The organism is Agromyces fucosus (assembly GCF_004134865.1).
GTDB lineage: Bacteria > Actinomycetota > Actinomycetes > Actinomycetales > Microbacteriaceae > Agromyces > Agromyces fucosus.
Genome location: NZ_SDPO01000001.1, coordinates 740,491 through 798,161, shown reverse-complemented (window position 1 = coordinate 798,161; position 57,671 = coordinate 740,491). Strand labels below are relative to the sequence as shown.

The window sequence follows — 57,671 nt, the reverse complement described above, 5'->3', positions numbered from 1 at the left end:
GTCGCCGACGACACGGTGCGGTATCAGGCGCCGCAGGAGCCCGGCGTGTACACCGTCGCCTACCGAGTGCTCGACGACTTCGAGCAGACGGCGACCGCGACGGTGCGCTTCACGGTCGTCGGCCCCGACGCGAAGTCGAACCGGCCACCGCTGCCCCTGCCGCTCACCTCGCGCACCTTCGAGGGCACGGCGGTGGAGATCGACGTGCCGCTCGACGGCATCGATCCCGACGGCGACTCCGTCACGCTCGTCGGCATCACGACCCCGCCATCCCTCGGTCGCGTCATCGAGAACGGCAGCACGAGCCTCAGCTACGAGGCGTTCGCAGGATCCGCCGGCACGGAATCGTTCACGTACGAGGTCGCCGACACGGCCGGCAAGACGGCCACGGGCACCATCCGCATCGGCGTCATCCCGCGACCCACCGAGGCGCTTCCCCCGAACGCCGTCGACGACGTCGTCGAGCTTCGCCCCGGTCGCCGGGCGGCGATCGACGTGCTCGCGAACGACTCCGACCCGAGCGGTTACCCCATCAAGGTGCAGAAGAAACTGCCCGAGGTCGGCGAAGGCCTCACCGCGAGCGTGAAGAACAACCGCGTGCTCGTCGAGGCTCCCGACTTCGAGGGCGGCAATTCGGTCCGCTACGAGATCACGAACGGGCATGGCGGCGCCGACGGCGCGTTCATCCAGGTGCTCGTCGCGAAGGACGCGAAGATCGAGCCGCCGACGGCGCACGACCAGGTGATCGAGCCGAAGCAGGTCGCCGACGAGAACTCCGTCACGGTGGACCCGCTCAAGGACGCGCAGAATCCCGGCGGGCTCGTCGAGGACCTCGTGGTCTCGGTCGAGGGACCGAACGCGGACAATGCCGAGGTGATGACCGACGGCACCCTGAAGGTGCGGCCCACCTCGAAGCGCCAGGCGATCGCCTATCGACTCACGAACGAGGTCGACGAGCTCACGGCGATGGCGTTCGTCATCGTGCCGCCGAAGGTCGACCCCGACGAGGCGGAGAAGAAGGATGACGAGGAAGAGGAGAAGACCTTCCCCCCGCCGTACCTCGCTGAACTCGGTCCGCAGATCGTGCGCATGAACGGCACGATCTCGTGGAACGTCGGCGACATCGTGATCGTGCCGTCGGGCAAGCCTGCCCGCATCCTCTCCGCGACGGCATCGAACAGCGACGGGTCGTCACCGATGACGGATGCGTCGACGCTCACGTTCAAGCCGGCGAAGGACTTCCGCGGTCAGGCGACGGTGACCTTCGAGGTGACCGACGGCGAGAGCGCGGATGATCCGAAGGGGAAGAAGGCGTTCCTGACGATCCCCGTCACGGTCGGCGACCCGAACTTCGAGGACGCGCCGCCCACCTTCACCCCGCGCAGCATCAAGCTCGAGGCGGGGGAGAAGCCGCAGACGGTCGATCTCCGCCAGTCGAGCGGGCACCCGAGCGACAAGGTGCTGCAGGAGCTCACGTACAACGGACTCGAGGGGCAGAACGCCGACTTCACGGCGAGCATCAGCGGGTCGAACCTGACGGTCGGCGCACCCCTCGGCGTGCAGCCGGGCTCGACGACGACGCTCACGTTCACGGTCGACTACAAGGAGTTCTCGGTTCCCGGGTCGATCGAGGTCGAGGTCGTGACCTCGTCGCGGCCGGAGGCGCAGGCGCGTAACGACGGGCCGGTCGAGATGCTGCGCTCGCAGACGAAGAAGATCAACGTGCTCGCCAACGACATCAACCCGTTCGCTGCCGAAGGCACGCCGCTTCGCATCATCGAGGCGGAGATCGATCAGCAATCGGTGGGTTCGGCCGCGAGCGTCAGCTTCACGGCGACCGACATCTCCGTGACGACCGGGCCGACGTTCACGGGCACTCTGAGCGTCGTGTATCGCGTGCAGGACGGCACGAAGGATCCGACCCGTGAGGTCGCCGGTCGGGCCACCGTCATCGTGCGTGCTCCGCCCGATGCGCCGGGCAAGCCGACGGCGACCGTTGGCGACCAGTCGGCGACCGTGCGTTGGAACGCTCCCGCGAGCAACAACGATCCCATCACGGGGTACACCGTCAGCTGGGCCGGCGGAAGCGACTCGTTCGGTGCATCGGCTGCCGGCAGCGCGCAGACCATCACCGGCCTCTCGAACGGCACGAGCTACAAGTTCACCGTGACGGCGACGAACGACACCGGCACTTCGCAGGCCTCGGCCGCGAGCGATCCGGTCATCCCGTTCGGCAAGCCCAGCGCTCCGCCGTGGGCGGACCTCTGGGCCTCGAGCGACGGTTCCGGCGAGATCAGGCTGACGTGGGGCGCTGCGTCGGCCAACGGCAGCCCGATCACCTCGTACAACTGGCAGTTCGTGCTGAACAGCACGAAGTCGGGCTCGACGTCGGGGCTGAGCGCGCCGGGAAACGCCGGCATCGGGTATGCGCACAACTTCAAGGTCCAGGCCTGCAACGCAGGCGGTTGCGGCGAGTGGACGCTCTCCGACACGGCGACCGCCACGCAACCGGCACCCAAGGTGACGTTGTCCCGGGGCACCCCCCAAAGCGGCGGCTTCTACTACAACGTCGATGTCGAGTGGTTCCCGCCGAACACGACCCAGACGCTCCAGACGTACTGCAACGGTCCCTTCCGCACGATGACGATGTCGATCGGTGCCGACGGCAGGGGCTCCTTCCGTGGGAGTTGGGCTGCGTCGAGCGGCTACTGCGGGTGGTCGGACGCCTACGTGACAGTGGGCGGCCATGAGAGCAATCACGTGGACTTCAGGGGATAGGGCGTACAGCAGGCGAGCGATTGCGTGGGGAGTCCTCCCCATGCCGCGGCGCCCAGTGATCGTGTTAGCGTGTACCCCGGTGTGGGGGTTCGGCTTCGACGCCATGTCGAGCTTCGAATCGCGATCAGGGGAGTGACGAGTGGGTGCCTTCACGTCGTGGGTGCGCGCGCGAAAGGTCGCAGCCTCCACCGTCGCGATCACGCTCCTCGCCGGGGTTCCGCTGACCTTCGCGGTGCTCCATCAGGGCTTCCCCGTCACGGATGTCGACCTCGCCGCACGCGAGGTGTGGGTGACCAACGGCAAGGAACTGCTGGCGGGTCGTCTCAACCGGCAGATCGAGGAGCTCGACGCCGCCGTGAACACCGCCTCGAACGCGTTCGACGTGCTGCAGGACGGCGAAGACGTCTTCCTCTATGACAAGAGCCTCGGCTCGATCGAGCGCATCGACCCCGCCTTCACGACCCTCGGTCAGGGTGTCGCTGCCCCTCCCGGTTCCGAGGTCGCCCACGGCGGCGAGACGCTCGCAATCCTGTCGCCGAAGGGGGAACTCTGGGTCACGAGTGCTGCCGGAGAGCTGCAGCTGAACCCGGCCGACACCGAGCCGATCTCGCAGCTCGGCTCGGACTCCCGCGTCGCGGTGTCGAAGGAGGGGGTGGTCTACGCCACGTCCCCCGAACATGACGAGCTCGTGAAGATCGCCGAGCCCGGTGCCGAGCCCGAGGCGAGCGCGCTGCCCGCGATCGGCGAGCACCAGCTCTCCGTCGTCGGCGACGAGCCCGTCATCCTCGACACGAAGCAGAACGCGGTCATCATCGACGGCGCCGCGAGGGAACTCGACGAGCGGGCGCTCAAGATCCAGCAGGTCGGCGCTGAGAACGATTCAGTGCTGCTCGCGACGGGTGACTCGCTGCTCCAAGTGCCGCTCGCCGGCGGCGACGTGAACGTCATCGACGCCGACATCGACGCACCCGCCGATTCGGCAGCGGTCGCGAGCCCCGTCTGGCTCGACGGGTGCGCGCACGGGGCGTGGGCGGGCGTCGGTCGATACGTCAGCGCGTGCGACGGGCAGAAGCCCGAGGTGCAGTCGATCGATCAGGTCACGACGGGCTCACGACTCGAGTTCCGGGTCAATCGCAGCGTCATCGCGCTCAACAACCTGACGAACGGCAACGTCTGGCTCGTCGACGCGAACATGCGACTCGTCGACAACTGGGACGAGGTCACTCCGCCCGAGGAGAGCGACGCGGAAGAGGGCGAGGAGAAGGCCTCGCAGCAGACGTTCGAAGACACCCTCGCCGAGCGCAGCGAGACGAACCGGCCGCCGACCGCGCGCGACGACACGTTCGGGGTGCGGCCCGGCCGCACCACCGTGCTCGAGATCCTCGAGAACGACACCGACCCCGACGGCGACGTGCTCACCGCGACGAACATCAGCGAGATCGCCGAGCAGTCGGGCCGTCTCGAGGTCATCGACGGCGGGCGCGCCCTGCAGTTCACTCCTTCGCCGGATGCCGCGGGGACCGTCTCGTTCCAGTACACCGCCGACGACGGCAGGTTGGGCGTGGCTCAGGCCCACGTCGACCTCACCATCCGGCCGACGGCCGAGAACAACGCCCCGGTCGCGATCCGGTCTGGCGCGATCAGCGTCGAGCAGGGCAAGTCGATGGGCTACAACGTGCTCGCCGACTGGGTCGACCCCGACGGCGATGACGTCTTCCTCGTGAGCGCCTCGCCGACGAGCGGCGACTCGGTGCGGTTCGCACCCGACGGCTACGTCACGTTCGAGCACAAGACCGGCGAGCTCGGCACGAAGGAGGTGCAGTACGTCGTCTCCGACGGCACACTCACGACTGCCGGGGTGCTCACGGTCGACGTCAAGGAGCCCGGGGCCCTGAACCCGGTCGGCACGCCCGACTTCGCCGAGGTGTTCGCCGGCGAGACCACGCTGATCCAACCTCTCGTGAACGACCTGACTCCGTCAGGCGAGCCGTTGGCGCTGCTCGGCGTCGAGAACGCCTCCACCTCCGCGACGATCACGCCGAACCTCGACCGCGGGGCGATCGCCTTCTCCTCCGACCAGGTCGGCACCCACATCTTCATCTACAACCTCGGCGCCGGTGCGGCGACGAGCGTGGGGCTCGTCCGGGTCGATGTGAAGGACCCTCCCGGGGAGTCGCCGCCGCCGATCGCAGTGAAGGACACGGCATACCTTCGGCCAGGGGAGCCGACGACGCTCGCGCTGCTCACCAATGACGTCTCGCCGAGCGGGCGCGTGCTCGCGGTGCAGACGGTCGACACCGAGGCATCCGGCGACCTGCTCTCGGTCGAGGTGCTGAACAACACCGTGGCGCGCATCACGGCGTCCGAGGCGATCACCCAGCAGTTGCAGTTCGAGTACACCGTCTCCGACGGCATCGCGAGTTCGACGAGCACGGTCACCGTCGTGCCCGTGCCGCCGCTCGTCAAGCACCAGCCGCCGGTCGCGACCGATGACGCGGTGACCGTGCGCGCCGGCGACATCGTCACCGTGCCGGTGCTCGAGAACGACTACCACCCCGATGCCGCGCCGCTCACGCTCGATTCCGAGCTCGTGGACGTCAGCGGAGCCGGCGGCCTCGTCTTCACCGCCGACGACACCGTGCGCTATCAGGCGCCGAGTGAACCCGGCGTCTACACGGCCACCTACAAGATCTTCGACGACTACGAGCAGTCCGCCTCTGCCGTCGTGCGCTTCACGGTCGTCGGTCCCGACGCGAAGGGCAACCGCGCGCCGTTGCCGCTGCCACTGACCTCCCGCACGTTCGAGGGCACCGCGGTCAAGATCGACGTGCCGCTCGACGGCATCGATCCCGATGGCGACTCGGTGACGCTCGTCGGCATCACCACGCCGCCCTCGCTCGGCAAGATCGTCGACATCGGCAGCACCCACATCAGCTACGAGGCCTACGCGGGGTCGGCCGGCACCGAGTCCTTCACGTACGAGGTGGCCGACACCGCCGGCAAATCGGCGACCGGCACGATCCGCATCGGCGTGATCCCGCGCCCCACCGAGGCGCTGCCGCCGAACGCGGTCGACGATGTCGTCGAACTGCGGCCGGGTCGCCGGGCCGCGATCGACGTGCTCGCGAACGACTCCGACCCGAGCGGCTACCCGATCAAGGTGCAGAAGAAGCTGCCCGAGGTGGGCGAAGGGCTTACGGCGAGCGTGAAGAACAACCGCGTGCTCGTCGAGGCACCCGACGCCGAGGGCGGCAACTCGGTGCGCTACGAGATCACGAACGGCCACGGCGGCGCCGATGGCGCATTCATCCAGGTGCTCGTGACCGAAGACGCGAAGATCGAGCCGCCGACCGCGCGCGACCAGGTGATCGAGCCCAAGCAAGTGGCCGACAAGAGCACCGTGACGGTCGACCCGCTGAAGGACGCCCAGAACCCCGGTGGGCTCGTCGAGGACCTCGTGGTAACGGTCGAGGGGCCGAACTCCGAGAACGCCGAGGTCATGACCGACGGCACCGTCAAGGTCAAGCCGACCTCGAAGCGACAGGCGATCGCCTACCGGCTCACGAACGAGGTCGACGAGCTCACGGCGATGGCGTTCGTCATCGTGCCGCCGAGTACCGATCCCGACGATGCGGAGAAGAAGGAGGAGGAAGAGACCTTCCCCCCGCCATATCTCGCCGAGCTCGGTCCGCAGATCGTCCGGATGAACGGCACGATCTCGTGGAGCGTGGGCGACATCGTGATCGTGCCGTCCGGCAAGCCCGCACGCATCCTCTCCGCGACGTCGACGAACGGCGACGGCTCGTCGCCGATGACCGACGCCTCCACGCTGACCTACAAGCCGGCCAAGGACTTCCGCGGCCAATCCGCGGTGACCTTCGAGGTCACCGACGGCGAGAGCGCGAGCGATCCGAAGGGCCGCAAGGCGTTCCTGACGATCCCCGTCACCGTCGGCGACCCGAACTTCGAGGACGTGCCGCCGACCTTCACTCCTCGCACGATGAAGATCGAGGCAGGCGAGGCTCCCCAGGAGATCGACCTGCGGCAGTCGAGCGGGCACCCGAGCGACAAGGTGCTGCAGGAGCTCTCGTACAACGGGCTCAGCGGTCAGAGCGCTGACTTCTCCGCCGGCATCAGCGGTTCGATGCTCACAGTGAGCTCGCCGCTCGGCGTGCAGCCCGGCACGAAGACCACGTTGACCTTCACCGTCGACTACAAGGAGTTCTCGGTGCCCGGCTCGATCGACGTCGAGGTCGTGAGCTCCTCCCGGCCTAAGGCCGTGCCGCGGGACGACGGGCCGATCGAGATGCTGCGCAGCCAGTCGAAGACGATCGACGTGCTCGCCAACGACCTCAACCCCTTCGAGGCCGAGGGAACCCCGCTCCGAGTCATCGACGCGCAGATCGATCAGGCCTCGGTCGGCAGTTCGGCGAGCGTGACGTTCACCTCGACGGGCATCACTGCGAAGACCGGCCCGACGTTCACCGGCACGCTGAGTATCGTCTATCGCGTGCAGGACGGCACCAAGGATCCGGCTCGCGAGGTGCAGGGCCGCGTGACGGTGATCGTGCGCGCCGCGCCGGACGCGCCCGCCGCGCCGTCGGCATCCGCCGGGGATGCCTCAGCCGTGGTGACCTGGCGGGCTCCAGCGTCGAACAATTCCCCGATCACCGGGTACCTGGTGAAGTGGGCCGGGGGTGAGAAGCCCTTCGGCGCAGGCGCAGCAGGAACGCCCCAGACGATCACCGGCCTGACCAACGGCCAGGGATACGCCTTCACCGTGATCGCGACGAACGACATCGGCAGCACCTCGTCGGCACCGAGCCCGACCGTTACGCCCTACGGCACGCCGAGCGCGCCCAGGAACGTCACGATCCGAGCGGGCGGGGATGCACCGACGACCCTCTCGATCGACTGGAACGCACCATCCGTCACGGGCGGCGGCGCCATCCGCTATGAATGGCGACTGAACAACGGCAACTGGCAGAACACGAACGCGACGTCTGCCTCGTCAGGCGGCGCCGGTGCCGGCACCTGGACCGTCGACGTGAGGGCGGTCAACAACGGCAGCGGCAAGCCCGGCCCGATCGCGAGCGATTCCGTGGTCGTCAACGACCCGCCGCCCCCGCAGCCCTCGGGCTCGATCGGCAAGGGTGCGAGCATGGGATGCCAGTCGGGCGGCGGCGGATGCGCCGAGGTGCGCATCACGTGGGCCAACATGGACCCGGGAACCTACAGGGTCTTCGCGACCATCAGCGGCGGTGCCTGCTGCGGCTACCAGCAGACCATCGACATCGGTGCGAGCGGCCGACTGCAGCTCCAGAACCACCTCGGCATCCGACAGGCAGGCGAGACGATCGCCGTGCGATTCGAGAACGTCAGCGGCGGCACGTCGCGAACGCTGGGCGGAATCAGCGGAAGCCAGTGGAACAACATCAGGTACGACACGTGGTGACCGCAAGCACCCGGCAGCGCCCGCAATCATCAGAGGAGCAGACATGGCAGTGACACAGGAACAGGCGGACTGGTTCTCCGACGCCTTCGCGAAGCTCGTCGACAACGTCGACCAGGCGATCCTCGGCAAGCGCGAGGTGATCAGGCTCGTCGTGACCGCGCTCCTCAGCGACGGCCACGTGCTGCTCGAAGACGTTCCGGGAACCGGTAAGACGGTGCTCGCCAAGGCGCTCGCGAACACGCTCGACGGCTCGAACTCGCGCATCCAGTTCACCCCCGACCTGCTGCCGTCGGATGTCACGGGCGTGACGATCTACGACCAGGGCAAGGGCGTCTTCGAGTTCCACAAGGGCCCGATCTTCGCCTCGATCGTGCTGGCCGACGAGATCAACCGTGCGAGCCCGAAGACGCAGTCCGCCCTCCTCGAGGTCATGGAGGAAGGCCGCGTCACCGTCGACGGCGTGAGCCACGACGTCGGTCGTCCGTTCATGGTCATCGCGACGCAGAACCCCGTCGAGCAGGCGGGCACCTACACGCTGCCCGAGGCGCAGCTCGACCGCTTCCTTATCAAGACGTCGCTCGGCTACCCCGACCACAACACCGCGGTCGCGCTGCTCCTCGACTCCTCGAACCGCGCCCGTGCGTCGAAGGTCTCGCCGATCATCGCCCCCGGCTCGGTGGCGGCGATGGCCCAGCTGGCCTCCGAGGTGTTCGTCGATGCATCCGTGCTCGCGTACCTCAACCACATCGTGACCGCGACCCGCTCGCACAAGGACTCGACCCTCGGCGTCAGCATGCGCGGTGCGCTCGCACTCGCGCGTGCCGTCAAGACGTGGGCGCTGTCACAGGGCCGCACCTACGTGACGCCCGACGACGTGCGCGAGCTGGCGGTGCCGGTGCTCGCGCACCGCATCATCGTCGACCCCGAGTCGGACTTCGCCGGCGTCACCGCCGAAGACATCGTGAGCCGAGTGCTGGTCGACATCGAACCGCCCGCGTACCGCGCGGCATGACCAGGTCCACGGCACCCGAACGCCCGGCAGCGCCCTCGCGCGGCGGCATGACGAGCACCGCCACGCCCGAACGCCCGGAGACCGCCCCGCGCGTGCCCTCGCAGACCGCCATCGCGCTGCGGGGCCTCTGGCGATCCATCGTGGGCGGCCTGAGGAACGCAGTGCGACTGTCGGGGCAGGCCCTCGGCCGTGTCTTCGGGTTCGCAGCGCCGGTGACGAGCGTCATCTCGCCGCTCGGCTGGATCGTGCTCGCGGGCGCGGTGGTGGCCTTCGCGCTGAGCCGCGTCTTCGGCTGGATCGAGTTCGGTTTCGTCGGCGCGACGCTCGCCGCCGCGCTCCTCGTGGCGGTCGCGTTCGTGTTCGGCCGGGCCAACTTCAGCGTGCACATCGAGCTGAACCCGCACCGCGTCGTCGCCGGTGAGCGCGCGCTCGGGCGCATGCTCGTGACGAACATCGCCGCGAAGCCGTCGATCCCGTCGCGCATGGAACTGCCGGTCGGCGGTGCCGTCGCGGAGTTCGTGGTTCCGGTGCTCGCGCCGGGCGCCGAGCACGACGAACTCTTCGCCGTCCCGACGCATCGCCGCGCCGTCATCGTGGCAGGGCCGGCGATCACGGTCCGCGGCGACCAGCTCGGGCTGCTGCGCCGCACCGTGAAGTGGACCGATGAGGTCGAGCTCTTCGTGCATCCCGTGACGGCCCGACTGGCCCCGAGCGCGTCCGGCCTGGTGCGCGACCTCGAGGGCGAGGTCACGAAGACGATCACGAACGACGACATCTCCTTCCACGCCCTGCGCTCCTACGAGCCGGGCGACGCGCTCCGGAACGTGCACTGGCGCACGTCGGCGCGCACCGGCCAGCTCATGGTGCGCCAGTTCGAGGAGACCCGCCGTTCGCAGCTCACGATCGTGCACACGACCGACCGCGACGCCTACGCCTCCGAGGACGAGTTCGAGCTCGCGATCTCCATCACGGCCTCGATCGGCGTGCAGGTCGTGCGCGACGGCACGAGGATGAGCATCGTGAGCGAGCGGATGCCGCTCTCCACCGCCACTCCGACGTCGCTGCTCGACGACACCTCGCGCCTGGTCGAGACATCCGGCGATCACGCGAACCTGCGCGACTTCGCGAGGGACGCGACCAAGCGACTGCCTCCGCCGAGTGTCGTGATGATCGTCGGGGGATCGCAGGTGCCACTGGCGGACTTCCGCGCCGCCGAGACCGTCTTCGGCCTCGACACCCAGACCATCGGCTTCCGCGCCGAGTTCGGTGCGGCCTCGCGCATCGCGAAGGTGTCCGGCCTCACGGTCGTGACGATCGGTGCGATCGGCGACCTCCCACGTGTGATGCGGCGGGTGCGACCGTGACCGACTCCTCGACCCCGGTGCAGCCCGTCCCCGCGGACCCAGCCGCACCCTCCGCCTTCCGTCCGTTCCCTGCGCGGGCATGGCCCGACGTCGCGATCATCTCGGTGCTCTCGCTCCTCGGCGTGATCGGCTACGAGACCTCCTTCGGCGACTACAACTTCCTGGTCGCGGGCATCGGCGGCCTCGTCGTCGGTACCGGATTCGGCGTGCTCGGCTACGTGCTCCGGCTCGGCGTCGTCACGAACGTGCTCGTAGCGCTCCTCGGCTACTTCCTCTTCGGCAGCGCGCTCACGATGCCCGCCCAATCGATCTTCGGCGTGATTCCGAGCCTCGAGACGCTCGCAGGGCTCGCCCTCGGCGCCGTCTGGGGCTGGACCGACATCGTGACCCTCCAGACCCCGGTGGAGGCCCCGTACTACATCCCCGTGGTGCCCTATTTCGCGACGTGGCTGGTCGCGCTCGTCGGAACGATGCTCGCAAGCCGCTGGCTCGTCGTGCGCCGCTCGCCCCTGAGGTCGAGCGTGCTGCTCATCGGCCCGGTGCTGCTCTTCCTCTCCGGGATCCTGCTCGGCACCGACGAGACCTACTTCGCGGGCGTTCGCGGTGTCGCGTTCGCCGCGATCGCGCTCATCTGGCTCGGGTGGCGACGCAACGCCGCGCCTGCGGCGAGCGATTCGGGTGCGAGTCGACTGCAGCGGCGCAAGCTCGCCGGCACGGGGATGCTGGTCACCGGCGCGGTCCTCGTGGGTGCGCTCGCGGGCACGGCGCTCGCTCCGACGCAGCCCGATCGGTTCGTGCTGCGCGAGGAGATCACGCCGCCGTTCGACCCGCTGGCGTTCCCGAGCCCGTTGGCCGGATTCCGCTCCTACACGAAGGACCTCTCCGAGACGACGCTCTTCACGGCGACCGGCCTGGAGCCGGGCGATGTGATCCGGCTCGCGAGCATGGACTCCTATGACGGGCGCCTCTGGAACGTCGCAGGCCCCGACGACATGGCGTCGTCCGACGGCGGCTTCGAACTCGTCGGCGAGACCTTGCCGCTGCCAGGCCTCATGCGCCCGGGCGGCGAGCGCACCGCGGAGATCGAGATCGCGGGATACGACGACGTCTGGCTTCCAGGCGTCGGGTACCCGACGCGGCTCCGCTTCGACGACGCCGAAAGCGTGGCGAGCGCGGGCGACCTGCGATACAACTCGTCGACCGGCACCGCCGTGCTGACGAGCGGGGTCGAAGAGGAGTACCGGTACACGATCGACGCGACCCTGCAGAAGGGCGTCGATGACGACGATCTCATCGACACCCCGGCGGCGCAGATCGACCTGGCTCCCGTGGAGAACACGCCCGACGTCGTCGTCGCGAAGGCGCAGGAGTTCGCCGGCGGCGCCGAGAGCCCCATCGAGCAGTTGCGCGCGATCGAGACGGCACTGAAGACGCAGGGGTTCCTGAGTCACGGGCTCGCGTCCGATTCCGTCCCGTCGCGTGCCGGCCACGGCGCCGACCGCATGATCGAGTTGTTCACGCGGAGCCAGATGGTCGGCGACGAGGAGCAGTACGCCTCGGCGATGGCGCTCATGGCGAGGTACCTCGGATACCCGGCGCGAGTCGTCATGGGCTTCGCGCCGGAGGTCGGGGAGGATGCCGACTCCGTCGAGGTCGTCGGCGACGACGTCACGGCATGGGTCGAGGTCGCCTTCGAGGACGTCGGCTGGGTCGCCTTCCACCCGACTCCGGATGAGACCGACATCCCCCAGGACCAGACCCCGAAGCCGAAGTCGGAGCCGCAGCCCCAGGTGCGCCAGCCGCCGCGCAGCGACAACGAGGACGAAGACCTGCTCACCGCGGTCGAGATCGACGACAGCGACGACGAGAAGAAGAACCAGCCGTTCGCCATCCCGCTGTGGGCATGGGTCACGGCGGGCGTGATCGGCATTCCGCTGCTCCTCGTCTTCGGAGCGATGCTCGTGGTCGCCGCGATCAAGGCGCGCCGCCGCAATCGGCGTCGGAACCGTGGATCCGGGGACCGCCGCGTCGCCGGGGCCTGGGACGAGATGACCGACGAGTTCGCAGAGCTCGGCTTCGACGTGCCGAGGGTCGGAAGTCGCCGTCAGGTGGCGGCGGTGATCGAACGGCAGCTGCACCAGCAGGGTCTCGGAGATGCCCGCGGAGGCCGCACGGACACCGGTCCGGTACGGATCGTCCGCGCCGACGGGCCGGCGAGCGGGATCCGTGTGATGCCGTTGGCCGATGCCACCGACCGGGCGGTCTTCGGCGGACAGGAGATCGAGCAGTCCGTCGTCGACGAGAGCTGGGACACGGCGCTCGAATCCGTCGGGCTCGCGCGCGCGGCATCCGGTCGACTTCGACGTCTCTTCAGCCGTTTCCGCATCCGTTCGAAGCGGGACTGGGGCCAGGTGGACATCTCCGGCGCCAAGTCGTCCAAGTCGGCGAAGCCCGCCAAGCCGGCGAAGCCCCCCAAGCCCTCCAGGCCGTCGAAACCGACCGAACCCGGCGGTGCCGAGGCCGCAGCCCCCGCAGCAGGATGACGCGGGGGCTGCGACCCCGTCGCAAGCTCGCCTAGAGTGGAGCCGTGGAGCACGAGGGGTTCATCGTTCCGCCTCCGGGGTTGATCCCAGACACCGTCGAGGCGCCGCCGCGGCCCGCGCCCGCCGTGGCGCCGGCCGCCTTCCCGACATTCACGCCGGTCACGGCTCCCTCCCCTCCACCGGCGCCGGTCGTGCCCGAGGCCGAGGCGGCGCCGCACGGACCCTGGATCCTCTCGCTCGATGACGGGCAGCGGTTCCAGGTCGGCGGGTCGCTCGTGATCGGCCGCGACCCCGCACCGGTGCCGGTTCGCCCGCACGCGGTGCTCGTGCCCGTCGTCGACGCTGCGAAGTCGGTGTCGAAGACCCACGCGATCATCGATCTCGAGGGCGCCGAACTCTCGATCACCGACCTGCACTCGACGAACGGCGTGCTCGTGACCGACGCGCAGGGCGCCGAGCACGACCTCGCTCCGGGCGAGCGCGTCGTGCTCTCGCCGGGCGACCGGGTCGAGCTCGGCACCTTCGCGATGCGCGTCGAGCGGGCCTGAACGCCCGGTGTCATCTGGCCGGGTCGACGTTTCCGAGGTGTTAGCCTGAAGTTGTGCGCGCACGACGACGTCTTCTCCTTCGTTGCCGCGGCGGGGCTTCGTTCTGAGGCCTTCCCCGCCGCGGAGTCTGTCGTCGGCTGACCCCTGGACCTGAGGAAGACGAACGCATGAACGCAACATCCACGAACGCCGCGCCCGCCGAAGACGCCGTCCCGGCGACTGAACGCCCGCGCACACTGGCCGAGAAGGTGTGGAACGCCCACCTGGTGGCGAAGGGCGAAGACGGCACTCCCGACCTGATCTACATCGACCTGCACCTCGTGCACGAGGTGACGAGTCCGCAGGCCTTCGACGGCCTTCGCATGGCAGGTCGCCCGGTGCGCCGGCCCGACCTGACGATCGCGACCGAAGACCACAACACGCCGACCCTCGACATCGACAAGCCCATCGCCGACCTGACGAGCCGCACGCAGATCGAGACGCTGCGTCGCAACGCCGCCGAGTTCGGCATCCGGTTGCACTCGCTCGGCGACAAGGAGCAGGGCATCGTGCACGTCGTCGGCCCGCAGCTCGGCCTGACGCAGCCCGGCATCACGGTGGTCTGCGGCGATTCGCACACCTCGACGCACGGCGCATTCGGCGCGATGGCCTTCGGCATCGGCACGAGCGAGGTCGAGCACGTGCTCGCCACGCAGACCCTGCCGCTGAAGCCCTTCAAGACCATGGCGATCAACGTCGAGGGGACGCTCCGTCCCGGTGTCACCGCGAAGGACATCATCCTCGCGGTGATCGCGAAGATCGGCACCGGCGGTGGCCAGGGCTACGTGCTCGAGTACCGCGGCAGCGCGATCCGGGCCCTGTCGATGGACGGTCGCATGACGATCTGCAACATGTCCATCGAGGCCGGCGCACGCGCCGGCATGGTGGCACCGGATGCCACGACGTACGCCTACCTCGAGGGCCGCGACCACGCGCCATCCGGTGCCGACTGGGACGCCGCCGTCGCCTACTGGAAGACCCTCGCGACCGACGAGGGCGCCGAGTTCGACGCCGAGGTCTTCATCGACGCCGACACGCTCGAACCCTTCGTCACGTGGGGCACGAATCCGGGGCAGGGCGTCTCGCTCTCCGACACGGTGCCCGACCCCGCATCGATCGACGACCAGCACGAGCGCGCCGCGGCCGAGCGTGCGCTCGAGTACATGGCGCTCGAGCCCGGCACGCCGCTGAAGGACATCGCGGTCGACGCCGTCTTCATGGGCTCCTGCACCAACAGCCGCATCGAAGACCTGCGGGCCTTCGCTTCGATCATCAAGGGCAAGCAGAAGGCCGACGGCGTGCGCGTCATGGTCGTGCCGGGGTCGGCTCGAGTGCGGCTCGAGGCCGAGGCCGAGGGCCTCGACAAGGTCTTCACCGACTTCGGCGCCGAGTGGCGCTTCGCCGGCTGCTCGATGTGCCTCGGCATGAACCCCGACCAGCTGGCGCCGGGCGAACGCTGCGCGTCGACCTCGAACCGCAACTTCGAGGGACGCCAGGGCAAGGGCGGCCGCACGCACCTCGTGTCACCGCTGGTGGCCGCCGCGACCGCGATCCGCGGCACGCTGTCGAGCCCGTGGGATCTGCAGGCCGAAGGGGAGGAGCGCTGACCATGGAGAAGATCACCACCGTCACGGGCACCGCGGCGCCGCTGCGCCGTTCGAACGTCGACACCGACCAGATCATCCCCGCCGTCTTCCTGAAGCGCGTCACGAAGACCGGATTCGACGACGCGCTCTTCTACGCCTGGCGCCAGGACCCCGACTTCGTCCTGAACCGCCCCGAGTACCAGGGCGTGAAGGTGCTGATCGCCGGACCCGATTTCGGCACCGGTTCGAGCCGTGAACACGCCGTCTGGGCGCTGCGCGACTTCGGCTTCGACGTCGTCATCAGCTCGCGCTTCGGCGACATCTTCCGCGGCAACTCGGGCAAGCAGGGACTCCTCGCAGCACAGGTCGCCTACGAAGACGTCGAGCGGCTCTGGGAGGTCGTCGAGGCCGACCCGGGAATAGCGGTGACGGTCGATCTGGTTGAGCGAACAGTGACCGTAGGGTCGCTGAAGGTGCCGTTCGAGATCGATGACTACACTCGGTGGAGGCTTCTGGAGGGACTCGATGACATCGGGCTCACCCTCAGAGATGAAGCAGCAATTGCCGAGTTCGAGTCTCATCGAGAGTCGTGGCGGCCGAAGACGCTCCCCATCAGGGAGCCGGCGGAATCAGGGAGTCTGTGAACACACTCGGGCAGGATGCCAAGAACCATGGAACGGCAGTCGGGTTGAACGTCGACAAGATCACGATCAACGGTGGCAAGCCGCTCCGCGGTCGCATCGAGTTGAAGGGCGCGAAGAACCTCGTCACGAAGGCGATGGTCGCGGCCATCCTCGGTGACACTCCGAGCGTGCTGAAGGACGTCCCGAACATCAGCGACGTCCGGATCGTCCGAGGCCTCCTCGAGGTGCACGGCGTGAGCGTGACGCAGGGCATCGAGGGCGAGCTCATCCTCGACCCGTCGGCGGTCGAGACGGCGCACATGGCCGACATCGACGCGCACGCGGGCTCCAGCCGGATCCCGATCCTCTTCTGCGGCCCGCTGCTGCACCGCCTCGGCGAGGCGTTCATCCCCGACCTCGGCGGCTGCCGCATCGGCGACCGTCCGATCGACTACCACCTCGAGGTGCTGCGCAACTTCGGTGCGATCGTCGAGAAGCTGCCGAGCGGCATCCGCATGTCGGCACCCGGCGGCCTGCACGGCGCGAAGGTGTCGCTGCCCTACCCGAGCGTCGGCGCCACCGAGCAGGTACTCCTGACGGCCGTGCTCGCCGACGGCATCACCGAGCTCTCGGGCGCGGCGATCGAGCCCGAGATCATGGATCTCATCAACATCCTGCAGAAGATGGGCGCCATCATCACGGTCGACACCGACCGGGTCATCCGCATCGAGGGCGTCGAGAAGCTCGAAGGCTACACCCACCGGGCGCTCTTCGACCGCAACGAGGCCGCGAGCTGGGCCGCTGCGGCCCTCGCGACCGACGGCGACATCTTCGTCGGCGGAGCGCGCCAGGCCGAGATGCTCACGTTCCTCAACGTCTTCCGCAAGGTCGGCGGCGACTTCGAGATCCAGGAAGACGGCATCCGGTTCTTCCACCCGGGCGGCGAGCTCTCGCCCGTCATCATCGAGACCGACGTGCACCCCGGCTTCATGACCGACTGGCAGCAGCCGCTCGTGATCGCGCTCACGAAGGCGAAGGGCGTCTCGATCGTGCACGAGACGGTCTACGAGCAGCGTTTCGGGTTCGTCGACGCCCTCGTCGAGATGGGCGCGTCGATCGAGGTGCACAAGGAGTGCCTCGGCGGTCGCGCGTGCCGGTTCGGTCAGCGCAACTTCAAGCACTCCGCGGTGATCTCGGGGCCCACGAAGCTCACGGGCGCCGACATCGAGGTTCCCGACCTGCGGGGCGGCTTCAGCCACCTCATCGCGGCGCTCTCGGCCGACGGCCGCTCGACCGTCTCGAACGTCGGCATCATCGCTCGCGGATACGAGAACTTCATCACGAAGCTGGAGCTCCTCGGGGCGGACTTCGAACTCGAAGGATAATGGGGGAGTGCCACACGACGACACACCCTCGACGAGCTCCATGAAGCCGCGTTCGGAGACCCGCCGACCGTCGTTCTTCTGGCTCCTCGCCGCCATCGCCCTCCCGCCGCTCGGCCTCGCGGTCCGCTACCGGTTCCACCACCGTGAGCGCATGCCCCAGTCGGGTGCCTTCGTGCTCGCGCCGAACCACTACAGCGAGATCGATCCGCTCGTGATCGGCGCGGCCGTCTGGAAGCTCGGTCGTGCACCGAGATTCCTCGCGAAGGCCTCGCTCTTCAAGAACCCCGTGCTGGGCTGGCTCCTGCGCACCTCAGGGCAGATCCCGGTCGAGCGCGCGGGCAGCAAGAGCCACCGGGCGCTGCGCGCAGCGGAGGAGCTCGTCGAGAAGGGGCGCATGGTCGTCGTGTACCCCGAGGGTTCACTCACGCGCGACCCCGACCTCTGGCCGATGCGGGGCAAGACGGGTGCCGTGCGCATCGCGCTCGAGCGGGACATCCCGATCATCCCCTCGGCGCACTGGGGCACGCAGGAGCTCATGCCGCGTTACGGCAAGAAGATCCACCCCTTCCCGCGCAAGACCATCGACGTCATCGTGGGCGAGCCGCTCGACCTCAGCGAGTATCGGGGCAAGCCGCTCACCCAGAGCAGCCTGCTCGAGGCGACCGATCAGCTCATGAAGGCGATCGCCGAGTTGCTCGCGGAACTGCGCGACGAGCCGGCACCGGCCGAGCGCTGGGATCCGACGCAGCACGGCCAGAAGGAGACGGGGCGCCTTGAAGACTAGAACCCCCGCCAAGAAGGGCCCGGGCAAGCGCGTCGCCGTGCTCGGCGCCGGCAGCTGGGGCACCACGTTCGCGAAGATCCTCGCCGACGGCGGCGCCGATGTCGTGCTGTGGGCCCGTCGCCCCGAGCTGGCCCGCGAGATCCAGGAGGCCAAGCGCAACAGCGACTACCTCCCGGGCGTGAACCTGCCGCTCGGCCTCAGGGCCACGAGCCGCCTCGACCTCGCACTCGCGGGCGCCGAGCAGGTCTACATCTCGGTGCCGAGCCAGTCGCTGCGCGAGAACCTCGCGATCATCGCGCCGCACCTGCACGCGCAGGCATCCGTCGTCTCGCTCATGAAGGGCGTCGAGAAGTCGACGGGCAAGCGCATGAGCGAGGTCATCGCCGAGGTGCTGCGCATCGACCCCGCGCAGATCGCGGTGATCTCGGGGCCGAACCTCGCGCTCGAGATCGCCAAGGAGCAGCCGACCGCGGCCGTCGTGTCGTCGACGAGCCTCGAGACGGCCCAGGCCGTGGCATCCGTCGCCCGCAACCGCTACTTCCGCTCGTTCGTGAACACCGACGTGATCGGCACCGAGTTCGGCGGCGTGCTGAAGAACCTCATCGCCGTCGCGATCGGCATCGTCGACGGCGTCGGCTACGGCGAGAACACGAAGGCCTCGATCATCACGCGCGGCCTCGTCGAGATGACCGACTTCGCGGTCGCCTACGGCGCGCATCCCGAGACCCTCGCCGGCCTCGCGGGTCTCGGCGACCTCATCGCGACGAGCCAGTCGCCCCTCTCGCGCAACAACACCGCGGGCCGACTGCTCGGCCAGGGCTATCACCTGAACGACGTCGTCAATCAGATGCAGCAGACCACAGAGGGGCTCGCATCGGTCGGGCCGATCCTCGAACTGGCGCGAGCGATGGGCGTCGACATGCCCATCGTCGAACAGGTTCGGCAGGTGCTCGCGGGCACCCTCGATCCGAAGGACATCGCGCCCCACCTCACGACAGACGACGAGCCGCAGGGCGAAAGGACGATCGATGGACAAGCTCAGAGTGGTTCTGCTGTTCGGAGGGCGTTCCAGCGAGCATTCGATCAGCTGCGCAACGGCGGGCGGGGTGCTCCGGGCGATCGACCGTAGCCGCTACGAGGTGATCCCCGTCGGGATCACTCGCGACGGCGCGTTCGTGCTCGAGTCCGACGACGCCGACCGCTTCGCCCTCGACCCGGCGCACCTGCCCGAGGTCGTCGACAACGGCAGCCGGGTGCGCTGGCCCGAGAGCGCGTCGTCGCGCGAGCTTCGAGTCACGGATGCATCGGGCGAGCGCTCGCTCGGCGATGTCGACGTGGTCTTCCCGATCCTGCACGGCCGCTTCGGCGAAGACGGCACGATCCAGGGACTGCTCGAGCTCGTCGGCCTGCCCTACGTCGGCAACGGCGTGCTCGCCTCGTCGATCGGCATGGACAAGCACTTCACGAAGACCGTGCTCGAGGGCGCCGGCATCGCCGTGGCACCGTGGGTGACCCTGACGCGAGCCTCGCTCGACGAGAACCGCGAGCTCTGGGAACGTCGCACCAAGGCGCTCGGATTGCCGGTGTTCGTCAAGCCCGCGCGCGCGGGCTCCTCGGTCGGCGTCACGAGGGTCGCCGATTGGTCGGAGCTCGACGCGGCCCTCGACACCGCGTTCGCCGAAGACGGCAGCGTGCTCGTCGAGGCGGCGGTCACGGGCCGCGAGATCGAGTGCGGAGTGCTCGGCGGCGCCGGGTCATCCGTTCGCGTGAGCGTCGCCGGCGAGGTCGTCGTCACCGGCCGCGACTTCTACGACTTCGAGGCGAAGTACCTCGACGCTCCCGGCGTCGAACTGATCTGCCCGGCCGATCTCGGCGACGGCGAGCTCTTCGAGCTGCAGCGCGTCGCACGCCACGCGTTCGAGGCGATCGGCGGCGAGGGGCTCGCGCGTGTCGACGTGTTCCTGACCGACGAGGGCTTCGTCGTCAACGAGATCAACACGATGCCGGGCTTCACGCCCATCTCGATGTTCCCGACGTGCTGGCAGCAGTCGGGCCTCGCCTACCCCGACCTGATCGCCGAACTCATCGACGGCGGGTACGCGCGCGGCAGTCGCTGACACGCCTGCGAGTTGAGCCTGCCTCTCTCGGTCGAGCCGGTCGAGACCGGGGTTCGGCAGGCTGAGGGTTCGGCAGGCTCAACCAGCAGGATGCTCAGCCCGAGGTCTCGCCGAAGGACTCGTCGATCGTCGTGCAGCCACCGTCGGCGGGGATGACGGAGACCGCCGAGGAGAGTTCGCTGATGACGGTGGTGCCCGAGACGACGTCGTTGTCGACGAGCACCTCGACGGCGGGCGTGCGCCCGTATGTGGTGAACAGGTAGTTCGGTGCGTCCGATTCGTCGATGACCCAGTCGACGCCGTTGACGCTGACGCAGCGATCGGTCGTCGGGCCGGGCGCCTCGGCCCCGCAGCGCAGGACCACGGATGCCGGTTCGCCCCACGCACCGGTGCCCTGCGCGTTGGTCTCGCGCTGCTGCTGCTCGGCCTCGGTGTCCTTCGCGAGCGCGTCGGGCAGGCGCACGACGACGGCCGCGCAGTCGGGATCGCTCGCGAGCGGCGCCGATTCGATCGGCACGGCCTGGCTGCAACCGGTGAACACGAGCATGGCGGCGGCGACGACGGCGGTCGCGGCGAACCGGCGGAGCGCGGTGCCGCGCGAAGGAGCTGAGGGGGATGATTCGGACATCCCGTTCAGGCTATCGCGAGCGGGGCGCGCCGAGCTGGGCGTGGGCCGCCCGGCCGGGCCGCCCGTCCCGCCGGCTGCGTGCAGAGAGTGCAATCGGCGCCGCTGAATGTAATGATTGCTTACCAATGCACGCGGTGCCCCCGCCGTCGTCCCCGAGACGAGCATCGCTGCAAGCATCCGAGCGCTGATCAAGGCCGCTCACCGCCGAGCAATGGAGCACGATGAGTCGTCGAAGCGAACGCGAGCAGAGTCGGAAACGCCGTCGTCGGACGAGCTCGATCATCGCGGCCGCGATCGTCACGGCGGTGCTCGTCGGCAGTGCCGGTGCCGTCGGCACGGCCTGGGCGACGGGCGGTCTCGACGACTGGATCGACCCGGTTCCGGAGTGCACCGTGCCCGTCGAGTTGACGGTCGTCGCCGATCGGGCGATCGCGGCGACGGTGCAGGCCGTGGCGACCGAGTACGACGCCGGCGAGTCGGCGTGCTCGCACACCGAGGTGCTCGCCCAGGAGTCTGCGGACACGGCCGCAGTACTGGCTTCGGGCAACGCGACGGAGGTCGACGCCTGGATCCCCGACTCCCCGGTCTGGCTCGTGCGCATGTCGAGCATGGCGCGATCCCTCGGCCGCCCGGTGCCCGACATCGCCCTCGAACGCTCGATCGCGACGAGCCCGGTCGTCTTCGCGGCGCCCGTGAGCCGGGCCGAGGAGTTCGCCGGTCGTGAGCTGAGCTGGAAGGGGCTGCTGGGTGCCGAGTTCCCCGCGCTGCTGCCCGACCCCGAAGCCTCCTCGGCGAGCCTGAACGCGCTCCAGTCGCTCGAGAGCCGCGTCGAGATCACCCAGCCGAGGCAGTTCCAGAACGCGATGGTCCGGTTGAACGGCGAGGTGCCGTCGAATGCGGATGCCGCGTTCGCCGCGCTCAGCGTGAGCGCCCCGGGCACCGTGGCGATCGCGAGCGAGCAGCAGCTGGCCCTGCACAACCGGAAGGCGGGCGCCGAGCCGCTGCTCGCCCTCTACCCGAGCGACGGCAGCCTCGCCCTCAGCTATCCGTTCCTGCGCCTGCTCGACGAGAGCGAGCTCGCGAAGCACCTGCGCGACGGCGAGCAGGCGGACGAGTCCGACCCCGAGGCGATCGAGCTCGTGCGTCGGGCCCACGAGCTCGACGCACTGAAGATCGCCCTCTGGAACGCGAAGGACCGCTTCGCCACCGACGGCTTCCGCGACGGCCGAGGCGGCGGCGAGCTCGAACAGGACGGCGTGGTCGAGGCGCCCGTCGAGGTGAGTTCTGCCGCGGCATCCGCTCAGGTCGCGATCCTGCGCACCTGGGGTCTCGTCAGCGTGCGCTCGCGCATCCTGACGGTGATCGACCTCTCGGGCTCCATGGAGGAGCCGACTGTGTCGGGGCAGCGGCGCATCGACGTGCTGCAACAGGCCGCGGCGACGACGCTCGCGCAGTTCTCGGGCCAGGTCGACCTCGGCGTCTGGGGCTTCTCCACGCTGCGCGCCGGCGAGCAGGACTGGGAGTGGCTCGCACCGATCGACCGACTCTCGAACGATTCGCACAAGCAGCTCGTGACCGACGTGATCGGCTCGCTGCCTGCCCGTCTCGGCGGTGCCACCGGTCTCTACGACACCACGCTCGCGGCCGTGCAGAGCGTGCGCGAGCAGTACGATCCCGAGAAGGTCAACTCGGTGCTGCTGCTGACCGACGGCCGGAACGAGGACGAGAACGGCATCTCGGGAGAACAGTTGCTCGCCGAGCTCGCGGCGCTGGACGATCCGGCGCGGCCCGTGCCGGTGACGCTCGTCGGAATCGGGCCCGACACCGATCTCGACGCCATGCGGCGCATCGCGGAGGCGACGGGCGGTGCCGCCTATTCCGCGGCACGGCCCGAGGACCTGACCGTGGTGCTCACCGACGCACTGTCGCAGCGCGCCTGCCGACCCAACTGCTGACGACGCCGGGGCGCGGGCGGCTCCGGCCGGGTGGCCGCACACGCCGGCATGCGGCGCACGCTAGCGTGAAGGGCATGCACGAGCGCGCGGACCAAGCGGCCCAGCCCCGAACCGTCGGCGAGCTCGGCGAAGACGCCGCACTGGCGCGCATCCTGCCGCGGCTCCGGCCGGCTGATGCCGCGCTTCTCGGCCCCGGCGACGATGCCGCCGTGGTCGCCGCCGCCGATGGACGCTTCGTCGTGACCACCGACCTCATGGTGCACGGCCCCGACTTCCGCCTCGCCTGGTCGACGCCGTTCGAGCTCGGCTGGAAGGCGGCGGCGACGAACCTCACGGATGTCGCGGCGATGGGAGCCCGCCCGACGGCACTCGTCGTGGCGATCGCCGCGCCGTCGTCGCTCGACGCCTCGGTGCTCGAGGGCATCGCCGATGGACTCCGTGAATGCCTCGCTGCGCTCGCCCCCGGCGCAGGCGTGGTGGGCGGCGACCTCACGGCGTCATCGGTGCTGACGATCGCGGTGACGGCGTTCGGCGATCTCGAGGGCCGCCCGCCCGTGACCCGCAGCGGGGCACGCCCCGGCGACGTCGTCGCGCACGCCGGCGCTCGCGGGGACGCTGCCCGCGGCCTCGCCCTGCTCTTCGACGAGGCGACGGATGCCTCGGGCGAACCCGACTCCGCTGCCGTCGACGTGCTGCGCGACCGCCACCCCGACCTGATCGTCGCTCAGCTGGCGCCGTCACCGCCCGTCGGCGCCGGGGTCGCGGCTGCGGCGGGTGGCGCGACGTCGATGCTCGACGTCTCCGACGGCCTCGCTCGAGACGCACGCCGCGTCGCCCAGGCGAGTGGTGTCGGCATCGACTTCTCGGCCGCAGCGCTCGGCCCCGACGTGCGGCTCGCCCTGGCCGGCGGCGAGGACCACGGCCTGCTCGCGACGTTCCCGCCCGGCACGGCGCTGCCCGAGCCGTTCGAACCCATCGGGCTCGTGACGGACGCGCCAGGGCGGCTCTTCGTCGACGGCGTCGCGATCGACTCCGCCGGATGGGACCCCTACTCGGGCTGGGACGGCCGCGCAGGCTGAGCCGTGGTCGCCCACCAGAGCGTCGTCTCGCCGTAGTCGCGGCGACGTTCGGGCTCGATGCCGGCGGGCCATTCGGGTTCGGGGGAGCGGGAGCTGCGTTCGACCATCACGACGGCGTCGGGCGCCAGCAGGGGCGCGAGCAGCTCGAGGTCGCGCGCCAGCGCTGCCTCGTCGAGCTCGTACGGCGGGTCGATGAAGGCGAGGTCGACGCCGGCGGCGGCGGTCTCGAGGTACGCGGCCACGGGACGCACGGCAACGCGGATGTGCGGCCGGGTGACGCCCTTCGCGGCCTTCAGCAGGGCATCGGCGTTGCTGCGGCACACCTCCGCCGCAGGCTTGGCTCGCTCGACGAGCACGACATCGGTGGCACCGCGGCTGGCCGCCTCGAGGCCCAATGCGCCCGACCCCGCGTAGAGGTCGAGCACCCGGGCGCCCTCGAGGGCGTCTCGCGCCTCGAGGGCGGAGAAGATCGCCTCGCGCACACGGTCGCTCGTGGGACGGGTGCCGGAGCGCGGCACTCGGAGGGTGAGGGAGCCGGCGAATCCGGCGATGATGCGGGTCATGCTCAGGCGAGCATAACGGGCGACCTCTCGCCGCTGCCATGAGGCGACCGAGCTGCTGCCATTATGGGAGGGTGGATGACTCGACCGACCAGGTGCCCGCCGAACCGTCCCGACACCGCGGCGCCGAACAGCAGATGATCGACCGACTCTGGGATTTCGGGAACCCGGCGGCGAGCGAGGAGCGATTCAGGGAGGCCGCTGACGACGACGGCAACTCCGCCCACCTCCGCGCCGTGATGACGACGCAGCTCGCCCGAGCTCTCGGAATCCAGGGCCGCGTCGACGAGGCGCTCGCGGTGCTCGAGAGCGTCGCAGCAGACGTTCCCGCCGGCGACGGCGGGGCGGATGCCGCTGAGCTCCGGGCTCGGGTGGCGATCGAGCGAGGGCGGCTCGCGGCATCCGCTGGGCGCCCCGCCGATGCGGTGCCCGAACTGACCCGCGGCGTTCGCGAGGCCGCGCTCGCCGGGTCGACGTTCCTCGTGCTCGACGCCCTGCACATGCTGGCGCTGAACGACGCCGGCCACGAGGAGGAGTGGGCGGCCGAGGGGTTCGACGTGCTCGACGGTGTGCGCGACGCCCGTTTGCGTCGCTGGGGCGTCGCCCTGCACAACAACCTCGGATGGACCATGCACGACGCGGGCAGGGCCGAGGCGGCCCTCACGCACTTCGAGCAGGCGGTCGAGGCCGCCGACCGATACGGCACTGCCGAGCAGCGCCACGTCGCCCGATGGTCGGTCGCCCGGTGCCTGCGCAGCCTCGGTCGCACCGACGAGGCGCTCGCGTTGCAGCGGGAGCTCGCAGCGGCCCGACCCGAAGACCCGTACGTGCAGGCGGAGCTCGCCGCGCTGACGGAGGCGCCGCCTACGATCGAGCCATGACCGAGGGGCGCGACACCGAAGGGCGCGGCGCGACGACGGCCGGCGAGATCGCGCCGGGCTCGTTCACCCTCGACTCCCGGCTGTCTGGGGCGCTCGGCGGGCGCACCGCGCAGGCGTTCGAGCGCGGGTTCGGGCATCGCACCGTCGGCGACCTGCTCGCGCACTACCCGCGGCGCTACGCCATGCGCGGCGAGCTGACCGCGCTCGCGACCCTGCCGCTCGACGAGAACATCACGATCATCGCCGAGGTGATCGCGGTCGGCGAGCGGTCGATGCGTGCTCGCCGCGGCTCGATCGTCGAGGCGAAGATCACCGACGGCACGGGCGTGCTGACCCTCACGTTCTTCAACCAGCGCTGGCGGGCCGCAGACCTGCGGCCCGGCCGGCGCGGCATCTTCGCCGGCAAGGTGAGCGACTACAAGGGGCAGCGCCAACTCGCGCACCCCGACTACGAGCTGTTCGACGACGCCGCGCCGCTCGAGGCCGGCGACGCGGCGGCCAAGCGCTGGGCCGAGGCGCCGATCCCGATCTACCCGGCGACGAGCACGCTCGCGAGCTGGCAGATCGCCAAGGCCGTCGAGCTCGTGCTCGACGGGCTCGCCCCGCTCGACGATCCGCTCCCGGCGTCGGTGCGCGCGGCGAAGTCGCTCCTCGGCCACCGCGAAGCGCTCGAGCTCGTGCACCGGCCTGAGCGCGACGGCGATTGGAAGCGCGCTCGCGGCACGCTCCGCTTCACCGAGGCGTTCGTGCTGCAGGCGGCGCTCCTCGAACGTCGGGCCGAGCTGCGCACGCACACGACCGTCGCGCGCGAGCCCGTGCCCGGCGGGCTCCTCGAGCGGTTCGACGCGGCGCTGCCCTTCACGCTCACGGGCGACCAGCTCGAGGTCAGCGGCGAGATCGCGCGCGACCTGGGCGAGCCCGTGCCGATGAACCGCCTCGTGCAGGGCGAGGTCGGCTCGGGCAAGACCGTCGTGGCGCTTCGCGCGATGCTCGCCGTCGCCGATTCGGGCGGCCAGTCGGCGCTCCTCGCGCCCACCGAGGTGCTCGCGGGCCAGCATCTGCGCTCGATCGCGAAGATGCTCGGCCCCGATCTCGCGGCCGAGCTCATGCCGACCCTGCTCACGGGCCAGCTTCCCGTCGCCGAGCGCAAGAAGGCGCTCCTGCGCGCCGCAGCGGGTCAGTCGCGCATCGTCGTCGGCACGCACGCCCTGCTCGGCGACAACGTCTCGTTCGCCGACCTCGGGCTCGTCGTCGTCGACGAGCAGCACCGCTTCGGCGTCGAGCAGCGCGAGGCGCTGCGGCTGAAGGGGCAGAGCCCGCCGCACGTGCTCGTGCTCACGGCCACGCCGATTCCCCGCACGGTCGCGATGACGGTGTTCGGCGACCTCGACGTGTCGACGATCCGCGAACTCCCGGCCGGGCGTGCCGGCATCACGTCCCAGGTCGTCCCGCTCGCGATCCGGCCGACCTGGCGTCCGCGCATCTGGGAACGCCTCGCCGAGGAGCTCGCGCTCGGCCGGCAGGCGTTCGTCGTCTGCCCCGCCATCGAGGCGAAGGTCGTCGAAGACGAGGGTCCCGCGGGCGCGGCCTCGGCCGCTGCGACCGACGGCGAGGGCCGAGCGGATGCCGCGGCCCCCGTGGCATCCGTCGTCGCCGTGCTGGCGGAGCTCCGCGACCACCCGCGGTTCGCCGAGACGCGCATCACGCCCCTGCATGGCCGAATGTCGGCCGACGAGAAGGACGCGGCGATGCGCGCCTTCTCGGCCGGCGAGATCGACGTGCTCGTCGCGACCACCGTCATCGAGGTCGGCGTCGATGTGCCGAACGCGAGCGCCATGGTCGTCGTCGACGCCGATCGGTTCGGCGTCTCGCAACTGCACCAGCTGCGCGGCAGGGTCGGCCGCGGGTCCGTGCCCGGGCTCTGCCTGCTCGTCACGTCGGCGGTGCCCGGATCGCTCGCCCTGCAGCGGGTCGAGGCCGTCGCCGCGACGCTCGACGGCTTCGAGCTCGCGCAGGCCGACCTCGAGCTGCGGCAGGAGGGCGACGTACTGGGCGCGGTGCAATCGGGCGGGCGTTCGTCGCTCAAGCTGCTGAAGGTCGCGCGCGACGGCGACCTCATCGCCGAGGCGCGGGAGATGGCGCAGGAGGTGCTCGAGGCCGGCGGCGGACTCGCGTCGCACCCAGCCCTCGCGGCGGCGGTGCGCCGTCGCCTCGACGAGGAGACGAGCGGGTACCTGAGCAAGGGCTGAGACTCTCCACAGCCCCTCGCGCGCGGCCGCGCGGGCAGTACGCTGGTGCGTATGCAGCGGATCGCCGTCGTCCCAGGATCGTTCGACCCCGTCACGCTCGGTCACCTCGACGTCATCGAGCGGGCCGCGGGGCTGTACGACGAGTTGCACGTCGTCGTCGTGCACAATCCCGACAAGTCCGCGCTGCTGCCGATCGCCCAGCGGGTCTCGCTCATCGAGCGGTCGATCGCCGAGGCCGGCATCCGGGGCCGCATCGTCGTGGCGTCGTGGAGCATGGGCCTCCTCGTCGACTACTGCACCGATGTCGGCGCCTCGGTGCTCGTGAAGGGCGTGCGCTCGCAGCTCGACGTCGCCTACGAGACGCCCATGGCGATCGTCAACCGTCACCTCGCGGGCGTCGAGACGGTCTTCCTCCTCCCCGATCCGGCGAACGCGCACGTGTCGAGCTCCCTCGTGCGCCAGGTGTCGGCGCTCGGCGGCGACGTCGCCCCATACGTGCCGACCGCGGTGTCCGAGTACCTCCAGGCGGCGATGACGCCATGACCGACCAGACGGCTGTCGCGGCGCAGATGGGCATCGACGAGGTCGGTGCGCGCGCGGCATCCATCGTGCAGAACGTCGAGGCGGTCATCGCCGGCAAGCGCGAGGCCGTCACGAGCGCGCTCACCGTGCTGCTCGCCGAGGGCCACCTCCTCATCGAAGACGTACCCGGCGTCGGCAAGACGATGCTCGCCAAGACGCTCGCCCGATCGGTCGACGCGACGGTCAGCCGCATCCAGTTCACCCCCGACCTGCTGCCGAGCGATGTCACCGGCGTCTCGGTGTTCGACCAGGCGAGTCGGCGTTTCGAGTTCAAGCACGGGCCGGTGTTCGCGAACATCGTGATCGGCGACGAGATCAACCGCGCGAGCCCGAAGACGCAGTCGGCGCTGCTCGAGTGCATGGAAGAGCGCCAGGTCACCGCTGACGGCACGACCTACCGGCTCGAGCCGCCGTTCACCGTTGTGGCCACGCAGAACCCTGTCGAGATGGAGGGTACGTACCCGTTGCCCGAGGCGCAGCGCGACCGCTTCATGGCGCGCATCTCCATGGGCTATCCCTCGTCGGCCGACGAGCTGGCGATGCTGTCGACGCGCGAGACGTCGAGCCCGCTCGATGCGCTCGAGCCGGTCGTGAGCCTCACCGAGCTGCGCGGCATGATCGAGGCCGTGCAGCACGTGTTCACGTCGCAGCCGGTCAAGGAGTACGCCGTCGACCTCGCCCGGGCGACGCGTGAAGACCGGCAACTGCGCCTCGGCGCGAGCCCGCGAGCCACGCTGCAGCTGATCCGGGCGGCGAAGGCGCACGCGGCGATGCACGGCCGAGACTTCGTCCTGCCCGACGACGTCGACGCACTCGCCGTGCCCGTGCTCGCGCACCGGCTCGTGCCCACGAGTCGTGCGGTCGGAGCGCACGACCGCGATAGCGGGCCGCTCATCGACGCCATCGTGCGCCGAATCGTGGGGGAGACGCCGATTCCGGTCGGCAGCGCGCGAAGGAACTGACATGTGGCACCCCCGTTCCGTTCGAGTCGCGACCTGGCCGCGACTCACGCGCCGGGGTGCCACGCTCGTCATCGTCGGGGTGCTGCTGTTCGCCGTGTCGCTCTGGTTCGACTCTCGCGACGTGCTCGTGCTCGCCTTCGTCGGCATCGCCATGCCGGCCGTGGCCGCGCTCTTCGTGGCCCTGCGCAAGCCGAGCCTCGCGGTCACGCGGAGGTTCGCCCCACCGGTCGCCGAGGCGGGCGGCTCGACTCTGGTGGCGCTCGTCATCAAGAACCGCTCCCGCCGCACCTTCGACGGGGCGCACTGGCGAGACGGGGTGCCGACGACGCTGACGGCAGCACCCGAAGCGATCCTGCCGGCGATGGGCCCCTACGAATCGATGCTGCCCTCGGGCGACGACACGGTGCGCGTCGAGTACCGGTTGCGGATGCCGCGGCGCGGCGTCTACCCCATCGGACCGCTGCGCGTCGGCATCGCCGACCCGTTCGGTCTCGCGAGGGTCGACCGTGACGTCGGCACCGCCCACGAGGTCGTGGTCACCCCGCGCGTGACTCCGCTCGACACGGCACTCGGCTCGGCAGCGAGCGTCGACGGCGTGCTCAACGGCCTGCAACTCCGCACGCATCCGAACTCCGACGAGCTCATCGCCCGCGAGTACCGCTACGGCGACCCGTTGCGGCGGGTGAACTGGGCGGCGACCGCCCGCCGCGGCGAGCTCATGGTGCGCGAGGAGGAGCAGCGGGGCGACCCCGAGGCTCGCATCATCCTCGACACCGCGCTCGCAGGGCGCGCGCGGCAGGCGGGTCATCGCCGTGACGCCGACGACAGCCCGCACTTCGGCTTCGAACTCGGCGTCGAGGTCGCGGCGTCGATCGGCATGCACCTGCTCGAACACGGATACCGGGTGCGCTGCGATCGCCTCGACGATCCCGAGCGGGGTCTCGCCTCGGGCGAGTCGGGTGCCGGCTACCGTCTGCCCGGCGGCGATCGACTGCTGCTCGAAGACCTCGCGCGGCTCGACGGCCCCGCCGGAGCGGCCGGCGCCCGCACGCAGTCGGCTGCCGGGACCCACTCAGCGGGCTCTCGCGGACGGGACGCCCGCATGCCGGGGTTCGCCGTGCTCGTCGACCCCGACGAGCACGACGCCCGCTCCCTCGTCGCGCTGCGATCGAGCATCGAGCCGGCCGTGGTCTTCGCGACCGAGGGGGTGGCAGGGGGCATCGTCGACCTGCTCGAGAAGGCCGATTGGCGAGTGGTGCGCGTGCGCCGCGCGGCCGAGATCGCGTCGGCGTGGTCGGGCACGACCCGACCCCAGCCCGTTGCGCCGAGTCGCCCGCCCGCCCGCCGCCCGGTGGCACCCGGAGTGCCCGATGCGTCCTGATCCCGCTCCCCTCTCACGAGCCCAGCGGCTCGCCCTCACCGCTGCATCCTTCCTGCTGCTCGCGACCGCCGCGATGGCCCTCGGCCCGCTCATCGCTGGCAGCGGATGGTGGTGGCTGTGCGCGTTCATCGCGGGCGGGGTGCTGTTCGCGGGCACGGGCCTGCGAGCCCTGCGAACGCCGGCCTCGCTCGTGCCGGTGCTCGAACTCGTCGTGCTCCTGCTGCTCCTGACACTCGTGTTCGGCGGAGCCACGAGCATCGCGCTCGTGATCCCGACGCAAGGCACCTTCGAGGCCTTCGGCGAGCTCATGTCGGGTGCGCAGCGCACGATCGAACAGCAGTCGGTGCCGGCCATCCCCGTGCCGCCGCTCCTGTTCGCGCTCGCGCTCGGCATCGGGCTGCTCGCGTTCGTCGTGGACGTGCTCGTCCAGACGCTCCGGGTGCCCGCGCTCGCGGCGGTGCCGGCGCTCGTGCCCGTCGTGGTGCCCGGCTTCATCATCGAGGCGGGTGCCGAGGCGCCGGCGCTCGTGCTCACGGCAGCGGCGTACCTGCTGCTGCTGAGGGTCGACGTGCGTGTGCGACGACGGGCGCGCCTCGCCGCCGGGGCCGAGGGCGAGGATGCCGCGACGATCGTGCCGCCGAACCGGGTGCCCATCGTGTCGACGCTCGGCGCCTCGCTCGGCCTCGCCGCGGTCGGCCTTCTGACCGCGTCGATCCTGGCGGCGTCGACGCCGAGCATCTCATCGAGCCTCCTGCTCGGGTCGCCGAGCCAGGGCACGCTGTTCGGGCGCGGGGTGAGCCCCTTCATCGACCTCGGACGGGATCTCCGTCGTCCCGAGCCGCGCCCGGCGTTCCACTACTTCGCGCGAGACGCCGACCGCCCGTACTTCTCCCTGCTCACCCTCGACGAGTTCGAGGGCGAGGTGTGGGGCGCCGGCAACGAGGCCGTCGACGGCGACAACACGGTCGATGCGATGCCGAGGCCCGACGGCCTCTCCGACGAGGTCGTGACCACGGAGCATCCGATCGAGGTGATCGTCGACGAGGTGCGTACGACGTGGCTCCCCGTGCCCTACCCGACCTCTCGCATCGAGGGCCTCAGCGGTTCCTGGTTCTGGGAGGCTGGCTCGCTGTCGGTGCGCAGCGTCGACACGAACACGGGCGGGCAGCGCTACCGGGCCACCCGCCTCGAGGTGGAGCCCACGGTCGCGCAGTTGCGCGACGCGAGCACCGACGTGCCGGCCGAAATCGAGCCGAACCTCGCGCTGCCCGAGGAGATGCCGCCGATCATCGCCGAGACGGCTGCGGCGGTCACCGCGGGCACCACCTCCCGCTACGACGCGGCGGTGGCGATCCAGTCCTACCTCCGTTCCTCCCAGTTCGACTACTCCACCGAAGCGCCGGTCGCCGAGGGGTACGACGGCGGCGGCTTCGATGTCATCGCGCAGTTCCTCGAGGCCAAGTCGGGGTACTGCGTCCACTTCGCCTCGACGATGGCGGTCCTCGCGCGGGAGATCGGAATCCCCTCGCGCATCTCGCTGGGCTACACGCAGGGTTCTCCGACGCAGGAGCGCGTCGACGGCGTGCAGCGGGTCGAGGTCGACTCGCACGACCTGCACTCGTGGCCCGAACTGTACTTCGAGGGTGTCGGGTGGGTGCCGTTCGAACCGACCCCGGGTCGAGGCACGGTGCCCGGGTACTCGAGGCCCGGCGCGGGCGACGGCACCGGCGCCGCCGCCCCGAGCACGGCGCCGGTGAGCCCGGGAGCGAGTGGCCGTCCCGAGCTCGATCCCGATCGGGGCCTCGCCGGGCAGGCCGGCGGTGCCTCGACGGCGAACACCTGGTGGCAGCGCGGGGTGCCGGTGGTGCTCCTCGCCGTGCTCCTGCTGCTCCTCCCGGCGATGCTCCGCGTCGGACAGCGTTGGACGCGTCGCCGGCGCATCGCGAAGGGCGAGCGACCCGCGGATACCGCGTGGGACGAGGTGATCGCGACCGCCCGCGATCTCGGCGCCGGTGGCGACGACGCCGAGACGGCCCGGGCCTTCGCAGCCACGGTCTCCGAGCGAGCGGCATTCCAGGGAGCCGAGGCGAGGGCAGCGCTGTTCGGGCTCCGTGACGCCGTCGAACGCGAGCGGTACGGACCCGACGATATCGTCGACGTCGCGGACCCGGTTCTGCACGGGCAGCTCGCCGATGTCCGGGCGGCACTCCTGGCCGACGCAGCACCGGTGGTGCGTGCGAGGGCGATGCTCGCGCCGCGATCGCTGTTCGACACCGCACGGCGGGCGTTCGGCGAACGCCCATCCGTCGGCGCGTAGACTCGTCGATCGTGGCCATCAAGTATTCCCCGTTCCGTGTGAACGTCCGCGACCTCGTCAACCGTCCCGGCGAGATGCGCGAGCACCCCTTCTCCGTCGCCGCAGGCGACCAGATGGGCGAGGGGCTGGTCGCCGTCCGCGCCGGTTCCGAGCTCGACATCGACGTTCGGCTCGAGTCGGTGCACGAGGGCATCCTCGTCACCGCAGAGGTCGACGCGGTGGCCGAAGGGGAGTGCGGCAGATGCCTCATCGACATCGCGCTGCCCGTCGAAGTCGAGTTCCAAGAACTCTTCGGGTATCATTCTGGGGAAGCCATCGAGTATGAGGTTCAAGACGACCACGTGGATCTTGAACCACTCATCCGAGATGCGGTAGTGCTGGCACTGCCGTTCCAGCCGGTGTGCCGACCGGATTGCCCGGGACTCGACCTCGAGACCGGGCTCCGACTGGCCGATCATCCGGAACTCGTCACCCCTGAGCACAGCGATCCACGATGGTCCGCGCTCGCAGGGTTCCAGGCTTCCGAAGACAGCGGCCCGGATGACGCATCCGGCGCCGACCAGCAGAGAGAAGAGAGATAGTCATGGCTGTTCCGAAGCGGAAGAAGTCACGCGCCCGAACCCACATGCGCCGCGCGCAGTGGAAGGCCGAGGTCCCCACCCTGGTCAAGACGGTCGAGAACGGCAAGGTCACCTACAGCCTTCCTCACCGTGCCAAGGTCGTCGAGGACTCGGCGGGCACCCCGCTCTTCCTCGAGTACAAGGGCCGCAAGGTCGCCGACGTCTAGTCGGCCCCCGATACCCGAACGACCGGTCGTGACGCGAACGGAGCTCAACGGGGCAGTGGATCAGACGATCGAGGAGCTGCAGCAACGCCTGCAGATCTCGATCGATCCCGCCCTGCTCCAGCTCGCGCTCACGCACCGGTCATTCGCGTACGAGAACGGCGGCATCCCGACCAACGAGCGTCTCGAGTTCCTCGGCGATTCGATCCTCGGGCAAGCCGTGACGGTCAAGCTGTTCCGCGACCACCCCGATCTCGATGAGGGGGAGCTCGCGAAGCGGCGGGCGAGCCTCGTCTCGAGCGTGGCGCTCGCAGAAGTCGGTCGCGCGATCGGCGTCGGTCGGTTCATCCGACTCGGCCGGGGCGAGACCATGACCGGTGGCGCAGACAAGCCGTCGATCCTCGCCGACACGGTCGAAGCCATCATCGGCGCCGTCTACCTCGACGCCGGCGGTGACACCGCCACGGCGCTCGTGCTGCGACTCGTCGCGCCGCTCATGAAAGACCCTGCACGTTTCGGTGCGGCCATGGATCCGAAGACCAGCCTGCAGGAGATCGCGGCTCGTCGCGGCGCGACGGCACCCGTCTACACGGTCGCCGAGAGTGGACCCGACCACAACAAGCACTTCGTCGCCACGGTGACCGTCGGCGACCTCGTCGAGGCGTCGGGCGAGGGTTCGAGCAAGAAGCAGGCCGAGATGGCTGCGGCACTCGAGGCCTGGACCAGGCTCGACTCGCGCTGACGTGCCCGAGCTGCCCGAGGTCGAAGTGGTGCGGGCCGGACTGGCACCAGCGGTCACCGGCGCGATCGTCTCGGCCGTCGAGGTGCTCGAGCCTCGTTCGCTGAAGCGGCACGACGCGGCATCCGGAGGTTTCGAGTCCCTGCTGACGGGCGCCCGCATCGACGCGGCCGTGCGCCGCGGCAAGTTCCTGTGGTTGCCCCTCTCCGCTGATGAACGTCGCGGCGACGAGCGGCGCGACGGCCGGGCCCTCGTCGGCCACCTCGGCATGAGCGGGCAGATGCTGCTGCGCACGCCCGACCATCCCGGCGACGACGCGCATGCCCGGGTGCGACTGCACCTGGAACACCCCGAGCACGGCGAGCTGCGCGTGGACTTCGTCGACCAGCGCATCTTCGGATCCCTCGCGATCGACCGGCTCGTGCCGACGGCCGACGGCGAGATCGCGGGCTTCTCCGACGGCGTCACGGGGGAGTGGGCGCGCCAGGTGCCCGCCCAGGTCGCCCACATCGCGCGGGATCCCCTCGACCCGGCGTTCTCGGAGCGGGCCTTCTTCGCGGCGCTCGCCAAGCGCGGCACGGCGATCAAGCGCGTGCTGCTCGATCAGGGCGTCGTGAGCGGCATCGGCAACATCTACGCCGACGAGTCGCTGTGGGCGGTGCGGCTGCACGGCGAGCAGCCCGCGTCGTCGCTGTCGAGGCGGCGTGCCCGCGAACTCCTCGGCGCGGTGCGCGAGGTGCTCGGCAAGGCCCTCGCCGAGGGCGGCACGAGCTTCGATGCGCAATACGTGAACGTCAACGGGGCATCCGGCTACTTCGAGCATTCCCTGAACGCCTACGGGCGAGCGGGCAAGCCCTGCCCTCGCTGCGGCACGCCGATGGTGCGCGAGGCGTTCATGAACCGGGGTTCGCATTTCTGCCCGAGGTGCCAGCGGGTGCGATGAGTACGCCGTGATCGCCGCCCGGCGCGACGGTCAGCGGGTGTGGTAGCGCGCGTACATGAGCCCGTTGTCGAAGGCGCGCTCTTCGACCAGGTCGAGATCGAGTCGCACGCCGTCGGGGAAGAACCGGGTGCCGCCGCCGACGACGCTCGTGGTGATGAAGAGGTGGTACTCGTCCACGAGCCCCGCCGCGATCGCCTGGGCCGCGAGGTTCGGCCCGTCGACGCTGAGGTCGTGATCGGACTCGGCCTTGAGCTCGCGAACCGCATCGGCGTCGAATGCGCGCTCGATGCGGGTCTTTTCGCTCGACACCGACTCCAGCGTCGTGGAGTACACGATCTTCTGCGCGGCCTTCCACTCGTCGGCGTACTCCAAGATGTACTTCGGTACGTCCGGCTGGGCGTCGACGGTCTCCCAGAAGACCATGGTCTCGTACATGCGCCGGCCGTAGAGGAAGGTGCCGACGTTGCGAAAGGCATTGCCGATGAACGTGTGCACCTCTTCGTCTTCGGCTCCGTTGCCGAGGTCGCCCTCGGCCGCTTCGGCATACCCGTCGAGCGAGGTGATCATCGAATAGATGAGCTTGCCCATTGCAGCTCCTTTGCTTGAGGTGAGTCGATCGGCTCACCTTTGGCAAGCTAGCAACCCCCGAGTCATGAGTCAAGCGACTCACCTCTCTGGCATACTTGGCGCATGGCCCGTGAGCTCTCCGCATACCATCGTCAGATCGCCGCAGCCAACCGTGCGGCCATCATCGCCGCGGCCACCGCGCTGTTTCTCGAGCACGGGTACGACCGCACCTCGCTCACGCGCGTCGCCGAGGGCGCAGGGGTCTCCAAGGCCACCCTGTTCAAGCAGTTCCCGACGAAAGCCGAACTGTTCGAGGCGATGGTGCTCGCGGCCGGTGACGCGCCTGCTGGAGAGGTCGTCGACCCGCCGATCGGGGACTTCAGCGGGGGATTGACGGCGCTGGGCAACGCGTATGTGGAGTTGTTGAACCGCCCCCGCATGGAGCAGCTGCTCCGCATCCTGATCGGCGAGTCCCAGCGGTTTCCCGAGCTCCGCGAGCGAACCTTCGACTTCGGCACGTTGCCCGTCTTCGCGGCACTCGGGCGCTATCTGCGGGCCGAGGCCGCCGCGGGAACCGCGCACATGGATGACCCGGATGCCGTGGCAGCCCAGTTCCTCGGCATGATCGCGACCGTCGTCTTCTGGCCTCGCCTCATCCACGGCGGTTGGTCGCTCAGTGAGGACGAGACGCGCAACGTGGTGGACGAAGCCGTGCGAACCATCGTCGCGCGGTTCGGCGCAGGTCGGATCAGGCCCGCTGCCACTCCGCGCTCATCCCGCGAAGGGTGAAGCCGAGCGCGATGTTGATCGCGAGCATGTGGTCGTTCTCGTCGGCGTTCCACGTGTAGACGTCGGTGCGCTCCGGCGCGGTCTCGGCGAGGCGCACGAGGTTGCCGAGCTTCATCAGCATGCCGAGGCGATGGCCGCGGTGCGGCCCGAGCACGATCGTGTCCCACTGGAACACCGCCAGCGAGTCCGACGGCAGCGAGAGCTCGGTGTAGCCTGCCACCGACCCATCGGGCGCGATGGCGGCCTGCACGAGCGTCGTGCGACCGCCGGCGAGCGCCCGGGTCTCGCCGGCCCGCACCCGCTTGGCATCCCACACCTCCTCGTCGTACAAGATGCCGCCGGCGGGCGGATCCGTCGCCATCGAGGCGTGGGCCACGGCGAGGGAGTCGAGCAGCTCCTCGGGTGCCCGGTCGGTCCATGCAACGAGCCGATAGCCCGAAGCGTGGGCGTCGCGTTCGGCGAGGCGGTCGTCGAGCAGCGACCGGAACTCCGCCGATCTGCCCGTCACGGTGAGCCCGCTCATGCGTTCGAGCTGACCGAGGCGATATCCGTGACGGGACGCGAACGCGGCTCCGGGATCGGCTGCCGGGATCGAGCCGGTGCCGTCGGGCGCCTCGAGGCGGGGGCCGGCGAGTTCGAGGCCGACGAGCGCGACATCCGAGAACCCGGCGAACACCTGGCGGCCGATGGATCGCGCGTGGCTCTCGGCCCGGCGCAGCAGCTCGCTGCCGATGCCCTGCCGACGCAGGTCGACGACGACACCGACGGTGATCTCAGCTGCGCGCGCGCCCTCGCTGCGCTCCCATTGCAGTTCGGCACGGCCGACGCATCGCTCTCCGTCCCAGGCGGCGAACGCCCGGCGCCCGGTGTACCGGTCGTCGAGGAACTCGGGCAGCAGTTCCGGTGCGTCGTAGGAGAAGCGCCGGTGCCCCCAGACCGACTCGTCGATCTGCGCCGTCAGCTCGACGTACGCCTCGAACTCGGCGGCCGCGGGAGTGCCGAGTCGCTCGGGGACCGCGACCGGTCGAACGTCGATCGTCATGGATGAGCCTCCTCGCCGCCCCGCAGGCAGCCGATCAGGATATCGGCAGTGTCCCGCGGCGACAAGATCGGATCGCTCGGCGGGCGGCGCGCGTGCGCGGCGGGCGGCCCAACCTCGGATACCGTAGACCCCAGCGTTCTCGCGACCAGGAGAGGGTGGGACGTGTACCTGAAGAGCCTGACGCTCAAGGGCTTCAAGTCCTTCGCACAGCCGACGACGTTCGCGTTCGAACCGGGCGTCACCTGCATCGTCGGTCCCAACGGCTCCGGCAAGTCCAACGTCGTCGACGCCCTCGCCTGGGTGATGGGCGAACAGGGCGCGAAGACCCTCCGCGGCGGAAAGATGGAGGACGTCATCTTCGCGGGCACCTCGACCCGCGGGCCGCTCGGCCGCGCCGAGGTGAGCCTCACGATCGACAACAGCGACGGGGCGCTGCCGATCGAGTACACCGAGGTGACGATCTCCCGCACGCTCTTCCGCAACGGTGCGAGCGAATACGCGATCAACGGCGACAACTGCCGACTGCTCGACGTGCAGGAGCTGCTCAGTGATTCGGGCCTCGGCCGTGAGATGCACGTCATCGTCGGCCAGGGCCAGCTCGACCAGGTGCTGCGGGCGACTCCCGAAGACCGCCGCGGCTTCATCGAGGAGGCTGCCGGCATCCTGAAGCACCGTCGCCGGAAAGAGAAGACGCTCCGCAAGCTCGACGCCATGCAGGCGAACCTCACCCGTCTCTCCGACCTCGCGGGCGAGATCCGGCGGCAGTTGAAGCCGCTCGGCCGCCAGGCCGAGGTCGCTCGCGAGGCCGCGACGATCGCCGCCGTCGTGCGCGACGCCAAGGCGCGACTGCTCGCCGACGAGGTCGTCGGCCTCCGCCGCGCCCTCGACGAGCACGGCAAGAGCGAACACGAGCGCCACGCCGAACGGCTCGTCCTCCAAGACCAGTTGGAACAGCACCAGGCGAAGGTGACCCGCCTCGAGCAGGCGCAGGTCGGCGATGCCGTCGACCGTGCGCGATCGACGACCTTCGCGCTCGAACAGGCGCAGGGGAGCCTCCGCTCGCTCGACTCGCTCGCCCGGCAGCGCATCGCCCTGCTCGGCAGTGCAGCAGAGCAGACGGATGTCTCGCCGAGCGTGACCCGCGCGATGATCGACGAGGCGGTGACGGAGCTCACCGGCATCCGAGACGGCGTCGGCACCGCGGCATCCGCTCTCGACGACGCGCACGAGGCGACCATGCGCCGCCGCGCCGAGCTCGATACGGTCGACGAGGGCATCGCCCGCCAGAGCGCGCTCGTCTCGGCCTACGACCTCGAACTCTCCAAGCTCACGGGGCAGGCCGACTCGGCGGCGTCGAAGCTCGCCGCCGTACGAGGCGAAGTGCTGCGCCACGAGAACGCCCTCGAGGCGTCGGCCGAGCGCCGCGCCTCGGCGGCCACCGCGCTCGCCGCAGCCGAGGCGGAGGCCGACAACGGCGAGACCGCCGAGACCGACCTCGACGAGGCGTACGAACTCGCCCAGGGCGCGGTCTTCGAGGCCGAGGCCGAGATCGAGCGCATCCGCGAGGAGCTGCACGGCCGTGAGCGCGAACACGGCGCCCTCGGCGCCCGCACCCAGGCGCTCTCCCTCGCCCTCGACCAGAAGGACGGCTCGGCGGCGCTCGCGAAGGCCGGCCTGAGCGGGGTTCGGGGTCTCCTCGCCGAGGCGCTGCAGGTCGAGCCCGGGTACGAACCGGCGATCGCCGCGGCTCTCGGTTCGCTGAGCGACGCGGTGCTCGTCGACGACCGGGCCGCCGCCTTCCGCGCGCTCGAGCACGCCGAACGCGGCGAACTCGGCCGCGTCGCCCTGGCACTCGCCGATGCCGGCACCGCGCCCGCTGCAGCGGCACCGGTGGCGGGGCTCACCGCGGCATCCGAGGTCGTCATCGCCCCCGCCGGCGTGCTCGGCCTCCTCGCAGAGGTGCTCATCGCCGATGACCTCGCAGCCGCTCGTGACGCCGAGGCTGCGCTCGCGAAGCGAGCGACCCCGGCCACGGTCATCACGAAGGACGGCACCGTCGTCGGCCGCTACGTGTTGCGCGGCGGCTCCGGTCGCAAGCAGAGCCGCATCGAGCTCATCGCCGAACGCGATCGCGCCGCCGCCCGACTCGAGGAGGTGCGCTCCGAGATCGAGCGCGCCCGGTTCGAGCTCACCGAGCAGCGCCAGATCGTGGAGCAGTCGAAGGAGCAGTCGAAGCGCGCGCTCGCGGCGCTCCGCGAGTTCGACGCGCAGCTCGCGCAGCGCACGGAGCGACTGAACCGCGCGCGCGTGCAGGCCGAGGCCGCCGACGCCGACTCAGAGCGACTGCGGCAGGCCGCCGCGCTCGCCGAGGAACGCGTCGCCGAGGCCGAGCAGCTCGCGACCGCCGCGAAGACCGCGCTCGAGGCGGCGCGTGCCGAGCCGCGGCCCGTGCTCGAGACGGCCGCCCGCGACGGCGCGCTCGCCGCGCTCGAGGCGGCCCGCGAGGCCGAGGTCGAGGCGAAGCTGCGGCTCGAGACGGCGAAGGAGCGCGTGCGCGCCGAAGAGGCCCGCATCCGCGCCATGGAGGCCCAGTTCGAGGCGGAGCGACAGGCCGCAGCGGATGCCGCGCGGCGCGCCGTGATCCGTCGCGCGCAGCTCGAGGCGGCCACGCGGGTCGCCGACGTGCTGCCCGAGGCACTCGCGTCGGTCGATGCATCCGTCTCCGAGGCTCGCGTGGCGCTCGGGCGCGCCGAAGCCGAACGCGCGAGCCGCAACGAGGAGCTGCAGGCGGTGCGCCGCGAAGAGGCCGCCGTGCGCGAACGGCTGCAGTCGGTCACCGAAGACGTGCACGGCCTCGAGCTCCGCATCTACGAGAAGAAGCTCCACGTCGGCGGACTCGTCGAGCGTGCCGAGTCGGAGCTCGGCCTCACGGAAGACGTGCTCGTCGACGAGTACGGCCCCGACCAGCTCATTCCCGCCGAAGACGAGGAGGGCGAGCCCCGGCCCTTCCGCCGCGAGGAGCAGCAGCGCAGGCTCGCGCAGGCGGAGCGCAAGTTCGCGCAGCTCGGCCGCGTGAACCCGCTCGCACTCGAGGAGTTCGCGGCGCTCGAGCAGCGTCACCTCTTCCTCACCGAGCAGCTCACCGACCTCGCCAACACGCGCAAGGACCTGCTGACGATCATCGAGGAGATCGACGGCAAGATGGAGTCGATCTTCCGCAGCGCCTTCGATGACACGCAGGCGGCGTTCGCCGAGGTCTTCCCCGTCCTCTTCCCGGGCGGCGTCGGCAGCATCACCCTCACCGACCCCGAGAACATGCTCACGACCGGCATCGAGGTCAGCGTGAAGCCCGCGGGCAAGAAGATCGAGCGGCTCTCGCTGCTCTCGGGCGGTGAGCGTTCTCTCGCCGCGGTCGCCCTGCTCATCGCGATCTTCAAGGCCCGCCCGAGCCCGTTCTACATCATGGACGAGGTCGAGGCGGCGCTCGACGACGCCAACCTCGGGCGCCTGCTCACGACCATGGAGTCCCTGCGCGACGACTCCCAGCTCATCGTGATCACCCACCAGAAGCGCACGATGGAGATCGCCGACGCCCTCTACGGCGTCTCGATGCGGCAGGACGGCGTGTCGGCGGTCGTCGGGCAGCGCGTCCGCGAGGAGCGCGAGGCGAAGGCGAGCTGACGGCTGGTCCGTGGTCCGAACCGAACGGATGCCGCGGCATCCGCTTCGCGTGATGTCGCCCGTCTCAGGTGAGGCGACGGTCGTCCGGTTCGACGATGCGGAACCAGCGGTACCCGTAGGCATCGAGGTGCACGTCGATGCGCCCGCGCTCGTCGAGCTCGAACGTGTCGACGGCGAACAGGTCGGAGAGCACCGAATCGGGTGGCACTGGTCCGAGCTCGAGCGAGACGACCGTCGGCCTCGGCGCGAAGTTGTGCACCGCCACGAACCGCCCGACATCCGCGGTGATGCGATGCGCAAGCACCGCGTCCTGCCCGCTCGGGAGCACCTCAGGGCGGCCCCAGCCGATCTCGGGGGAGCTGCGGAAGCGCACGGCGAAGCTGCGGATGACACTGAGCAGCGAGTCGGGGTCGTGCATCTGCGCCTCGACGTTCACGTGCTCGGGCGCGTAGCCATCCGTGGGCGGCGCAGCAGCGAGTCGGCGCGGAGTAGCGCGCGAGAAGCCGCCGTTCTTCTCGTCGGTCCACTGCATCGGCGTGCGCACGGTCATCCGGCCGCCCTCGTCACGGTTCTCGCCCATGCCGATCTCCTCGCCGTAGAAGAGCACCGGCGTGCCCGGCAGCGAGAACAGCAGGCTGTAGACCATGCGGATGCGGCGCGGGTCGCCGTCAAGCATGGGCGGGAGCCGGCGCGCGATGCCCCGGTCGTACACTCGCATCCACTCCTCGGGCGCGAACGCGTCGAAGACCTCCTGGCGCTCGGCGTCGCTCAACTTGTCGAGGGTGAGCTCGTCGTGGTTGCGCACGAAGTTCGCCCACTGCGCCTCTGGCTCGAGCACGGGCCGCTTCGCGAGCGACTCCGCGAGGGGGCGCGCGTCCTCGCGCGCGAGTGACAGGTACAGGGCCTGCATGCCGAGGAAGTCGAACTGCATCGTCAGTTCGGGTGGGTCACCGGGTCGGCCGAAGAACTCGAGCTGCTGGTCGTACGGCAGGTTCACCTCGCCTAGGAGGACGGCGTCGCTGGAACGGCGCTGCAGGAAACGGCGGATGTCGCGGAGGAACTCGTGCGGGTCGCCGATGTCGACGCCCTCCGGCGGCTCGATCAGGAACGGCACGGCATCGACCCGGAACCCCGAGATCCCGAGCTCGAGCCAGTATCCGAGGGTCTTCGCGATCTCGTCGCGAACGGCGCTGTTTGCGATGTTCAGGTCGGGCTGGTGCCGGTAGAAGCTGTGCAGGTAGTACTGGCCCGTGCGCTCGTCGAGCTCCCAGACGCTGTCCTCCTCGCCGGGGAACACGGTCGCGGGCTGCTTCGCGGGTGGTTCATCACGCCACACGTAGTAGTCGCGATAGGGGGAGTTGCGGCTGCGTCGTGCCGCGGTGAACCACGGATGCCGGTCGGAGGTGTGGTTCATGACGAAGTCGATGATGACGCGCATGCCGCGGTCCCGGGCCGTACGGGTGAATTCGCCGACATCGCCGAGCGCGCCGAGCCGAGGATCGACGCCGGTGAAGTCCGTGATGTCGTACCCGTCGTCCCGGTCGGGAGTCGGCTGGAAGGGCATGAGCCAGATGCACGTGACGCCGAGCTCGGCGAGGTGGTCGAGGCGGTGCGCGAGACCCTCGAAGTCGCCGAAGCCGTCGTCGTTCCAGTCCATGTAGGTCTCGACGTCGAGGCAGTACACGACCGCGGTCTTCCACCACAGGTCGCTCCGATCGGTGATCCTCATCGTTCGACCTCCTTGAGCGCGGGCAGCACGTGCTCGCCGAACGCGTCGATGAAGGCGGCCTGCTCGGTGCCGACGTGGTGGAGGTAGATCCGGTCGACCCCGAGTTCGGCGATGGCGACCAGGTGCTCGAGATGCCGGCCCGGGTCGGCGAAGACCGGCAGGGTCTCGGCGACCTGCTCTGCCGAGACCTCCGCGGTGCGCTCGTCGAAGGCCTCCGGCGTGTCGAGCTCCCAGGCGAGGTGCGCGGGAACAAGGCTCTGTCGCCATTGCTCGTGTGCGATCGCCAGCGCCTCATCCTCGGTCGGCGCCCAGCTGAGATGGACCTGCACCGAGACGGGTCCGCGCCCGCCGGCATCGCGATACGCGTCGATGAACGCTCGCAGCTCATCGGGCGACTGGTCGACCGTGATGACGCCGTCGGCCCAGGCGGCCGCCTCGCGCGCCGTCTCGGTGCTCACCGCAGCTGCGAACAGGGGAGCGGGCGAGTCGGGCAGGCTCCAGATGCGCGCTCGGTCGACCCGGATGCGCCCGTCGGCGGAGACCTGTTCGCCCGCGAGCAGTCGACGCATGACGTCGACGGTCTCGACGAGCCGTGCATCGCGCTCGTCCTTCTCGGGCCACCGGTCGCCCGTGATGTGCTCGTTGATCGCCTCGCCGCTGCCGATCGCCGCCCAGAACCGTCCCGGGTACATCTCGGCGAGGGTCGCGACCTTCTGCGCAGCGACCGCCGGGTGGTAGCGCTGCCCTGGTGCCGTGACGACGCCGAGCGAGAACCGGGTGGCCTCGAGCGCCGCGGCGAGCCAGCTCCACGCGTAGCCGGAGTGGCCCTGCCGGACGCTCCAGGGTTCGAAGTGGTCGCTGCACATGGCGGCATCGAAGCCCGCCTGCTCGGCGAGCCGGACCGCCTCGAGCAGGCGGCTCGGCGGGAGTTGTTCGTGCGAGGCGTGGAATCCCACGGTCGTCATCCGCACTCCTTCCGTTCCTCCGAGGCTCGCGTTCCCGATCGCCACGGACAACCCCTTGCGGGGGCGGGCTGGATCGGTGTAGCCCGCACGCGCTCTAGGCTGGAGGCATGGCAGAACGCGCATCCTGGTCGCTCGGCGCGGCCCTCCGCGGGGTCTTCGGCGCGAAGACGATCGACGAGGACACGTGGGACGACCTCGAGTCCGCACTGATCCGGGCCGACTTCGGACCCTCCGTCACCGAGGAGATCGTCGGGCAGATCCGCGCGCAGGTCGAGCGGTACAAGACCACCGACCCGAAAGACGTGCAGCGGATGCTCCGCGAGATCGTCGAGGAGCGGCTCTCGAAGTACGACCCCACGTTGAAGCTCACCGAGCGGCCGGCCGTCGTGCTGGTCGTCGGCGTGAACGGCGTCGGCAAGACGACCACCATCGGCAAGTTCGCACGGTTCCTGCGCACCTTCGACCGCACCGTCGTGGTCGGCGCCGCCGATACCTTCCGTGCGGCAGCGGTCGACCAGCTCGCGACGTGGGCCGAACGCGCCGGCGTCGGCATCGTGCGCCCCGAGCGCGAGGGACAGGACCCGGCGTCCGTCGCCTTCCAGACCGTCGAACAGGCCAAGCGCGACGGCACCGAGATCGTCATCATCGACACGGCCGGCCGCCTGCACACCAAGGGCGGGCTCATGGACGAGCTCGGCAAGATCAAGCGCGTCGTCGAGAAGCAGGCGCCGATCAGCGAAGTGCTGCTCGTGCTCGACGCGACCACAGGCCAGAACGGCCTCGCGCAGGCAGAGGCCTTCATCGAGCACGGCGGGGTCACCGGCCTCGTGCTCACGAAGCTCGACGGCAGCGCCAAGGGCGGATTCGTGCTCGCGGTGCAGGAGAGGACCGGCCTGCCCATCAAGCTCATCGGTCAGGGCGAGGGCATCGGCGACCTCACGGGATTCACGCCGCACGTCTTCGCGCAGAAGCTCGTCGGCTGAGAAGGAGAACGACATGGCGATCGAACACGACTACTTCGGCCTCATCGGCGACTACTGGTCGGAGCGCAAGGAATACGGCGACCAAGACGTCGAGGTCGTGCTCGACGCCGACTCCGACGACGTCTCGACCGCATCGCTCGACGCGGCGGCGACGATGGTCGGCGAACTCGAGCTCATCGACGACGAGCTGCGCGGCGTCTTCGTCGGTCAGCTCGACTCGGGCTCGAGCCCGGTCTCGCTGTTCCTCCGCTCCGTGCTGAACGGCGACGAGGCGGATGCCGCGGCCGACGCGATCACCCGCGACTCGGGTGACCGCGACATCGACGCCCTGCGCTCACTGAGTCTCGTGCGCGTCGACCTGCGGCCCGACGCCGACGGCGACGGCGAGACCTTCGCCGAGTTCGAGTTCGGGCTCGCGCCCGAAGACATCGACTCGCGGCTCGTGGCGTCGATCGACATCCAGCGCGACATGGTCGACCTCCGCTTCGACGCCTGAGCACGCGGAGCCGGTCGACGCGTGACCGGCGAGCGGCGCGGCAGAGGCGGCATCCGACCTCAATTAGACTTGGCGAACCATGGCTACCTTCGGAAACCTGTCTGACCGCCTCGCCGAGACCTTCAAGAATCTCCGCACCAAGGGCAAGCTCTCCGCGTCCGACGTCGACGGCACCGTTCGCGAGATCCGTCGCGCGCTGCTCGACGCCGATGTCTCGCTCGACGTCGTCAAGGAGTTCACGGCGCACGTGCGCGAGCGCGCGCTCGGCGACGAGGTCAACAAGGCGCTGAACCCGGCGCAGCAGGTCGTGCAGATCGTCAACGAGGAGCTCGTCCGCATCCTCGGCGGCGAGCAGCGTCGACTGCAGTTCGCGAAGAACCCGCCGACGGTCATCATGCTCGCTGGCCTCCAGGGCGCCGGTAAGACCACCCTCGCGGGCAAGCTCGCGAAGTGGCTCGCGAAGGAGGGGCACACGCCCCTCCTCGTCGCGGCCGACCTCCAGCGCCCGAACGCCGTGAACCAGCTGCAGGTCGTGGGAGGCCAGGCCGGTGTGCCGGTCTTCGCCCCCGAGCCCGGCAACGGCTCCGGCGACCCGGTCAAGGTCGCGAAGGACGCCGTGAAGCACGCCGAGCGCGCGCTGCACGACGTCGTGATCATCGACACGGCCGGCCGACTCGGCGTCGACGCCGAGCTCATGAAGCAGGCGTCGAACATCCGCAAGGCGACGAACCCCGACGAGGTGCTCTTCGTCATCGACGCGATGATCGGTCAAGACGCCGTCAACACCGCGAAGGCCTTCCAGGAGGGCGTCGACTTCACGGGCGTCGTGCTCACCAAGCTCGACGGCGACGCACGCGGTGGTGCTGCGCTCAGCGTGGCCTCCGTCACTGGTCGCCCCATCATCTTCGCGTCGACCGGTGAGGGCCTCGACGACTTCGAGCCGTTCCACCCCGACCGCATGGCGAGCCGCATCCTCGACCTCGGTGACATCCTCACCCTGATCGAGCAGGCGCAGTCGGCGTTCGACGAGGAAGAGGCGATGAAGGTCGCCGAGAAGTTCGCGACCGACACGTTCACGCTGAACGACTTCCTCGGCCAGATGCAGCAGCTCCGCGGTGCAGGCTCGATCAAGAAGATGCTCGGCATGCTGCCGGGCGCGGGCGGCATGAAGCAGCAGCTCGAGAACTTCGACGAGCGCGAGATCGTGCGCACCGAGGCGATCATCCAGTCGATGACGCCCGCCGAGCGCGAGAACACGAAGCTCCTGAACGGCTCGCGGCGCCTCCGGATCGCCAAGGGCTCGGGCATGACCGTCACCGACGTGAACCAGCTCGTCGCCCGGTTCGAGCAGGCCGCGAAGATGATGAAGACCGTCGCTCGCGGCGGCGTGCCGCAGATCCCCGGCATGGGTCCGCTGCCCGGCGGCGGCAGCCACGGCGGCGGCAAGCGCCAGGGCGGCAAGGGCAAGAAGTCGAACTCGTCGCGGTCGGGCAACCCAGCGAAGCGCGCCGCGGAGAACGCGGCGATCGCCTCGGGCGCGACGCCCGGCGCTGCGCCGGCGCCGACCGGCTCGGGCTTCGGCCTGGGCGGCGGTGGGGCCAAGGCCGCACCGAGCGAGGAAGAGCTCGCGGCCCTGCAGAAGATGCTCCGCCGCTAGCTCGGCGCGGTGGTTCAGGAGAAGCGCTTCCCCGAGCGGCAGCGCTGCAGGAAGTGCGCGCAGAAGCTCGGCGGCCCCGGGGTACCGGTGTACCAGGGGCTCTATTGCACGCCGCGGTGCGCCGGCATGGCAGAGCTGGTGCTCGATGCCGCGAACGCCCCCCGGGAGTGCAAGACCGAGCGGGGCGGCCGGTGGGAGTTCAAGCGCCGGTATCGGAGCGAGCTCGAGATCCCGGGCAAGCTCCGCGACGACCCGTCGACGAGCTGGTACACCTGCCAGCACTGCGGCCATCTTCACATCGGCCACAGCCGCATCGACCTCGCCACCGAGACGCATCGGGTCCTCGGCGACCGGGCGGCGCTCGCGGACTTCCTCGTCAAGAGTCGTGGCGCTGCGACGCACAAGCAGATCGCCGAGGCCGCGAAGATCCGTCCGATCCGGCTCAAGGAGCTCGAGGATCCGACCTCCGAGAAGGTCGACCTGAACGCGTTCTTCGCGGTGCTCGCGGTCTACCGGATCAAGCTCGCGGCCGTGCTCCGCGAGGAGCGGTCGAGGCGCCCACCCGGCTGACCGTGCGAATGCGGGCGTTCCGGTGCGTCGCGCGTGCCGAGCGTCGCATGTGCCTAGCGGGGGTCGTGACGGACGGTTCCCGCGAGCTCTTCGAGGGCAGGGCCGTCGACGACGGTCGCGCCGGTCGCCACCGACAGCGGGTCGGTCGAGAGCCACTGCGCGACCGATTCGGGGTCGAGCGGATGCCGCGACGCCACGATGATCGTGTTGCCGGGCGCCACTCGCCTGAGCACGGCCTCCGAGCCGATCACGAGCACCTCGGGCAGCAGCTCGAGCACGGCCGCGAGCGTGTCGCCCGTCACCTGCGGCTCGGCTCCGTTCAGGCAGTTGACGATGAGCACGCCGCCCGGCGACAGGAGCGACACGAGTTCCGTGAAGAACTCGATGGTCGTGACGTGGCGGGGCACGGCGCCGCCCGAGAAGACGTCGACGAGCACGAGGTCCCACTGGTCGTCGCCGTCACCGGCAAGGCGCTGCACCTCGTCGCGGGCGTCGCCGATCGCGAGCTCGATCGGAGCGTCGGGGGGCAGCGGCACGTGCGTCGTCACGAACGCCAGCAGCTCGGGATACAGCTCGACGACGCGCTGACGGCTCGCCGGGTGCAGCGCGTGCATGTACCGGGGGAGCGTGAGGGCGCCCGCGCCGAGGTGCAGCACCGCAGGCGACTCGCCCGGAAGCGTCGCGAGCACCGCGGCGATGCGGCGCACGTACGGCAGTTGCAGGTCGCGCGGGTCGTCGGGGTTGACGTGCGATTGGGTGACGTCGTCGATGACGAGGGAGTAGCCGCCGTTGGTGCCTCGATCGGGCTGGAGCTCAGCTCGAAAGGCGGCGGTCTCGAGGATCGGCGGAGTCTCCATTCCTCGACCCTAGGCGATTCGGCCACTCCGCCCTGGCGAGCGGGCGATGCGCTCGCATGCGTTGCTTACAGCCGTGTAAGCGCAGGGCGATACAGTGAGATCGCGGCGCACTCGCGGCGGAGAATGGAGCACAGGACGATGGCCATCGGCACCCCCGACTACCGAGACAGCGGGCTCGAATTCGGCGAGGACTTCCTGTTCGGTTCCGCCACGGCTTCGTATCAGATCGAGGGAGCCGTGCACGAAGACGGCCGGGGCCCGTCGATCTGGGACACCTTCAGCCACACGCCGGGCAAGGTCTGGAACGGCGACACGGGTGACCGGGCCTGCGACCACTACCACCGCCTCGACGAGGACCTCGATCTCATGGTCGAGCTCGGTCTCGACGCGTACCGGTTCTCGATCGCGTGGCCGCGCATCCAGCCGACCGGCAGGGGAGCGGCCAACGAGGCGGGCCTGGCATTCTACGAACGCCTCGTCGACGGGCTCGTCGCCCGCGGCATCCGCCCGATCGCGACGCTCTACCACTGGGACCTGCCGCAGGCGCTCGAAGACGAGGGCGGGTGGGCGAACCGCGCCACGGCGTACGCCTTCGCCGGCTACGCCCGCATCGTCGGCGAGCGGCTCGGCGACCGGGTGGCGGTGTGGACGACGCTCAACGAGCCGTGGTGCAGCGCGTACCTCGGCTACGGTTCGGGTGCGCACGCTCCGGGGCTCATGGACGGCGCGAAGGCACTCGCCGCGGTGCACCACCTGAACCTCGCGCACGGGCTCGCGGTCGCCGCGCTCCGCGGCGTCGTCACGAACGACCCCGGGTATTCGATCACCCTGAACCTCCACGTGATCCGGCCGTCGGGAGACGGCGGCGCCGAAGCCGCCCGCCGCATCGACGGACTCGCGAACCGGGTGTTCCTCGAACCGCTGCTGGGTGGGGGGTACCCCGCCGACGTGATCGCCGACACCGCGTCGGTCACCGACTGGTCGTTCGTGCTGCCGGGCGACACCGAGCTCATCGCCCAGCCCCTCGACCTGCTCGGAGTGAACTACTACTCCACGGTCACGGTCGACATGTGGGACGGCGTCTCGCCGCGCGTGAACGCCGACGGCCATAAGGACATGGGCGGTACGCCGTGGCCGGGATCCGAGCACGTCGAGTTCCTCGTGCAGCCGGGCCCGTACACCGACATGGGCTGGAACATCGACCCCTCCGGCCTCGAAGACCTGCTCGTCTCGCTCAGCGAGCGCTACCCCGAGCTGCCGCTCATGGTGACCGAGAACGGCGCGGCCTTCCCCGATGTCGTCGTCGAGGGCCCCGACGGTCCCGCCGTGCACGACACCGATCGCATCGACTACCTGCGGCGGCACTTCACCGCGGCGCACCGCGCCATGGAGCGTGGCGTCGACCTGCGCGGCTACCAGGTCTGGTCGCTCATGGACAACTTCGAGTGGGGGTACGGCTACTCCAAGCGCTTCGGCATCGTGCGCGTCGACTACGACACCTTCGAGCGGCTGCCGAAGGACAGCGCGCTCTGGTACGCGGAGCTGATCCGCACCCGGCGACTGCCCGGCTAGTCGACGTCGGGTGAGGCGGATGCCGCGGGCGACTGGGTCTCGATGCCGTTGCGCAGCTCGCGGGCGAGGTGGGCGACCACGGCCTTGAGGTCGCCGCCGGCCGCCTCGGCGACCCGCAACTGCCGGGCGTAGCTCGCCCCGGAGTCGAGCATGGCGCGCACCTGCTGCAACTCGACGCCGCAGCCGAGGCGGTCGGCGATCGGCGCCAGGGTCGTCAGCAGCTCGCGCAGGTCGTCGGCGACGGGCCGCTCGGTGCCCGCGACATCCGTGATCACCTCGGCCTCGAGGCCGTAGCGCGCCGCTCGCCACTTGTTCTCGCGCACGTACCAGGGTTGCAGCACCGTGAGGGTGTCGCCCTCGTCGAGCCGGGTGCTCATCCACTCCACGAGGCACTGCACGAGGGCGCCGATCGCGGCGATCTCCGCGGCGGACGAGAGGCCGTCGCAGACGCGTACCTCGACCGTTCCCCACTTCGGCGACGGCCGGATGTCCCAGCGCACCTCGCTGTGGTCCTCGATGACGCCCGTGCGCACGAGGTCGTCGACATAGCGCTCGTAGGCGGGCCAGTCGGCGAGCGGGTAGGGGAGTCCGGCCGTCGGCAGTTGCTGGAACATGAGCGCGCGGTTCGAGGCGTAGCCGGTGTCGACCCCCGCCCAGAACGGGCTTGATGCCGAAAGCGCCTGCAGGTGCGGGAGGTAGGCGAGCAAGCCGTCGAGGATCGGCAGCGCCTTGTCGCGGTCGTCGATGCCGACGTGCACGTGCACGCCCCAGATCATCATGTTGCGACCCCACCAGCGCGTGCGCTCGATGAGCTTGTGGTACCTCGGCTTGTCGGTGAGGTGCTGGTCGTACCACTGGCTGAACGGGTGGGACCCGGCGCAGATCAGGTCGTACTCGCCGATGTCGTCAATGACGGTGCGGACCTCGCCCAGTTGGTGCTCGAGGTCGGCGACGGCGCCGGCGACCGTCTCGTGCACACCGCTGACGAGCTCGACGGTGTTCGTCAGGAGCTCGGAGGTGATGAACGGATGATGCTCGCCCTCGCTGCCCGCATCGAGCGCATCGAGCACCTGGCCGGCGACGGACGCGAGTTCGCCGGTCGCGCGATCGACGATCGCGATCTCCCACTCGAGCCCGACGGTGGACCGCGCCGATCGTGCGAACTCGATCGCCATGCGAGCACCCCCGTTCCGCGCCGGCCGGCGCAGGGACATCATGCCACGAGGGGGCGCGTGCGCCGTGGCGCGCGGGTCACGGAGCGCCATCTCGGAGGGCGCCCGCGACTACGCTGTGGTGCATGACGTACCAGGAGAGCCGCCATGACTGACTCGACGCTGCTCGCGCAGGTCGTGAGCCTGCGCGAGCAGGTGGAGCGCGCCATGTCGTCGCGCATCGTCGCCGGCGAGTACGAGCCCGGTGCGGTGCTCACCGTTCCCACGATGGCCGCCGAATTCGGCGTCAGCGCGACGCCCGTGCGCGAAGCGATGCTGAACCTCGCCCGGCGCGGATTCCTCGCGCCGATGCGCAATCGGGGGTTCCGGGTGACCGAGGTGTCGCTCGAAGAGCTCCGGCAGCTCCGCGAGGTGCGACTGCTGCTCGAGGTCCCGCCGATGCGCCAGCTCGCCGGACAGGTGTCCGAGGAGGCGGCCGTGCGGCTCCGCGAACTCGCCGCCGAGATCGTTCGCGCCGGCGATGAGGGCCGGTTCCAGGACTACCTCGAGGCCGACACGACCTTCCACCTGACGCTGCTCGGACTGACCGGCAACCAGTTCCTGGTGTCGCTCGTCGGCGAGCTGCGTCAGCAGACGCGGTTGACGGGGCTCGTCGAGCTCGCGGAGCAGGGCGCCCTGACCGAGTCGGCGCTCGAGCACGCCGAACTCGTGCAGCTCCTCCTCGACGGCGAGGCCGACGCGGCGACCGCCCTGATGCGTCGCCACATCGGCCACGTCGGCGGCATCTGGAGCGGCGAGCACGAGGACTGACGCCGACCTTCCGGCGGCGTGACGGCGCGACATCCGCGGTGGTGGGCGCCGGCCATTCGTCGTGCTCCCGCGCCGTTCGTCGTCGGCGACTTGCGCGATGCCTTCGCGGCAGTAATATGTCACATATCGCCATCCGGCGATGAGGCACTGTCGTACTCGAAGGAGAGTCACATGCAGTTCGGATCTCGGCGTCGCAAGCGCCTCCTCCACATCGCCGCAGCAGCCGGCGTGCTCGCACTGACCGCGGGGTGCTCGAGCGGCCTCACCGGTGGAGGGTCGGAAGACGCCGCCGACGGACCGATCAAGATCGGCATGCTCGCGCCCTTCTCGGGCAGCGAGTCGGCGTTCGGCGAGTACATGCAGAACGGCGCGCAGCTCGCCGTGAACGAGATCAACGCCGACGGCGGCGTGCTCGGACGCGACCTCGAGCTGCTCGTCGAAGACGACGCGTGCGACGCCACGACGGCGGTCTCGGGCGCCAACAAGCTCGTCACCGACGGCATCGTCGCCTCGGTCGGCGGCTACTGCTCGGGCGCGACGCTCCCGACGCTGCCGATCTTCGACGAGGCCGGCATCCCCATGGTGATTCCGGCCGCGAACTCGAACGAACTCGTCGACCAGGGCCTGCCCGGCGTCTTCCTCATCAACGGCACCGGCGACCAGCAGGCCGAGGCGGCGGTGACGTATGCGAAGCAGATCGGTGCGACGAACGTCGCGGTCGTCGACGACGCGACGAGCTACTCGGCCGACCTCGCCGGCGCGTTCACCGAGCAGGCGACCGCCGCCGGGCTCGACGTCGCGGTGAGCGAGACCATCACCCCGGGTGAGAACGACTACTCCGCGGTCGCGACGACCCTCGCGACCGAGCAGCCCGCGCTCGTCTACTGGACCGGCTACTACCAGGAGGGCGGTCTCATCGCCCGCCAGGCGCAGGATGCCGGATTCGACGGCGTGTTCCTCGTCGCCGACGGATCGGTCGACGCGAAGTTCGCAGAGATCGCGGGCGAGGGGTACACCGAGAACGTCGTCGGCACCTTCACGCAGACGCCCGACATGATCGAAGGCGCCGACCAGTGGATCGCCGACTACGAGGAGCTCGCCGGAGACCCGCCCGGACCGTACTCGACCCAGGCGTACGACGCGGTCCGCGTGATGGCGCAGGCCATCGAAGACGCCGGCGACACGGAGTTCGACAACGTCGTGGCCGGGCTCGAGGGACTCAAGGACTTCGACACCTTCGCCGGGCCCCTCACGTTCACCGACACCCACACCCTGTCGGGCGGCGGCTTCGTGATCGTCTCCATCGACCCCGCGACCGGCGCGTTCGTCCTCAAGGACGACCTGCAGGGTTGACGCAGCGGGGCGGGGCTCCGGCCCCGCCCCGACTCGTCGGAAGGATTCCTCTGCAATGATGCAGCTCATCTGGAACGGTCTCATCGTCGGATCGTTCTACGCCCTCGTCGCGCTCGGCTACAGCATGGTCTACGGGATCATCAAGCTGCTGAACTTCGCGCACGGCGACATCTACATGCTCGGCGCGTTCGTCGGGTTCTTCACACTCTCGGCGTTCGGCATCTCGAACGAGACCTCGATCCCGCTCCTGCTCGTCGTGCTCCTGCTCTCGATGGTGACCACCGGCCTCATCGGCGTGGGCATCGAGCGCATCGCCTATCGGCCGCTGCGGCGGAGCCCCCGGCTGGCCGTGCTGATCACGGCGATCGGCGTCTCGTTCACCCTCGAGTACGGCGTGCGCCAGATCTTCGGCCCGAACCCCGAGGCGTTTCCCATCCGCCTGGAGTCGAGCGGCTTCGACGTGCTCGGCATGCGCGTCACCGCGTCGCAGATCGTGCTCGTCGTCATCGCCGCCGTGCTCATGCTCGTGCTCGCCCACATCGTGGAGCGCACGCGGCAGGGGCGGGCCATGCGCGCGATCGCCCTCGATCCGACCGGCGCGCAGCTCATGGGCGTCAACGTCGACCGCGTCATCGCGATGGTGTTCTTCATCGGCTCCGCGCTCGCCGGCGCTGCCGGCGTCATGGCCGGCGCCTATTACGGGTCCATCGACTTCCTCATGGGCTTCATCATCGGACTGAAGGCGTTCACCGCCGCCGTCATCGGCGGCATCGGCAACCTGTACGGCGCGATGCTCGGCGGCGTGCTGCTCGGGATGCTCGAGTCGTTCGGCTCGGCCTGGTTCGGCGGCGAATGGCGGGACGTGTTCGCCTTCGGGTTCCTCATCCTGTTCCTGACGCTGAAACCGACGGGCCTGCTCGGCGCCCGTGTCGTGGAGAGGATGTGACATGGCGCGCGATCTGGATCACGCCCTGAAGCACGTGCCCTTGCGTGCCCCTGCGCCCCTCTACGAGCGGCCGCAGCCGCCGAAGGGCGTCTTCTCCTCGCAGCGCGGCTTCATGCGCGCGCTCGGCCTCGTCGCCGTCCTCCTCGTGGCGGTGCTGCCGTTCATGGACGCCTCCCGCTACACGATGTCCATCGCCACGAGCGCGCTCATCTACGTGATGCTCTGCATGGGCCTGAACGTCGTGGTCGGCTACGCCGGCCTCCTCGACCTCGGCTACATCGCGTTCTTCGCGGTCGGCGCCTACATCTCGGGCATCTTCACCACCGTGCTGGGCTGGCCCATGTGGGCCGCGCTCATCGCCACCATCGTCGCGTGCATCACGGCCGGCATCATCATCGGTGCGCCGACCCTGCGCCTGCGCAGCGACTACCTGGCGATCGTGACCCTCGGGTTCGGCGAGATCATCCGCATCACGGCCAACAACCTGAAGATCACGGGCGGCCCGTCGGGCATCCACGGCATCCCCACCTGGAGCTTCGGCCCGTGGGGCTTCGACGACGGGTTCAACCTGTTCGGCATCGACTTCCCCGAGCGCGTGGTGTTCTACTACTTCGTCGCGGCCGTGGTGATCGTCGTGGGCGTGATCGGCGCCGGGCGGCTCGCGAAGGGGCGGCTCGGGCGTGCCTGGAAGGCCGTTCGCGACGACGAGGACGCCGCGGAGGCGATGGGCATCAACACCTACATCGCCAAGATCTCGGCGTACATCATCGGTGCCGTCTGGGCCGGCATGGCCGGGCAGCTCATGGCGACCCACCTCTCGGCGATCAGCCCCAACAGCTTCCAGTTCCTGTACTCGGCGCTCATCCTCATGGCCGTGGTGCTCGGCGGCATGGGGTCGACGCCGGGTGTCATCATCGGCGCGCTGTTCGTCTCGCTCGCACCCGAGCTGCTGCGCGACTTCGCCGAGTGGCGCTACCTCATCTTCGGTGTGCTGCTCGTCGTCGTGATGCTGTTCCGCCCGTCGGGACTCTGGCCTGCCACCGCGGTGTTGCCGTGGCTCCGGCGAACGCGTCCCACCCCGCCGGCGTTCACCGAGGCGACGGCGGTGCCCGCGAGCGTCATGGAGTCGGTCGACGGCACGCCGACGACCGAGGCACACGAAGGAGACCGCGCATGAGCGCCCTGCTCGAGGTCAGGGACCTCCGGCTGCAGTTCGGCGGCGTGACCGCCGTCGACGGCCTCAGCTTCGAGGTGCGGGAGGGCGAGATCCTTGCCGTCATCGGGCCGAACGGCGCCGGCAAGACGAGTGCGTTCAACTGCATCTCGGGCTTCTACCTGCCGACCGCGGGTTCGGTCGTCTTCGACGGCAAGGCGATCGTGCGGGCGGTGCCCGCGATCTGGCGCCGGCTCGGGCTCGTGAACCTCCTGCAGAGCTTCGGCTTCTACCGGGTGCTGCCGTCCCGGGTGACGAAGTGGGGGATGGCGCGGACCTTCCAGAACCTGCGCCTGTTCCGCGAGCTCTCGGTGCTCGAGAACGTCACCACGGCGATGCACGCGAACCTCCGCGAGGGGTTCTGGTCGACACTGCTGCATACGCCCGGCTACCGCCGTGCCGAAGCGGCGTGCGTCCGCGAGGCGCGGGGATGGCTCGACTTCGTCGGCTTCGAGGACGACGAGCAGCTCTACGTCACCCAGCTGCCGTACGGCGAGCAGCGCAGGGTCGAGATCGCGAGGGCGCTCGCCACGAGCCCGAAGCTCCTGCTGCTCGACGAACCCGCCGCGGGCCTGAACTTCAACGAGAAGCAGACGCTCATGCGGCTCATCCGCAAGATCAGGGGGCTCGGCGTCGCCGTGGTGCTCATCGAACACGACATGGGGCTCGTCATGGAACTCGCCGAGCGCATCGTGGTACTGAACTACGGCAAGGAGATCGCCGACGGCGCTCCGGAGGACGTGAAGCGGAACCCCGCCGTGATCGAGGCCTACCTCGGTGTCTACGAGAGCGAGGACGCATCATGACGCTGCTCGAGGTGAAGGACGCCGATGTCGTCTACGGCCGGGTGCACGCACTCCGCGAGTTGAGCTTCACGGTCGGCGAGGGCGAGATCGTGTGCCTGCTCGGCAACAACGGCGCGGGCAAGTCGACGACCATGAACATGCTCTCGGGGCTCGTTCGTCCCCGTTCCGGCTCGGTGACCTGGCAGGGGATGGACCTCACGACCGCCAAGCCGTGGGACATCGTCGCGGCGGGCCTCATCCACGTGCCCGAAGGCAGACGCATCTTCTCGACCATGACGGTGCACGAGAACCTGCTCCTCGGCGGCTACACGGTGCGCGACCAGAAGGCGATCGCGACGCGTCTCGACGAGGTGTACGGCATGATGCCCCGCCTCGCGGAACGGCGGGGCCAGCAGGGCGGCACGCTCTCGGGCGGCGAGCAGCAGATGGTCGCGATCGGCCGGGCGCTGATCGGCGGGCCGAAGCTGCTCCTGCTCGACGAGCCCTCGATGGGGCTCGCGCCCCTCGTCGTGAAGCAGGTGATGGAGATCGTGGCGTCGGTGAATGCGGCGGGCACGACCGTGCTGCTCGTCGAGCAGAACGCCCGCGCCGCACTGAAGATCGCCGATCGCGCGTACGTCGTCGAGACCGGCAGCGCGACGCTCGAGGGCCCCGCCGCCGATCTGGCGAAGGATCCGCGCATCATCGAGGCGTACCTCGGTGGTTGACTTGCGACGAGGAGGTGCATCGTGCGCGTCGCGGTGATCGGTTCAGGCATCGTGGGTGCCGCGTGCGCCCTCGCGCTGGTCGAGGGCGGCGCCGAGGTCGTCGTGATCGACCGGGTCGGCGTCGCCGGCGAGACATCCAGTCGCTGCGAAGGCAACCTGCTCGTCAGCGACAAGGCGCCGGGCGCCGAGGCCGACCTCGCGGTCGCCTCGAACGCCATGTGGCGTGTGCTCGCCGCGCGGCTCGACGCCGAGCGGCCCTCGTGCCAGCCGCTGACGGAGTTCGAGGCGAAGGGCGGCATCGTCGTCGCGTTCGACGGCGGGGAGCCGGCACTCGAGCGGTTCGCCGAGGCGCAGCGCGCCACCGGCATCCGCGCCGAGGCGATGGATGTCGCCGCGCTCACCGAGGCCGAGCCGTTCCTGTCCCGCGAGGTCGTGCACGCCGTGCACTACCCCGACGACGCG

Annotated in this window: 46 protein-coding genes (2 of these 46 only partly in view); 38 read left to right on the top strand and 8 right to left on the bottom strand. The window is 70.0% G+C overall.

Going from position 1 to position 57,671, the window contains the following annotated elements; translation table 11 throughout:
• From ESP57_RS03710 to ESP57_RS03655, 12 genes are all read left to right on the top strand, one after another.
• On the top strand, positions 1 to 2,778 hold the 3' portion of the coding sequence (locus tag ESP57_RS03710) for an Ig-like domain-containing protein (RefSeq protein WP_129230578.1). Its footprint begins 2,484 nt before the window's first position; 2,778 of the gene's 5,262 nt are visible here — the last part of the coding sequence; its start codon lies beyond the left edge, outside the window; its stop codon occupies positions 2,776 to 2,778.
• A 139-nt stretch (positions 2,779 to 2,917) separates the two neighbouring features.
• Positions 2,918 to 8,233: an Ig-like domain-containing protein gene (locus tag ESP57_RS03705; RefSeq protein ID WP_129230577.1), complete on the top strand. Its 5,316-nt coding sequence runs from the start codon at positions 2,918 to 2,920 to the stop codon at positions 8,231 to 8,233.
• Between the two features lie 43 nt (positions 8,234 to 8,276).
• The gene (locus ESP57_RS03700; protein ID WP_199470554.1) at positions 8,277 to 9,245 is read left to right on the top strand and encodes an AAA family ATPase; all 969 of its coding nucleotides are present in this window, start codon (positions 8,277 to 8,279) and stop codon (positions 9,243 to 9,245) included.
• Positions 9,242 to 10,609 carry a DUF58 domain-containing protein gene (locus tag ESP57_RS03695; protein WP_129230576.1) on the top strand — a complete coding sequence of 456 codons (1,368 nt, stop codon included), beginning with the start codon at positions 9,242 to 9,244 and terminating at the stop codon, positions 10,607 to 10,609. Before ESP57_RS03700 ends, ESP57_RS03695 begins: the two co-directional genes overlap by 4 nt.
• Complete coding sequence (locus tag ESP57_RS03690) at positions 10,606 to 13,152, top strand: transglutaminase TgpA family protein (RefSeq protein WP_129230575.1); 2,547 nt, start codon at positions 10,606 to 10,608, stop codon at positions 13,150 to 13,152. The genes ESP57_RS03695 and ESP57_RS03690 overlap by 4 nt, the downstream gene beginning before the upstream one ends.
• A gap of 44 nt (positions 13,153 to 13,196) precedes the next feature.
• A complete protein-coding gene (locus ESP57_RS03685) occupies positions 13,197 to 13,700 on the top strand; it encodes an FHA domain-containing protein (RefSeq protein ID WP_056009741.1) in 504 nt (167 codons plus the stop codon).
• A gap of 167 nt (positions 13,701 to 13,867) precedes the next feature.
• Complete coding sequence (gene leuC / locus ESP57_RS03680; RefSeq protein ID WP_243648388.1) at positions 13,868 to 15,346, top strand: 3-isopropylmalate dehydratase large subunit; 1,479 nt, start codon at positions 13,868 to 13,870, stop codon at positions 15,344 to 15,346.
• 2 nt (positions 15,347 to 15,348) lie between these two features.
• Positions 15,349 to 15,969 carry a 3-isopropylmalate dehydratase small subunit gene (leuD, locus tag ESP57_RS03675; protein WP_056009737.1) on the top strand — a complete coding sequence of 207 codons (621 nt, stop codon included), beginning with the start codon at positions 15,349 to 15,351 and terminating at the stop codon, positions 15,967 to 15,969.
• Positions 15,966 to 17,333, top strand: a complete 1,368-nt coding sequence (murA, locus tag ESP57_RS03670; RefSeq protein ID WP_129230574.1) for a UDP-N-acetylglucosamine 1-carboxyvinyltransferase — start codon at positions 15,966 to 15,968, stop codon at positions 17,331 to 17,333. The genes leuD and murA overlap by 4 nt, the downstream gene beginning before the upstream one ends.
• Positions 17,334 to 17,373: 40 nt before the next feature.
• Positions 17,374 to 18,117 (top strand): lysophospholipid acyltransferase family protein, encoded by a 744-nt coding sequence (locus tag ESP57_RS03665; protein WP_129230573.1) that lies wholly within the window; start codon positions 17,374 to 17,376, stop codon positions 18,115 to 18,117.
• Positions 18,107 to 19,246, top strand: a complete 1,140-nt coding sequence (locus ESP57_RS03660) for an NAD(P)H-dependent glycerol-3-phosphate dehydrogenase (RefSeq protein WP_243648387.1) — start codon at positions 18,107 to 18,109, stop codon at positions 19,244 to 19,246. Before ESP57_RS03665 ends, ESP57_RS03660 begins: the two co-directional genes overlap by 11 nt.
• Positions 19,146 to 20,234 carry a D-alanine--D-alanine ligase family protein gene (locus ESP57_RS03655; protein ID WP_129230572.1) on the top strand — a complete coding sequence of 363 codons (1,089 nt, stop codon included), beginning with the start codon at positions 19,146 to 19,148 and terminating at the stop codon, positions 20,232 to 20,234. The genes ESP57_RS03660 and ESP57_RS03655 overlap by 101 nt, the downstream gene beginning before the upstream one ends.
• Before the next feature lie 94 nt (positions 20,235 to 20,328).
• Here ESP57_RS03655 and ESP57_RS03650 read toward each other — a convergent pair whose 3' ends face one another.
• Entirely contained in the window at positions 20,329 to 20,862 is a 534-nt protein-coding gene (locus ESP57_RS03650; protein ID WP_129230571.1) for a DUF3515 domain-containing protein, read from the bottom strand.
• A gap of 221 nt (positions 20,863 to 21,083) precedes the next feature.
• Between ESP57_RS03650 and ESP57_RS03645 the strand changes: the two genes are divergently transcribed.
• Entirely contained in the window at positions 21,084 to 22,817 is a 1,734-nt protein-coding gene (locus ESP57_RS03645) for a substrate-binding domain-containing protein (RefSeq protein WP_129230570.1), read from the top strand.
• Between the two features lie 74 nt (positions 22,818 to 22,891).
• Complete coding sequence (gene thiL, locus ESP57_RS03640; protein WP_129230569.1) at positions 22,892 to 23,896, top strand: thiamine-phosphate kinase; 1,005 nt, start codon at positions 22,892 to 22,894, stop codon at positions 23,894 to 23,896.
• Here thiL and ESP57_RS03635 read toward each other — a convergent pair.
• Entirely contained in the window at positions 23,866 to 24,459 is a 594-nt protein-coding gene (locus tag ESP57_RS03635; RefSeq protein ID WP_056009724.1) for an RsmD family RNA methyltransferase, read from the bottom strand. The two genes, thiL and ESP57_RS03635, sit on opposite strands and share 31 nt — an antisense overlap.
• A gap of 71 nt (positions 24,460 to 24,530) precedes the next feature.
• Here ESP57_RS03635 and ESP57_RS03630 point away from each other — a divergent pair, with 71 nt between their 5' ends.
• The 10 genes from ESP57_RS03630 (at position 24,531) to mutM (ending at position 35,294) form a co-directional block, all read left to right on the top strand.
• Positions 24,531 to 25,337, top strand: a complete 807-nt coding sequence (locus ESP57_RS03630; RefSeq protein WP_158556671.1) for a tetratricopeptide repeat protein — start codon at positions 24,531 to 24,533, stop codon at positions 25,335 to 25,337.
• Positions 25,334 to 27,586 (top strand): ATP-dependent DNA helicase RecG, encoded by a 2,253-nt coding sequence (locus tag ESP57_RS03625; protein ID WP_129230568.1) that lies wholly within the window; start codon positions 25,334 to 25,336, stop codon positions 27,584 to 27,586. Before ESP57_RS03630 ends, ESP57_RS03625 begins: the two co-directional genes overlap by 4 nt.
• A 51-nt stretch (positions 27,587 to 27,637) precedes the next feature.
• A complete protein-coding gene (gene coaD / locus ESP57_RS03620; protein ID WP_056009720.1) occupies positions 27,638 to 28,129 on the top strand; it encodes a pantetheine-phosphate adenylyltransferase in 492 nt (163 codons plus the stop codon).
• Between the two features lie 26 nt (positions 28,130 to 28,155).
• Positions 28,156 to 29,130, top strand: coding sequence for an AAA family ATPase (locus ESP57_RS03615; protein WP_199470593.1), 975 nt, complete (start codon positions 28,156 to 28,158; stop codon positions 29,128 to 29,130).
• 1 nt (position 29,131) lies between these two features.
• Positions 29,132 to 30,511 carry a DUF58 domain-containing protein gene (locus ESP57_RS03610; RefSeq protein WP_129230567.1) on the top strand — a complete coding sequence of 460 codons (1,380 nt, stop codon included), beginning with the start codon at positions 29,132 to 29,134 and terminating at the stop codon, positions 30,509 to 30,511.
• On the top strand, positions 30,501 to 32,828 hold the full coding sequence (locus tag ESP57_RS03605) for a transglutaminase TgpA family protein (RefSeq protein ID WP_129230566.1): 2,328 nt from the start codon (positions 30,501 to 30,503) through the stop codon (positions 32,826 to 32,828). Before ESP57_RS03610 ends, ESP57_RS03605 begins: the two co-directional genes overlap by 11 nt.
• 113 nt (positions 32,829 to 32,941) lie before the next feature.
• Positions 32,942 to 33,409: a YceD family protein gene (locus ESP57_RS03600; RefSeq protein WP_307836947.1), complete on the top strand. Its 468-nt coding sequence runs from the start codon at positions 32,942 to 32,944 to the stop codon at positions 33,407 to 33,409.
• Positions 33,410 to 33,411: 2 nt separating this feature from the next.
• Complete coding sequence (gene rpmF, locus ESP57_RS03595) at positions 33,412 to 33,615, top strand: 50S ribosomal protein L32 (protein WP_022891802.1); 204 nt, start codon at positions 33,412 to 33,414, stop codon at positions 33,613 to 33,615.
• A 55-nt stretch (positions 33,616 to 33,670) separates the two neighbouring features.
• On the top strand, positions 33,671 to 34,354 hold the full coding sequence (gene rnc, locus ESP57_RS03590; protein WP_115957560.1) for a ribonuclease III: 684 nt from the start codon (positions 33,671 to 33,673) through the stop codon (positions 34,352 to 34,354).
• A 1-nt stretch (position 34,355) separates the two neighbouring features.
• Positions 34,356 to 35,294: a bifunctional DNA-formamidopyrimidine glycosylase/DNA-(apurinic or apyrimidinic site) lyase gene (gene mutM / locus ESP57_RS03585; RefSeq protein ID WP_129230565.1), complete on the top strand. Its 939-nt coding sequence runs from the start codon at positions 34,356 to 34,358 to the stop codon at positions 35,292 to 35,294.
• A 30-nt stretch (positions 35,295 to 35,324) separates the two neighbouring features.
• Here the strand turns inward: mutM and ESP57_RS03580 are convergent, their stop codons facing one another.
• Positions 35,325 to 35,882, bottom strand: a complete 558-nt coding sequence (locus tag ESP57_RS03580) for a dihydrofolate reductase family protein (protein WP_129230564.1) — start codon at positions 35,880 to 35,882, stop codon at positions 35,325 to 35,327.
• 102 nt (positions 35,883 to 35,984) lie between these two features.
• On the opposite strand from ESP57_RS03580, the gene ESP57_RS03575 reads away from it, so the two are divergent.
• Positions 35,985 to 36,650, top strand: coding sequence for a TetR/AcrR family transcriptional regulator (locus tag ESP57_RS03575; protein ID WP_129230563.1), 666 nt, complete (start codon positions 35,985 to 35,987; stop codon positions 36,648 to 36,650).
• Here the strand turns inward: ESP57_RS03575 and ESP57_RS03570 are convergent.
• Positions 36,610 to 37,692: a GNAT family N-acetyltransferase gene (locus tag ESP57_RS03570; RefSeq protein ID WP_129230562.1), complete on the bottom strand. Its 1,083-nt coding sequence runs from the start codon at positions 37,690 to 37,692 to the stop codon at positions 36,610 to 36,612. The two genes, ESP57_RS03575 and ESP57_RS03570, sit on opposite strands and share 41 nt — an antisense overlap.
• A gap of 162 nt (positions 37,693 to 37,854) precedes the next feature.
• Here ESP57_RS03570 and smc point away from each other — a divergent pair, with 162 nt between their 5' ends.
• Positions 37,855 to 41,373, top strand: a complete 3,519-nt coding sequence (smc, locus tag ESP57_RS03565; RefSeq protein WP_129230561.1) for a chromosome segregation protein SMC — start codon at positions 37,855 to 37,857, stop codon at positions 41,371 to 41,373.
• Positions 41,374 to 41,437: 64 nt separating this feature from the next.
• Here smc and ESP57_RS03560 read toward each other — a convergent pair whose 3' ends face one another.
• Positions 41,438 to 43,102 (bottom strand): alpha-amylase family protein, encoded by a 1,665-nt coding sequence (locus ESP57_RS03560; protein WP_129230560.1) that lies wholly within the window; start codon positions 43,100 to 43,102, stop codon positions 41,438 to 41,440.
• A complete protein-coding gene (locus ESP57_RS03555; protein WP_129230559.1) occupies positions 43,099 to 44,067 on the bottom strand; it encodes a TIGR03885 family FMN-dependent LLM class oxidoreductase in 969 nt (322 codons plus the stop codon). The genes ESP57_RS03560 and ESP57_RS03555 overlap by 4 nt, the downstream gene beginning before the upstream one ends.
• 107 nt (positions 44,068 to 44,174) lie before the next feature.
• Here ESP57_RS03555 and ftsY point away from each other — a divergent pair, with 107 nt between their 5' ends.
• From ftsY to ESP57_RS03535, 4 genes are all read left to right on the top strand, one after another.
• On the top strand, positions 44,175 to 45,050 hold the full coding sequence (ftsY, locus tag ESP57_RS03550; RefSeq protein WP_115957574.1) for a signal recognition particle-docking protein FtsY: 876 nt from the start codon (positions 44,175 to 44,177) through the stop codon (positions 45,048 to 45,050).
• 13 nt (positions 45,051 to 45,063) lie between these two features.
• Positions 45,064 to 45,546 carry a hypothetical protein gene (locus ESP57_RS03545; RefSeq protein ID WP_056009686.1) on the top strand — a complete coding sequence of 161 codons (483 nt, stop codon included), beginning with the start codon at positions 45,064 to 45,066 and terminating at the stop codon, positions 45,544 to 45,546.
• A gap of 79 nt (positions 45,547 to 45,625) precedes the next feature.
• Positions 45,626 to 47,203: a signal recognition particle protein gene (gene ffh, locus ESP57_RS03540; RefSeq protein ID WP_115957576.1), complete on the top strand. Its 1,578-nt coding sequence runs from the start codon at positions 45,626 to 45,628 to the stop codon at positions 47,201 to 47,203.
• 126 nt (positions 47,204 to 47,329) lie between these two features.
• Complete coding sequence (locus tag ESP57_RS03535; protein ID WP_129230558.1) at positions 47,330 to 47,773, top strand: hypothetical protein; 444 nt, start codon at positions 47,330 to 47,332, stop codon at positions 47,771 to 47,773.
• A 53-nt stretch (positions 47,774 to 47,826) separates the two neighbouring features.
• Here the strand turns inward: ESP57_RS03535 and ESP57_RS03530 are convergent, their stop codons facing one another.
• Positions 47,827 to 48,630 (bottom strand): spermidine synthase, encoded by an 804-nt coding sequence (locus ESP57_RS03530; RefSeq protein ID WP_129230557.1) that lies wholly within the window; start codon positions 48,628 to 48,630, stop codon positions 47,827 to 47,829.
• 138 nt (positions 48,631 to 48,768) lie between these two features.
• Here ESP57_RS03530 and ESP57_RS03525 point away from each other — a divergent pair, with 138 nt between their 5' ends.
• A complete protein-coding gene (locus ESP57_RS03525; RefSeq protein ID WP_243648386.1) occupies positions 48,769 to 50,202 on the top strand; it encodes a GH1 family beta-glucosidase in 1,434 nt (477 codons plus the stop codon).
• On the opposite strand, the gene ESP57_RS03520 is transcribed toward ESP57_RS03525, so the two are convergent.
• A complete protein-coding gene (locus ESP57_RS03520; RefSeq protein ID WP_056009670.1) occupies positions 50,199 to 51,377 on the bottom strand; it encodes a glutamate--cysteine ligase in 1,179 nt (392 codons plus the stop codon). The genes ESP57_RS03525 and ESP57_RS03520 overlap by 4 nt on opposite strands.
• Positions 51,378 to 51,521: 144 nt before the next feature.
• Here ESP57_RS03520 and ESP57_RS03515 point away from each other — a divergent pair, with 144 nt between their 5' ends.
• The 7 genes from ESP57_RS03515 to ESP57_RS03485 all read left to right on the top strand — a co-directional run.
• Positions 51,522 to 52,184 (top strand): GntR family transcriptional regulator, encoded by a 663-nt coding sequence (locus ESP57_RS03515; protein WP_129230555.1) that lies wholly within the window; start codon positions 51,522 to 51,524, stop codon positions 52,182 to 52,184.
• Positions 52,185 to 52,355: 171 nt separating this feature from the next.
• The gene (locus ESP57_RS03510) at positions 52,356 to 53,537 is read left to right on the top strand and encodes a branched-chain amino acid ABC transporter substrate-binding protein (protein ID WP_129230554.1); all 1,182 of its coding nucleotides are present in this window, start codon (positions 52,356 to 52,358) and stop codon (positions 53,535 to 53,537) included.
• A 55-nt stretch (positions 53,538 to 53,592) separates the two neighbouring features.
• Positions 53,593 to 54,483: a branched-chain amino acid ABC transporter permease gene (locus ESP57_RS03505; RefSeq protein WP_056009660.1), complete on the top strand. Its 891-nt coding sequence runs from the start codon at positions 53,593 to 53,595 to the stop codon at positions 54,481 to 54,483.
• A gap of 1 nt (position 54,484) precedes the next feature.
• A complete protein-coding gene (locus ESP57_RS03500; RefSeq protein ID WP_129230553.1) occupies positions 54,485 to 55,660 on the top strand; it encodes a branched-chain amino acid ABC transporter permease in 1,176 nt (391 codons plus the stop codon).
• A complete protein-coding gene (locus ESP57_RS03495) occupies positions 55,657 to 56,502 on the top strand; it encodes an ABC transporter ATP-binding protein (RefSeq protein ID WP_129230552.1) in 846 nt (281 codons plus the stop codon). The genes ESP57_RS03500 and ESP57_RS03495 overlap by 4 nt, the downstream gene beginning before the upstream one ends.
• A complete protein-coding gene (locus ESP57_RS03490; RefSeq protein WP_129230551.1) occupies positions 56,499 to 57,209 on the top strand; it encodes an ABC transporter ATP-binding protein in 711 nt (236 codons plus the stop codon). Before ESP57_RS03495 ends, ESP57_RS03490 begins: the two co-directional genes overlap by 4 nt.
• Before the next feature lie 21 nt (positions 57,210 to 57,230).
• Positions 57,231 to 57,671, top strand: the 5' end (the start) of a protein-coding gene (locus tag ESP57_RS03485; protein ID WP_243648385.1) for an NAD(P)/FAD-dependent oxidoreductase. It continues 726 nt past the right edge of the window; only the first 441 of its 1,167 coding nucleotides appear in the window; the start codon lies at positions 57,231 to 57,233; its stop codon lies off the right edge, out of view.

What these genes read in the sequence shown, in the direction of transcription:
- ESP57_RS03500 (WP_129230553.1), top strand. Translation starts at nt 54,485, where the DNA reads ATGGCGCGCGATCTGGATCACGCCCTGAAGCACGTGCCCTTGCGTGCC.
- ESP57_RS03520 (WP_056009670.1), bottom strand. Translation starts at nt 51,377, where the DNA reads ATGGCGATCGAGTTCGCACGATCGGCGCGGTCCACCGTCGGGCTCGAG.
- ESP57_RS03490 (WP_129230551.1), top strand. Translation starts at nt 56,499, where the DNA reads ATGACGCTGCTCGAGGTGAAGGACGCCGATGTCGTCTACGGCCGGGTG.
- ESP57_RS03580 (WP_129230564.1), bottom strand. Translation starts at nt 35,882, where the DNA reads ATGGGCAAGCTCATCTATTCGATGATCACCTCGCTCGACGGGTATGCC.
- ESP57_RS03575 (WP_129230563.1), top strand. Translation starts at nt 35,985, where the DNA reads ATGGCCCGTGAGCTCTCCGCATACCATCGTCAGATCGCCGCAGCCAAC.
- ESP57_RS03515 (WP_129230555.1), top strand. Translation starts at nt 51,522, where the DNA reads ATGACTGACTCGACGCTGCTCGCGCAGGTCGTGAGCCTGCGCGAGCAG.
- ESP57_RS03570 (WP_129230562.1), bottom strand. Translation starts at nt 37,692, where the DNA reads ATGACGATCGACGTTCGACCGGTCGCGGTCCCCGAGCGACTCGGCACT.
- thiL (WP_129230569.1), top strand. Translation starts at nt 22,892, where the DNA reads ATGCACGAGCGCGCGGACCAAGCGGCCCAGCCCCGAACCGTCGGCGAG.
- ESP57_RS03650 (WP_129230571.1), bottom strand. Translation starts at nt 20,862, where the DNA reads ATGTCCGAATCATCCCCCTCAGCTCCTTCGCGCGGCACCGCGCTCCGC.
- ESP57_RS03605 (WP_129230566.1), top strand. Translation starts at nt 30,501, where the DNA reads ATGCGTCCTGATCCCGCTCCCCTCTCACGAGCCCAGCGGCTCGCCCTC.
- ESP57_RS03700 (WP_199470554.1), top strand. Translation starts at nt 8,277, where the DNA reads ATGGCAGTGACACAGGAACAGGCGGACTGGTTCTCCGACGCCTTCGCG.
- ESP57_RS03505 (WP_056009660.1), top strand. Translation starts at nt 53,593, where the DNA reads ATGATGCAGCTCATCTGGAACGGTCTCATCGTCGGATCGTTCTACGCC.
- ftsY (WP_115957574.1), top strand. Translation starts at nt 44,175, where the DNA reads ATGGCAGAACGCGCATCCTGGTCGCTCGGCGCGGCCCTCCGCGGGGTC.
- ESP57_RS03615 (WP_199470593.1), top strand. Translation starts at nt 28,156, where the DNA reads ATGGGCATCGACGAGGTCGGTGCGCGCGCGGCATCCATCGTGCAGAAC.
- ESP57_RS03545 (WP_056009686.1), top strand. Translation starts at nt 45,064, where the DNA reads ATGGCGATCGAACACGACTACTTCGGCCTCATCGGCGACTACTGGTCG.
- ESP57_RS03665 (WP_129230573.1), top strand. Translation starts at nt 17,374, where the DNA reads ATGAAGCCGCGTTCGGAGACCCGCCGACCGTCGTTCTTCTGGCTCCTC.
- leuC (WP_243648388.1), top strand. Translation starts at nt 13,868, where the DNA reads ATGAACGCAACATCCACGAACGCCGCGCCCGCCGAAGACGCCGTCCCG.
- leuD (WP_056009737.1), top strand. Translation starts at nt 15,349, where the DNA reads ATGGAGAAGATCACCACCGTCACGGGCACCGCGGCGCCGCTGCGCCGT.
- ESP57_RS03655 (WP_129230572.1), top strand. Translation starts at nt 19,146, where the DNA reads ATGGACAAGCTCAGAGTGGTTCTGCTGTTCGGAGGGCGTTCCAGCGAG.
- rpmF (WP_022891802.1), top strand. Translation starts at nt 33,412, where the DNA reads ATGGCTGTTCCGAAGCGGAAGAAGTCACGCGCCCGAACCCACATGCGC.
- ESP57_RS03610 (WP_129230567.1), top strand. Translation starts at nt 29,132, where the DNA reads ATGTGGCACCCCCGTTCCGTTCGAGTCGCGACCTGGCCGCGACTCACG.
- ffh (WP_115957576.1), top strand. Translation starts at nt 45,626, where the DNA reads ATGGCTACCTTCGGAAACCTGTCTGACCGCCTCGCCGAGACCTTCAAG.
- ESP57_RS03635 (WP_056009724.1), bottom strand. Translation starts at nt 24,459, where the DNA reads ATGACCCGCATCATCGCCGGATTCGCCGGCTCCCTCACCCTCCGAGTG.
- ESP57_RS03600 (WP_307836947.1), top strand. Translation starts at nt 32,942, where the DNA reads ATGGGCGAGGGGCTGGTCGCCGTCCGCGCCGGTTCCGAGCTCGACATC.
- ESP57_RS03530 (WP_129230557.1), bottom strand. Translation starts at nt 48,630, where the DNA reads ATGGAGACTCCGCCGATCCTCGAGACCGCCGCCTTTCGAGCTGAGCTC.
- ESP57_RS03625 (WP_129230568.1), top strand. Translation starts at nt 25,334, where the DNA reads ATGACCGAGGGGCGCGACACCGAAGGGCGCGGCGCGACGACGGCCGGC.
- ESP57_RS03645 (WP_129230570.1), top strand. Translation starts at nt 21,084, where the DNA reads ATGAGTCGTCGAAGCGAACGCGAGCAGAGTCGGAAACGCCGTCGTCGG.
- coaD (WP_056009720.1), top strand. Translation starts at nt 27,638, where the DNA reads ATGCAGCGGATCGCCGTCGTCCCAGGATCGTTCGACCCCGTCACGCTC.
- ESP57_RS03525 (WP_243648386.1), top strand. Translation starts at nt 48,769, where the DNA reads ATGGCCATCGGCACCCCCGACTACCGAGACAGCGGGCTCGAATTCGGC.
- ESP57_RS03495 (WP_129230552.1), top strand. Translation starts at nt 55,657, where the DNA reads ATGAGCGCCCTGCTCGAGGTCAGGGACCTCCGGCTGCAGTTCGGCGGC.
- ESP57_RS03555 (WP_129230559.1), bottom strand. Translation starts at nt 44,067, where the DNA reads ATGACGACCGTGGGATTCCACGCCTCGCACGAACAACTCCCGCCGAGC.
- ESP57_RS03535 (WP_129230558.1), top strand. Translation starts at nt 47,330, where the DNA reads ATGGCAGAGCTGGTGCTCGATGCCGCGAACGCCCCCCGGGAGTGCAAG.
- ESP57_RS03560 (WP_129230560.1), bottom strand. Translation starts at nt 43,102, where the DNA reads ATGAGGATCACCGATCGGAGCGACCTGTGGTGGAAGACCGCGGTCGTG.
- ESP57_RS03510 (WP_129230554.1), top strand. Translation starts at nt 52,356, where the DNA reads ATGCAGTTCGGATCTCGGCGTCGCAAGCGCCTCCTCCACATCGCCGCA.
- ESP57_RS03695 (WP_129230576.1), top strand. Translation starts at nt 9,242, where the DNA reads ATGACCAGGTCCACGGCACCCGAACGCCCGGCAGCGCCCTCGCGCGGC.